The organism is Sporichthyaceae bacterium, from assembly GCA_036269075.1.
Taxonomy (GTDB): Bacteria; Actinomycetota; Actinomycetes; order Sporichthyales; family Sporichthyaceae; genus DASQPJ01.
Genome location: DATASX010000130.1, coordinates 1 through 46643, shown reverse-complemented (window position 1 = coordinate 46643; position 46643 = coordinate 1). Strand labels below are relative to the sequence as shown.

The window sequence follows — 46643 nt, the reverse complement described above, 5'->3', positions numbered from 1 at the left end:
CCGGAACTGCCGCACGCCGCAAGCACCAGCGCCGCGCTGACGACGAACGGAACGGCAGCCGCCTTTCTGCCGATCAACTTCATAGTTTCTCCTCTAGTTCGGATGACTGAGCCGCCCGCGCGAGGAACGAGCACGAGTGGCCAGGAATCCGGCCAATGCACACCGCGGCTGAACTGCAGCCGTCAGTTCACTGCGCGATCACGGCCACCCCAGTACTGCTTGCGCAGCGTTGGTTTGTCGTGTTTTCCCACAGCGGTAAGGGGGATCGCGTCGACGAAGTCGACGGTCTTCGGACTGTTCACCGAGCCCTTGGCGGCCTTGACCCACTCGATGAGAGTGGCGCCGTCAACTTGCGCGGCCGGGTCCAGGACCACTACGGCCTTGACCGACTCGCCCCACTTCTCGTCCGGCACGCCGATCACACAGGCGTCGCGAACCGCGGGGTGCGTGAACAGGGCGGCTTCGACCTCTTTCGGGTACACGTTGTAGCCGCCGGAGATAATCATGTCCTTCTTGCGGTCGACGATGTAAAGGAAGCCGCGGTCGTCGGCCCGAGCGACGTCGCCGGTGCACAGCCAGCCGTCGCGCAGCGTCGCTGCGGTCTCCTCCGGCCGATTCCAATAGCCGGTCATCACGTGCGGGCCGCGGACGCAGATCTCGCCGTCGGACCCCATCGGGACCTCGTTGAGATCGTCGTCGAGCAGCCGAACGTCCGCGATCGCGACCGGGCGGCCGCAAGAAGCCAGTGGGGTGAGGTCGCCGGTGCGCAACGCCTCGGCGTGGTCGTCCTTGCGGAGCGTCGTGAGCTGGTTCGGCGCCTCGGTCTGTCCGTACAGCTGGGCGAAGACCGGGCCGAACCGCTTGAGCGCGTCCACCAGTCGTTCGGTCCCCATCGGTGCGGCACCGTAGACGACGGTCTGCAGCGACGAGGTGTCGGCGTCGGCCAGGCCCGGGTGGTCCAGCAGGACGTAGATCATCGTCGGGACCAGCAAGGTTGCCGTGACGCGCTCCTGCGCGATCGCGTGCAGCAGGCGGTCCGGGTCGAAGCCGCCGAGCACCAGGTTGGTTCCGCCGCGCATCCAGACCGGGAGCACGAAACCGCCGCTGGCGTGGGTCAGCGGCGCGCAGTGCGCGAACGTGTCGGCCTCACCCAGGCCCAGCTCGAGCAGCTCGCTGAACAGCGCGGCGCTGAACGTGCGGTGGGTGTGCACGACGCCCTTGGGCCGGCCGGTGGTACCGCCGGTGTAGTCGATGCCGAACAGGTCGTCCGAGGCGACGCCCGGCATTCCGGGGGCGGCGGACTCCTTGTCGGTCAGCAGCTCGAGTGGGGTGCCGCCGTCGAGCACGGCGTTCGCGTCGACGGACAGCCGGTGCGCGAGCACCTCGGTGTCCAGGTCACCCATGATCCCGGACAGCCGCGAGGCGTAGGCGGCGTCGTGGACGATGGCCCGGGCGCCGGAGTCGGAGATGATGTACGCCTGGTCCTCGGCACCGAGGCGGGCGTTGATCGGCACGACGCCGAGGCCGGCCCACAGCGCCCCGTAGTACGCGTAGAGCACCTCGGGGCGGTCGGGCATCAGCATTGCCACCCGGTCGCCGCGCTGCAGGCCCGCGGAGAGCAGGGCCCGGCCGGTACGGCGCACCTCGCCGATCATCTCGCCGTAGCTGATCCGGCGGTCGCCGGCGACGATCGCCGTCCGCGGTCCGTACGCCGTTGCCGCGCGCTCGAGCAACCCACCAATGGTGTGGTCGAACATCTGCAGAGCCTCCGTCCAGGCCGCAATATTGTGGAATGTAGAGCGCCGAAGGGGATGAATGAATAGTGAATATCCTGGATTAGCCGGAGTGGGTGTGGTGGAATCCAACAAGTTGACCGGGACGACCAGCCCCGGCGCCTCTTCGCGTCAGGGGCCGAACAGGGGCTGCAGTCGCAGCGCCGCGAGGACCTCGGCCCGACGGTCGACCAGGCTGTCGCCGAGCACCTCCTCGGCGTGTCGGATGCGCTGTCGCACGGTGTTCTCGTGCACTCCCAGGCGGGTTGCGGCCGCCGACTGCGAGCCGGTGCTCAGCCAGGCCAGCACGGTCTCGCGGGTCCGGGCGGCCCGCTCGTCGTCGGCGTTCAGCTCACCGAGTTCGTCGCTGACGAACTGCCGGGCGGTGGACTCGTCGCTGAGCATCAGCAGCTCGAGGCTGACGTCGGCGAACCAGAGCACGTCGCCGAGACCGACGAACCGCCGCCGCAGGCGGGTCGCGTCCAGCGCCTGCCGGTAGGTGCGGCGCAGCCCGGCGACCCCGGAACTCGGCACCCCGATCGCGGTGGGGATCCCGGTGGCGGTCGCCGCCTCGGTCAGCAACGCCCGGGTCGACGAGCCCGGCGGGGCAGCGAACGACAACCACGCCGCCCAGGTCCCCGGGCCGTGCAGGGTCAGCAGCGAACCTCGGGCGCCGCTGCCGGAGACCAGGTCGGCCACTGCGCGTTCGGCCTGCGCCCGGTCCCCGACGTCCAGGACCACGCCCAGGTGGAACCCGCGCAACCGATACCCGAGGAGGTTCTCCAGATCCTGGGTGGGCTGGGTCAGCTCCCCGTCGAGGACCTGGTTCAGCGCCGCCCGGCGCCGGTCCTCCTGGTTGCGCAGGATCTCGGCGCGAGTGGCGTCGTAGCGGCCGACGACGGCGGCGAGGATGTGGATGATGTAGTCGAACAGCAGCGAGGTGGGCGGCCCGAGGAGTTCCACCAACGTGGCCGGGCCGGTCTGCGTCCGGACCTGCCGGAACCACAGGTGCCAGAACGACTGGACGCCGACCCAGTAGCCCTTCTCCAACTCGCTGACCGGGATACCCATCTCGGCGGTCAGGTCGGCGAAGCCGAAGGCTGCGTGCGGGTCCGCGTCCGGGAGCGTCAGGGTCCCGGCGAACAACGCGACGATCGCCCGCACGTTGTCGCGAACCGACAGGGCCAATGCCTCGTAGAAGTCCGGATCCTTGGCCTGCTCCGGCCACACCCGCGAGGCGATGTCGACCGTGATGAGCACGGCGAACGCGTCCGGGTCGGTCCGGGCAGCCAGTTGCCGCATGGCGTCGCGACTGATCTCGTCGAGCGCCGGCGCCACCACGCCCCGCATCCTAGAGGCGGCCGGGCGACCTGCGGCAGCGCCGAGTCAGCTGGTCGCGGCCCCGGCGAGGTGCCCGACGAGATAGGTGAACGCCAACCCGACCCCGCCGCCCACCAGCACGCGCAGCACCGCCCGTCCCGTCCGCCCGCCGCCGACGTGCGCGCCGATGGACCCGGCCAGGGCGAGGGCGGCCAGCACCACCGGCACGGCCACCCGGACGCGCAATTGGGTCGGCGGCAGCGTGATCGCGAGCAGTGGGATCGCCGCCCCGAGCGTGAACGACACCGCGGAGGCCACCGCCGCGCGCACCGGGTCGGCCAGGTCGGTGGGGTCCAGGTGGAGCTCCGCCTCGGCATGGGCGGCCAGGGCGTCGCGGTCGGTCAGTTCCTGGGCGACCAACCGGGCGGTGTTCGCGGACAGGCCCTTCGCCCGATAGAGCCCGGCCAGTTCGGCCAGTTCGCCCACCGGGTCCTCGGCCAGCTCCCGCTTCTCCTTGGCCAACTGGTCGCGTTCGGCATCGCGCTGACTACTCACCGAGACGTACTCGCCGAGCGCCATGGACACCGCCCCGGCGGCCAGGCCCGCCAGGCCGGCGGTGAGCAAGGGGTCGCGGGCGGTGGTGGCCCCGGCGACGCCGATCACCAGCCCGGCCTCGGAGACGATTCCGTCGTTGGCGCCGAGTACCGCGGCGCGCAGCTGGTTCAGGCGTCCGGCCAGCTTCGGATCGTGCGCCTCGCCCGGGTGCGTGGTCGACATGGCCATAAGGTGCCGGCTTCGCGGTGGCGCCGGCACACCGGTGGGTACGGGACAATGGGACGTCCACCCGCCAGGCCCCCGCCACAGGAGTTCGCACCGTGTCCGTCCGCTCCGACCTGCGCAACGTCGCAATCGTCGCCCACGTCGACCACGGCAAGACCACGCTGGTCGACGCCATGCTCTGGCAGGCCGGTGCCTTCCGGGAGGGCCAGGACGTCAACAAGCGGGTCATGGACTCGATGGACCTGGAGCGGGAGAAGGGCATCACGATCCTGGCCAAGAACACGGCCGTGCAGTGGATCTCCGATGCGGGTGACCCGCTGACCATCAACATCATCGACACCCCCGGCCACGCCGACTTCGGTGGCGAGGTGGAGCGCGGCCTGGAGATGATCCACGGCGTCGTGTTGTTGGTCGACGCCTCCGAGGGCGCGCTGCCGGGAACGCGCTTCGTGTTGCGCAAGGCGCTGGAGAAGAAGCTGCCGGTGGTGCTCTGCATCAACAAGGTGGACCGCTCCGACGCGCGGATCGCCGAGGTCGTCGACGAGGTCTACGAGCTGTTCCTGGACCTCGACGCCGACGAGCACCAGATCGAGTTCCCGATCGTCTACGCCTGCGCCAAGGCCGGCCTGGCCTCGCTGACCCGTCCGGCCGACGGGACCATGCCCGACGGCACCGACCTGCGCCCGCTGATGACCACAATCATGAACACCATCCCGGCGCCGGAGTACACCGAGGGCGCGGGGCTGCAGGCGCACGTGACCAACCTGGACTCCTCGCCCTACCTGGGCCGCCTGGCGCTGTGCCGGGTGTATGAGGGTGAGATCCGCAAGGGCCAGCAAGTGGCGTGGTGTCGCACCGACGGAACCGTCGAGCGGGTCAAGATCACCGAGCTGTTTCTCACCGAGGCGCTGGAGCGGGTGCCGGCCGAACGCGCCTGGGCCGGGGACATCATCGCCATCGCCGGCATTCCGGAGATCACGATCGGCGAGACCCTGGCGGACCTGGAGAACCCGATCCCGCTGCCGCTGATCACCGTGGACGAACCGTCGATCTCGATGACCATCGGCATCAACACCTCGCCGCTGGCCGGCCAGTCGGGCACGAAACTGACGGCCCGGCTGGTGAAGAACCGGCTCGAGGCCGAGCTGGTCGGCAACGTGTCGATCCGGATGCTGACGACGGAGCGGCCGGACACCTGGGAGGTCCAGGGCCGTGGTGAGCTGCAGCTGGCGGTCCTCGTCGAGCTGATGCGCCGCGAGGGATTCGAGATGACCGTCGGCAAGCCGCAGGTCGTCACCAGGGAGATCGACGGCAAGCTCTGCGAGCCGATGGAGCACATGACCATCGACGTCCCCGAGGACTACGTCGGAGTGGTGACCCAGTTGCTCGGCCTGCGTAAGGGCCGCATGGAGCAGATGGTCAACCACGGCACCGGCTGGGTCCGGATGGAGTACCGCGTCCCGGCCCGTGGCCTGATCGGCTTCCGCACCGAGTTCCTCACCGAGACCCGCGGCACCGGCCTGCTGCACCACGTCTTCGACAAGTACGAGCCGTGGCACGGCGAGCTGCGCACCCGCCCCTCGGGCTCCCTGGTCGCCGACCGCAAGGGTCCGGCCACCGGGTTCGCGTTGGCCAACCTGCAGGAGCGCGGCGCGATGTTCGTGGGCCCGGGCACCGAGGTCTACGAGGGCATGATCGTCGGGGAGAACGCGCGCTCGGACGACATGGACGTCAACATCTGCAAGGAGAAGAAGCTCACCAACATGCGCCAGTCCACCAGCGACGAACTCGAGCGCCTGGTCCCGGCCCGGAACCTCAGCCTGGAGCAGGCGCTGGAGTTCTGTCGTGAGGACGAGTGCATCGAAGTGACCCCGGGCTTCGTCCGGCTCCGCAAGGTCGAACTCGACGCCAAGCAGCGCGAGCGCATCCGCGGCCGGGCCGCCAAGGGTGGCTGACCCCGGTTCACCGCGGGCAACGTCGGCGCAAGTGGGGGCTGTACCGCTCAGCTTTCGCTGAGGTCAGGGGAGGTTTCGGCGCGCCGGCAATAGGGTGCGCGCCATGACCCGTTTTCTGATGGTCACGGTCGACGGGGCGGGCAACCTGGTCCCGACCCTCGGCCTGGCCGCCCGACTCAGCGCGCTCGGGCACGACGTACGGCTGCTCGGGCACCCCTCGATCCATGAGCGCTGCGGGGTCCACGGGTGGCGGCCGGTGTCCTTCACCAAGGCCGCGCCGTTCGACAGCACCTGGCCGGTCGATCCGGCCGAGGAGATCCCCAATTTCTGTCGGGCCATCTTCTTCGACGCGGGCATCGGCCACGACACCCTCGCCGAACTCGAGCGCGAACCGGCCGACGTGCTCATCGTCGACTGCCTGGCCTGGGGCGCGGGCGCGGCGGGTGAGGTGGCCGGGATCCCGACGGTCGCGCTGTTCCACCTGGCGCCGTCGCTGTTCCGCGCGGGCCCGCTGGTCGAGCTCCTGGAACCGGCGCTGCCCATGCTGCACGCCATGCGCGCGGAGCTCGGGGCGCGGCCCGTGGCGAGCTTGGCCGAGGCGCACGACACCTGCGCGCTTGCGTTGGCGACGCTGCCCGAAGAGTTCGACGTGCCGGCCTCGCTGCCCGCGCAGTACCGCTACATCGGCCCGATCCTGGACGGCCCGGCCCTGGGCGGGTTCGAGCCCACCCCGCCGGCGACGGTGGACCCGCTGGTGCTGGTCAGCTTCAGCACCAGCTTCCAGGATCAGCAGGGCGCGCTGCAGTGGGCGATCGACGAACTTTCCGGCCTACCCGTGCAGGTAGTGGTGACCACCGGGCACTCCGTCGCCCCGGCCGACCTCGACGCCGCCGAGAACACCGTGGTGGCTCGTTTCCTCGACCACAGTGAGTTGTTGTCGCGGGCGACCGCGGTGGTGACGCACTGTGGGCTGGGCACGACGCTGAACAGCCTGGCCCACGCGGTGCCCATGGTGTGCGTGCCGATGGGTCGGGACCAGCAGTTCAACGCGGCCATGGTCGCCCGACTCGGCGCCGGCATGACGGTCGAACTCGGGAAGCGCGGCGGGATATCCCGGGCAGTGGAGCACGCGATCTTCGATATCCGAATGCAGTCCGCCGCGGACTATTTCGCCCGGGTGATGGGCGGCTACCGCGGTGCGGACGCGGCGGTCGAGGCGCTGGCGGAGCTGGCGGCTAAATAGTCCGCCGCATGGCCACGCCCGGCATCATCACGCCGTCCGGCATCACCAGGTCCTGCGGTTGCTCGTCGGTGAACCCCCACGACCGGTACAGCGCCACGCCGGGCATGGTTGCCATCAGCGCCAGGTCGGTGAACCCCTCGGCGCGGGCGGCCGCCGCGCACGCGTCCAGGATGCGGGTGCCCAGCCCGCGCCGGGTCCAGTCGCCGTGCACGAACATTGCCCGCACCCTGGCCGGTTCCCGCGTCGGGTCGAGCAGACGGGCCTCGTCGCCGGTGGGGACCGCGCCGTTGAACAACTTGTCCCGGCGGCTCCAGCCACCGCACGCGAAAAGGCCGGCGTCCGGCGCGGTGACCACGAAGTACGTCCCGTCCTCGATCAGCGTCGGGTCCAGCACGCCGATGTGGCGCATTCCGCTCGCCGTCTGCACCGGGTCGTAGTGCGCCGGGAACAGTGCCAGCACCGAGGCCGTCATCAGGGCCTGGATCTGCTCGGCGTCGGCCAGGGTGGCGCGGCGCAGGTCCAGCGCGGTCAGGACCGCACCAACTCCAGCCGCGGCGAGTTGGCCAGGGTCTGCAGCACGACGCAGTAGCGCTCGGTCAGTCGCAGCAGGGTGTCGACCTGCTCCTTCGGGGCGTCGGTGTCCAGGGCGACGTGCAGCCGGATGGCGGTGAAGCCGACCGGGGCGTCCTTGGCCACCCCGAGGGTGCCCCGGAAGTCCAGGTCGCCCTCGGCGCGCAGCGTGCCGGTGCGCACCTCGAGCTCCAGGGCGGTCGCAACGGCCCGCAGGGTCACTCCGGCGCACGCCACCAACGCCTGCAGCAGCATGTCGCCGGAGCACGCCAGGCTGCCGGTGCCCCCGGTCGCCGGGTGCAGCCCGGCCTCGACCAGGGCCCGCCCGGTGGCCACGGTGCAGCTCACCCCCTCGGGGTCGAGCGTGCCCTCGGCGGACAGGGTGATCAGTGCCGCGTCGGGCGCGGCGCGGTACTGGTCCTTCAGCGGCGCCTGCAGCGCCTGCAACTCGGCCTTGTCCATGACCGCACGCTAGGCCAGGCTGACCGGGTGCGAGCGGTGTGGGTGGAGGCCGCGGTCAACGGGCCGTGGACGCGGGCCCGGCAGCCGAAGATCCCGATCACCGTCGAGGAGATCGTCGCGGACGGCATCGCCTGTGTCCGGGCGGGTGCGGCGATCGTGCACGTGCACCCCTACGACCCGGCGACCGGACTGCAGCGCGAGGACCCGGACGTCTACCAGGCGATCATCTCCGGCATCCGCGCCGAGGTCGACGCCATCGTCTACCCGACGCTGGCGCTGCTCGGCGACCCGAACGCCGAGCGCCCGATGTCGGCCGCCGAGCGGTTCTGCGCCGTCGCGGAACTGGCCCGCCGCGGCGTACTCGAGTGGACGGTCGTCGACCCCGGCTCGGCCCACATGACGCATGTCGCAACGCCCGCGGAGGGATTCCTCTACCTCAACCCGGACGACCACATCCGCTACGGGCTCGACCTGGCCGCCGAACACGGGATCCGCCCGGCCTACGCCTGCTACGAACCTGGGATCACCCGGCTCGGCGCGCTGCTGGCCCGGGTCCGCCCCGGCCTGCCGGAGCCGGTCTACCGGTTCATGTTCTCCGACGACCTCAGCTTCGGCTTCCCGCCGCGGGACTGGGCGCTGGAGGCGCACATCCGCCTGCTCGACGAGGTTGCGCCCGGCAGCCAGTGGATGGTCGCCGGCTTGTGCGTGGACGTGCTGCCGCTGATCCCGGAGGCGGTGGCCCGGGGCGGTCACGTACGGGTCGGGCTGGAGGACCAGCCGTTCGGGTCCGCACGGACCAACGTCGAGCTGGTCACCGACGCGGTGAACCGCATCGGGGCAGCCGGCGCTCGGCCGGCCACCACCGCCGAGGTCCGCGCCACATTGGCCGGACGCTAGGCCCCGAGCGATCGCCGCAGGAAGTCCAACTGCAGGAGCAGCAGGTTCTCCGCGACGGTCTCCTGCGGCGTCATGTGGGTGACGCCGGACAACGGCAGCACCTGGTGCGGCCGCCCGGCGGCCAGCAGCGCCGCGGACAGTTGCAGGGTGTGCGCGGCCACGACGTTGTCGTCGGCCAGGCCGTGCACCAGCAGCAACGGGCGGATCGGATCGCCGGGGCGGGGCACGAGGTCGGGGGACAGCACGCCGTCGGTGCACAGCGAGCTTCGGGCGTAGTTGTCCGGGTCGTCGGTCGGGGTGCCCAGGTAACGCTCGGTGTAGTGGGTGTCGTAGAGCGCCCAGTCGGTGACCGGGGCGCCGGCGATCGCCGCGTGGAACACGTCCGGGCGCCGCAGCACGGCCAGCGCCGCGAGGTACCCGCCGAACGACCAGCCGCGGATCGCCACCCGGTCGGTGTCCAGGTCGCTGAACTGCTCGGCGGCCGCGTGCAGGGCCGCGATCTGGTCGGCCAGGACCGGCCCGGCGAGGTCGCCCGCGACGGCCCGTTCCCAAGCCGCGTCGCGCCCCGGTGTCCCGCGCCCGTCGGCGATCACCACCGCGAACCCGGCATCCGCCCACCACTGCGACTCGAGGAACGAGTTGGCCGAGGACAGCACCCGCTGGGCGTGCGGGCCCCCGTACGGGTCGAGCAGCACCGGCAACGGCGTGCCGGGCCGGTGCCCGGTCGGCAGCAGCACGACGGTGCGCACCTCACGCGGCCCGGCCGACAACGTGCGCGCCACCGGCGTGATCCCGGGGTCGGCGGACAGCGTGGCGATCTCGCCGACGACCGCGTCGTCCCGACGCACCGTGACCGTGCGGCCCACGCGCGCCAGGGCTGAGGAGACCAGGACCACCGTGCCGCCGCCGGCCGCGGCCGCGTGGACGCCGGGGGCAGCGGACACCGCGACCGGCCCGTCCGGCCCGGTGCGGTGCACGTGCACCTGGGTCGGGTCCTCGGCCGAGGCGGTGAACAACAGTTCGCCGGCGCCGCCCGCCCGGGTCGACCCGAGGACCGCGCGCACCTGCAGGTCCGCCGAGACCATCCGGTCGCCGAGGAACAGTCGCCGCCGGCCGGTGGAGTCACCGACCCGGACCAGCTCGCCGCCCGGACCCCAGTGCGGCACGCCGTCGACCAACTCGACCCAGTCCGGGTCGCTGTCGGTGTGCAGCAGCTGGGTCGCGCCGGTCGTGACGTCCACCGAGAGCACCTGCGTCGAGCGCTGCACCCGGTTCTGGACGTGCAGCAGCGGGGCGCCCCGACCCGACCAGTGCACGGCGGCGAGGTACTCGTAGGCCTCGGTGTCCCAGCTGACCTGCACCCGCGCGCCGTCCAGGGCGATCAGGTGCAGTTCGACGGTCGCGTTGCGGGTGCCGGCCGCCGGGTAGGCGATCTGCTGTGGGTCGCGACCGGGGTGCGCCGGATCGGCGATGTGCCAGCGGTTCACCGCAGTGGTGTCCACCCGGCTGACCAGCAGGGCGCTGCCGTCCGGTGCCCACCAGAAGCCGCGGGAGCGCCCCATCTCCTCGGCGGCGATGAACTCGGCCAGCCCCCAGGTCACCGACTCGGCCGTGTCCTGGCCGCCGAGTTCGGCATCCTGACCAGTCGTCACATCGACGATCCGGACGCGATCCTGCGCCACGTAGGCGATCTGACGACCCGTCGGATCCAGTCTGGGGTCGAACAGCGGACTGGTCGCGGGCACCGGGCGGATGTCGGGGGAGCCGTCCAGTTCGGCCACGTACATTGCACCGGACAGCGTGAACACCGCGCGCCGCAGGTCGCGGTCGGTGGCGTAGGTGACGATTCCCGCCGCGCCCTCCCGGGCCCGCTCCCGCCGGGCGCGTTCGGCCGCCGAGAGGGTCTCGTCGTCGCCGGTGAGCCCGCGCGGGTCGGCGACCACACGCTCGACCACCCCGTCGCCGATGTCGGCCGCCCACAGCATCGTGCGCCGGTCCGTCCCGGACGGGGCCCGCAGGAACGCCACCCGGGCGCCGTCGGGCGAGACCGCGAAGTTGCGCGGCACGCCGAGGGTGAACCGCAAGGTTCGCGCGCTGTGCCGGGGGAAGCTCGGCCGGTCGGCGTTCATGGCCGAAATCCTGTCAGCCGGGTCGACTAGATTCTTGGCATGCCTGCTGCAACGCCCGCCGAGCGCCGGATGGTAGTGGTCCACGCCCACCCGGACGACGAGGTGATCAACACCGGCGCCACGATGGCGATGTACGCCGATCAGGGCGCGGCTGTCACGTTGGTGACCTGCACGCTCGGCGAGGAGGGCGAGATTCTCGTCCCCGAGCTCGCCCACCTGGCCGCCGACCGCGACGACGCTCTCGGCGAATACCGAATTGGCGAACTTGCCGAGGCCATGAAGGCGCTCGGGATCGATGACCATCGGTTTCTCGGCGGCCCGGGCAAGTACCGCGACTCCGGGATGATGGGCACCCCGGCGAACGACCGCCCCGAGTCGTTCTGGCAGGCCGATCTCGACACCGCCGCGACCGACCTGGTCGGGGTCCTGCGGGAGACCCGGCCGCAGGTGCTGATCAGCTACGACGAGAACGGCGGCTACGGCCACCCCGACCACATCCAGGCGCACCGGGTCATGAACCGTGGCGCGGAGCTCGCCCGCGACGCCGCGTTCCGGCCCGACCTCGGCCCGGCGTGGGACGTCGCGAAGATCTACCAGTGCGTCATTCCGCACTCGTTCCTGCAGGCCGGCATCGATGCCATGCGGGCGGCCGGCGACACCGAGTTCTTCTTCGGCGCCGAGCGCGCCGAGGACCTGCCCTTCGGCATCGCGGACGAGCTGGTGACCACGATCATCAACGCCGACGACTACATCGAGGCCAAGATGGGCTCGATGCGGGCGCACGCCACCCAGATCGCCATGGACGGGCCGTTCTTCGCGTTGTCCAATCACCTCGGTCAGAAGATCTGGGGCACCGAGTGCTTCCGTCTCGTCCACGGTGAGCAGGGTGCTGTGCCGATCGAGGCCGACCTGTTCGCGGGACTGTGAGTCGCGCGCAGGCGCGCACGGGGCGGCTCAGCCTGTCGTCGGCCGGGCGATCGGGCAGGCCGGCGAGCCCGGGCGCGCGGCCGCTGGTCACGCTGCCGGAGTGGCTCACTGAGCGCCCGATCCCGCAGGCCATCGGGTTGGCGATCGGCCTGTTCGGTGCCGGCTTCCTGGCGGGTCTTCTCGGAGCGTTCGGATACGCGGTCCGGGTGCACGGCATCCCGGTCGGGGTGGCGATCGCGCTGGCCACGCAGTGCTCGGTCGCATTCGCGGCCGGGGTGTGGAACGCGGCCCGGTCGGCGGCGGGTGTGCCTGTGCTGGGCTGGGTCGTCACGGTCCTGCTCTTCTCCACCGAGCGACCTGCGGGCAGCGTGGTCATCGCCGCCACCAAGGTGGGCTACGTCTACCTGATCGGTGGGCTGGTCCTGCTCGGTCTGCTCATGCTGCTGCCGTACGACCGCATCGCGGGCCGAGGCGACGCGAAGTGACGCTGGATCAGTTGGACGCCGCGATCGTCGCCGCGCTGCGCCGCGACGCGCGCAGCAGCTACGCCGAGATCGGCGACGAGGTCGGTCTGTCGGCGCCCGCGGTCAAGCGCCGCGTCGACCGACTGCTGGCCACCGGCGCCATCCGCGGTTTCACCACCCTGATCGACCCCGCCGCCCTGGGTTGGACCACCGAGGCCTTCGTCGAGTTGTACTGCGTCGACCGCACCACTCCGGCCATGATCCGCGCCGCGGTCAGCCGATTTCCGGAGGTCGTCTCGGCCTCGACGGTCACCGGCGAGGCCGACGCGATCCTGCACGTGCTGGCCTCCGACGTCGCTCACCTGGAGAAGGTCGTCGAACAGATCGGCGCCGAACGCTTCGTGGCGCGGACCCGCTCGTTCGTGGTGATGTCGGCACTGCTGCGGCGGGCCGAGACCGGCGGGCAACCCTGAGTCAGCGCTCGGCGCAGAACGCCTGCACCCGCTGCCAGAACAGCTCTGTGGCGGCCTCGTCGTACTCCTCGGTCAGCGACGCGTCGGTGAACAGGTGCCCGTCCCCCTCATAATCAAATAGTTCAAGCCTCGCCCCGGCCTCACTCACCGAGGCGGAGAACTCCTCGAGTTCGTCCGGCTCCCGCCACGGATCGTCCAGCATGCAGTGAAGCTGAACCGGGGTTTTCCCCGGCCAAGCCGGAACGTGCAGCGCAATCAGCGGCAGCGCCCCACCGAGCAGTACCGCCCCACCCGCAGGCCGTGCGCAAGCCACGTACTCCGCCGGCGCGGCGCCCATCGAGAACCCGACGACGAAGAGCCCATCGGCCAGGTCCCGCGTCGCTCGTTGCGCCCGCGCCAACAGTTCGGGGAACCCGACGACCTCTTGCGCGAAGTGCATCGCCGGCTCGTAGCCGTCGAACACCTCGCCCTCGTAGAGGTCGGCGACCAAGACCTCGTGCCCGGCCTCGGTGAGCCGCCGGGCGGCGTCGAGGACGCCGGGCCGGACGCCCAGCACGGAGTGAAAAAGGGCGATCTCAGCCATGCGTCCATCATCCTCACAACATCACGACGGAAATCGCCGGGCACACGCAACGAAGCGCGGGCGACACGCAACGTTTTCGCCTGACGGCGGGCCCGCGGGTTCCTACCGTGGAGTCATGACGATGCCTCAGTTCGCGTCCCCGTCGGCGGTCCCGAGCACCGACGCGACCGTGACTGCACTGCCGACCGTGCGTTCGGCCCGCACCCGCCACTACCTGATGTGCCGGCCGTCCCACTTCGCAGTCAGCTACACGATCAACCCGTGGATGGACCCGAGCATCCCCGTCGACCGTGAGTTGGCGATCCGCCAGTGGGAGAGCCTGCACGACCTGTACGTGGCCCTGGGCCACACAGTGAGCCTGATCGAGCCGATCCCCGGCCTGCCGGACATGGTGTTCGCGGCGAACGGGGCGTTGGTCGTCGACGGCAAGGTCCTCGGCGCCAAGTTCGCCAAGGAGCAGCGGAGGCCCGAGGGGCCCGCCTACCTCGACCGGTTGATGGCCCTGGACAGTTTCGGCTCGTTCGCGGTGACCCTCGCGGACAACGAGGGTGAGGGCGACTTCCTGGACGTCGGCGACGTGATCCTGGCCGGCACCGGATTCCGCACCGCGCCCGCCGCGCACCGTGAGGCTCAGGAGTTCCTCGGCAAGCCGGTGATCTCGCTGACCCTGGTCGACCCGAACTTCTACCACCTGGACACTGCGCTGACCGTGCTCGGCGACCGCGACATCGCCTACTACCCGGCGGCGTTCTCGCCGGGCAGCCGGGCGGTGCTGCGCCGCATGTTCCCGGACGCGCTGATCGCCACCCCGAACGACGCGATGGTGTTCGGCCTGAACTCCGTCAGCGACGGCCGGCACGTCGCGGTGGCCGTCGAGGCGGTCGACCTGCACGCGGCGCTGCGCGCCCGCGGTTACGAGCCGATCCCGGTCGCGATGTCGGAGTTCCGCAAGTCCGGTGGCGGGCCGAAGTGCTGCACGTTGGAGCTGCGGTCATGACGAGCACCGTTCCGGCGGCCCGGATGCCCGCCGCCGACCTGCGCGACCGCTGCGCGCACAACTACCACCCGCTGCCGGTGGTCGTCGCCTCGGCGAGCGGGTGCTGGGTCACCGACGTCAACGGCCGCCGCTACCTGGACTGCCTGGCCGCGTACTCGGCGCTGAACTTCGGCCACGGCCACCCGGAGCTGCTGGCTGCCGCGCACCACCAGCTCGACCGGCTGACGTTGACCTCGCGGGCCTTCGACCACGACGCCCTCTACGAGTTCTGCGCCGAGCTCGGCGACCTGTGCGGCAAGCAGATGGTGCTGCCGATGAACACCGGCGCGGAGGCCGTGGAGACCGCGATCAAGGTGGCCCGCAAGTGGGGCTACCGGGTCAAGGGCGTCCCGTCCGGCCGAGCCACGATCGTCGTGGCCGACGGCAACTTCCACGGCCGCACGACCACGATCGTCTCGTTCTCCACCGACTCGGTCGCGCGCGACGACTTCGGTCCGTTCACCCCCGGGTTCCGGATCGTGCCCTACGGCGATGCCGCCGCGCTGGAGGCCGCGATCGACGACGACACCGTCGCGGTGCTCATCGAGCCGATCCAGGGCGAGGCGGGCGTGCTCGTGCCGCCGGCCGGCTACCTGCGCTCGGTGCGCGAGATCTGCACCCGCCACAACGTGCTGTTCCTGGCCGACGAGATCCAGTCCGGCCTCGGCCGCACCGGCGACACGTTCGCCTGCGACCACGAGGGCGTCGTCCCGGACATGTACGTGCTGGGCAAGGCGCTCGGCGGCGGCATCGTGCCGGTGTCGGCCGTCGCGGCCGACGCGGACGTGCTCGGCGTGCTGTCGCCGGGGGAGCATGGCTCGACCTTCGGCGGTAACCCGATGGCCTGCGCGGTCGGCCGGGTGGTCGTCCGGATGCTGGCCGGCGGCGAGTACCAGAGGCGGGCCCGCGACCTCGGCGAGCAGTTGCACTCCCGGCTGATGGGGCTCGCCCCGCTCGGCGTCACCGCGGTGCGTGGCCGTGGCCTGTGGGCCGGGGTCGACATCGACCCCGAGTTGGCGACGGGGCGTCAGATCTGCGAACGGCTCATGTCGCTCGGCGTGCTGGCCAAGGACACCCACGGGTCGACGATCCGCCTCGCGCCGCCGCTGGTGATCAGCGAGGCCGAGATCGACTGGGCCCTCGACGCCCTGACCGAGGCCTTGCGCGTCCGCTGACCCACCGGGCCCCGCAGGCCGCGCCTGCGAACACCACTTCTGCTGCCTGCCGCACCTAATGAGGCCGACCAATAGGTGCGACAGGCAGCAGAAGTCGGGGCTTCAGTTGAGGCGGGCCCGCGCGGTGCGGGCGTCCTGGCGGGCCGACTTGGCCACCAGCGGCTGCTCGGCCTCGACCAGCTCGGCGAAGGCCTCCAGCTGCGTGGCCGCGGCCCCGTAGTCGCCGGTCCGGGCCAGGGCCTCGCCGTGCTCGCGGCGCAGCACCTCCGGGCAACCGGGGATCAACAACGACAGCTCCAGGGCCCACAGCCGGGTGCGGACGCGGTCGGACCGGCCCGCCCAGTTGCGGATGTTGGCCAGGATGCGCAGCATCGTCCGCCTGGTGTCCCAGGGACGCAGATCGCGCGCGGTCGGCTCGTGCCCGATCGCGCCGTAGACGGTCGACGGCGGTACCGGCACCCCGCCCGCGAACGGGTCGACCAGGACCAGCCCGTCGCCGCGGACGTCCTCCGGGTCGCCGATGCCGACGACGAAGTGGCCGGGCAGCCCGACCCCGTGAGCCGGTACCTCGATGCGCCGGGCGACCTCCAACCACACCACCGACAGCAGGATCGGCAGGCCCCTGCGGCGGCCCAGCACCTCGTGCAGCAGGGACGAGCGCACGTCGTCGTAGTCCGCGGCCGAGCCCGCGAAGCCCACGTCGCCGCCGAGGGTCGAGCGCAGGTGGCGCCCGATCGCGGCCGGCCCGGCCGCCCCGGGCAGCCCGGCGGCCACCACGTCGGCCAGCGCGTCAAGGCGCTCGGTGAACCCGCGCACGTCGAGCCCCGGGGTGACCTCGTTGCCCATCAGCAGGCAGGGCAGGTCCAGCGGGGTCGCGGGATCGGCCATCGCCGCCGCGAACAGTTCACGGTGCTCGGTCACGACGCCTCCGTCCCGACCGAGGGCTTTGCCTCCGGGGCGGTGCGGTACTGGTAGGCGTGGTGCTGGGCGAAGCCCAGGCCGCGGTAGAGCTCGATCGCCGCGGTGTTGTCCGCGGCGACCTGCAGGTACACCTGCTCGGCACCGGCGGTTCGGCCGTGCGCCACCAGATGCCGCACCACGTGCCCCGCCAGCCCCCGCCGGCGGGCCGTGGGCCCGGTCTCGACCGCGCTGATGCCCAGTCGGCCGGAGTCCAACGTCGAACGGGCGATCGCCGTCGCTGCGCCGCCGTGGCGCACGGACGCGAAGACCGCCGACTGAGGACCCGTCAGAACCGTTCTGCCCACCTCCGAGATACCTCCCCGGGAACCGTAGCCCGCGAGCCAGGCCTCGTCCGGGGCGGTGTCCAGCCGGACCGGCTCCCCGCCCGGGTCCGGCGGCAGGACCGTGTTGGCCGCGGCGGTCAGCACCAGGATCCGCCGGCCGGTCGTGGGCCAACCGAGGTCGGTCAGCGCGGCGCCGAGGCCGTCGTCGAGCGGTTCGGGGATCGAGAACGCCGGCGCCAGGTCGCGCTCGCGGTACCAGCGGTCGACGACCGCCAGCGCCTCGGGCACCGGCAGGCCGGGGGCGTCCAGCACCAGCACCGAGTTGGCCCGCAGCGTCCACCCGCCGGTGGCGCGCAGCAGCCAGCCGCCCAACTCCGTCGTGTCCTGCGCGGGCCAGCCCAGGGCAGCGATCCGCTGCAGCTCGCGCACCTGCGCCAGGCCGCCGGACATCCGGGTCGGCGGCGGCGGGACCACCTTGCCGGCCACCACCGAGTCCTCGGCGATCTCGGTGAGGGTCCCGTCGCGGCGTGCGACGACCAGCGTTCCGTCCGACCACCGGAGCAACTGTCCGACCGCATCGGTCATCCCCCCGTCGGGCAGTCGACGCCTGACCGAAACCCGGGAACCGACGTCGTCCGGCGAGATCGTCAACGCGAGGACGAAGCGTTGCTGCAAGCGGTGCCCCCGTTGTCGTCTTGGCCTGCCCTGACCGTGATACTAAGTCGGCAGTCAGATCGCGAGGAGGACCTTCCGTGACGTACGTGATCGCTCAGCCCTGCGTCGACCTCAAGGACAAAGCCTGTATCGAGGAGTGTCCGGTCGATTGCATCTACGAGGGCGAGCGGATGCTCTACATCCACCCCGACGAGTGCGTGGATTGCGGGGCCTGTGAACCGGTGTGCCCGGTCGAGGCAATTTTCTACGAGGACGACGTGCCGGACCAGTGGAAGAGCTTCTACAAGGCCAACGTCGAGTTCTTCGACGACCTCGGGTCGCCCGGCGGCGCGGCGAAGCTCGGCCTGATCGAGCGCGACCACCCGCACGTCGCGGCGCTGCCGCCGCAAGAACACGAAGAGTGAGGTCGTCGAACCTCCCGGACTTCCCCTGGGACCGGCTCAACCCGGCCAAGGAACGTGCTATCACGGCGGCTGGGCCGGCGGGGTTGGTCGACCTGTCCGTCGGCACCCCGGTCGACCCGGCGCCGAAGGTCGTGCAGGAAGCGCTGGCCGGGGCGGCCGACGCGCCCGGCTACCCGCTGACCTCCGGCACGCCGGCAGTTCGCGCGGCGATCGCGGAGTTCCTGGCCCGGCGCTTCGGCGTCGCGGGCCTGGCCCCGACCGCGGTGCTGCCGGCCATCGGGTCGAAGGAACTCGTGGCCTGGTTGCCGAGGTTGCTCGGGCTGGGGTCCGGCGACGTGGTGGCGCATCCGCATCTGGCCTACCCGACCTACGAGGTCGGTGCGCGGCTGGCCGGGGCCACCCCGGTGCGGGCTGAGGAACCGTCAGAACTCGACTCGGCGGGCAGATCGGGCCCGGTGGGGATGGTCTGGGTGAACTCCCCGGCCAACCCGTCAGGTCGTGTCCTGCCGCCGGACCGGCTGCGCGAACTGGTGGCGTGGGCCCGGGCGGCGGGCGCGGTGCTGGTCTCCGACGAGTGCTACGCGGAGTTCGGCTGGGACACCGAGCCGGTCTCGGTGCTGCACCCGGACATCTGCGGGGGCTCGCATGCAGGCCTGCTGGCGGTGCACTCGGCCTCGAAACGCTCCAACCTGGCCGGTTATCGGGCGGCGTTCCTGGCCGGCGACCCGGGACTGGTGGCGCACCTGCTCGAGGTCCGTAAGCACGCCGGGATGATGCTGCCGACGCCGGTCCAGGCCGCGTTGGTGGCCGCCCTGACCGACACCGAGCACGTCGCGGAGCAGCGGGAGCGGTACGCGGCCCGACGCGCCACGCTGCGGGCGGCCGTGCTCGAGGCCGGCTTCCGGATCGATGAGTCGGCGGCTGGTCTGTACCTGTGGACAACTCGCGACGAGGACTGCTGGGCCACCGTCGGACACTTCGCCGACCGGGGCATCCTGGTCGCTCCGGGGGAGTTCTACGGCCCTGGGGGACGGCGCCATGTGCGCATCGCACTCACCGCGACGGATGAGCGGATCGCGGCAGCGGCCCAGCGACTGACGAGCTGAGCGCGGGCCGGCTTCAGCCGTGCGCGACGATCACCACGAACATCAGCAGGGCGACGGCCAAGGCGGCGACCATGACCAGCACCGGGCCGCGGCCGGACGTCCGCTCCTGGTAGTGCTCCGCGCCGGTCACGAACGCGCGGAACATCTCGGTGTTGCCACCGGGGTCGATCTCGTCGTCCGCCATCTGCCGACCATAGACCTGTAACGACCTGGCGTCAGGGAGATCACGGAACAACATCACCGGCGGGTCCGCCGGTCCGAGATCACTGCGGAATCGACTGCGGGGGGACGTACGGGGCCGGTTCCCGGTGCGCGGGCCGGTGGTACACCGGCCGCGACTCACGCTCGTGGCTGTCCGAGTCCTCGCTGCTGCGGGTGTGGGACGAACCGGACGAGGTGGGCCGACTCGTCGAGGACCGGAGGCTCGAGCTCCCGCTCGACCGGGCGGTGGAGGACTCGGTCGACGACGGGTGGGTCAGCCTCGACTCGCCGGACGGGGAGTGGGACGGCGAACTCTCCGGCGCCGGCGAATTCGTCGGTGTCGGTTCGGCCCCGGAGGATGACTCGTCGGAGGAGGCACTGTCCGACGCGGGTTCCCGCGTCCGGGTCGGCGGGTGGGTGGGCGACGGGGCGGCGGTGGCCGCCGGGGTGGGCGTGCTCGACGGCCTGGCCGGGATGACGGGTGCGACGTCCGGGTCCATGTCGGCGAAGACGACCACGTTGCCCTCGTAGCCATCGCCCTTGTGGTACTGCCCGCCGCAGGTGATCAGCCGCAGGACCGGCGTGGTGCTGGGCCCGTACACGGCTTCGCTGGGGAACTGGTCGCGGGGGTAACTGCCGACCTCGGTGACCGTGAAGTGCGCGGTCGACCCGTCGGCCCGCAGAACCGACAGGTGGTCGCCGGGCCGCATCGCGCCGAGGTTGAAGAACACCGCTGGGGCTTGCGGTGAGTCGAGGTGGCCGACGATCACCGACGTGCCGGCCTCACCGGGGGTGGCCAGGTTGCGGTACCACCCGGCCGGTGCGGTGGAGTCGTCCGGTGGGACCTCGATCTCGCCGTCCGACTGCAGCCCGAGCTGCATCAGCGCCGTGTTGATGCCGACCCGCGGCACGGTCAACCGGATCGGCGTGGAGCGGGTCAGCGGGGTGACCGGGCCGAGCGGGTTCTGCTCGGGCCCGGACTGGGCCAGCAGGGTAGGCCCGGTGCTGGAGAAGCCAATCGCCGCCGCTTGCCCCGCACGAGGCGGGGCAGGCGGCGGCATCTTGCCGAAACTGAGACCGACGATCAGGAGGGTCATGCCCACCTGGCTGAGCACACCGGCGCCAGTCAGCGCCAGCACCCGCGCCTTGCCGTCGGTCATCCTCGAATTACAGGCTGGAGCGGCGACGCAGCGCAAGGACGCCGATCAGGGCGGCCATCGCGATGGCAACCGCACCGGCTGCTGCCAGCGCGTTGCTGTCCGAGACGGAGGAGCCACCGCCACCGGTCTTGGGCGCCCCGGCAGGAACCGCGCCACCGGACTTCGCCGACGAACCGCCGGCCTTGGTGTCGCTCGAGCTGCTCGACTTTGTGGTGCTCGAGGAGCCACCGGCCGTGCTGGGCGGCACGGCGACCGTCGAACCGCCGCTGCTGACCTTGCTTGCGGGGGTCGCGGTAGCGGACGGCAGCGCCGCCGTGGAACCGGTGCCGCTCGACTTGGCGGACGACGAGTCGCTGCTCGACTTGCTGGAACCGCTGCTCGACCCGCCGGTGGACGTGTCCATGTTCATGCCGGGCGGCATGGCGGTCATGTCCGTCCCGGACCCGGAGTGGGACGCGCTCGAGGTCGACTTCGCGGTCGGCGCCGTGACCGCCACAGTGCTGCCGCCCGAGGAGGACGACGAGCCCGTGGAGGAGGAGGCGGATGTCGACTTCGCTGTGGGCAGGGTCACCACCGTGGTGCTGCCGCCCGAGGAGGATGACGAGCCCGTGGAGGAGGCGGATGTCGACTTCGCGGTCGGCAGGCTGGTCGCGACGGTGCTGCTCGCGCTGGTCGAGGCGGCTGTTGGGACGTCTGTCGGGGCGCTGGTGGCGGTGGCCGCGGGCGCGCCGGCGTTGGACGTGGTGTCCTTCTGCGACCACAGGCCGATCAGCGAGAGCACGCCTGCGAGGACGGCGATCGCAATGATCGCGCCCACCACCCAGGACGTGTTGTTCGGCTGATCGTCCCCGCTGTCCGCGTGGTCGTCAGACTCGTTGTTCGGCTTCGCCATCTTCGCTCCCGTTGCGATGGTTTATGCCTGAAAGCGTAGGGCCAAAAAGGTGAATACTTCCCCAAACAGTGCCTTCGACCTGTGCAAATGGGATACCCCGCAAACCGCTTCCGGTCATCCCCGGTCGAAACGAAGATCATCTTCGGGCAATGCCACCCCGCCGATTCACCCGTTGTTCGCACGGTAGGTTGACCGGTACTGACGGCGCGTGACAAAGGAGGTCCTCCGATGGCCAGCAGGAACTCGGAGGTGGCCCGCGGCGGCGTCGTCGGGGTCAGCTACGAGGGCCGCTCGGTCGTGGAATTCGTGACCGGCCTGCGCCTGGACGGAGTGCAGATCGTCGTTGACGCGCGCCTGGTGCCGCGGTGCAACCGGCGCGGGTTCTCCCGGCACGTGCTCGCCGAGGCGCTGCGGGCGAACGGCATCCAGTACGTGCACTACGAGGAGCTCGGCAGTCCGGACGTCGGGCAGGTGGCGTTCCGCAGCGCCGCCGATGCAGCCGCGGCTGCCGACCGCTACCGCGTCCACCTGGCATCACCGCGGGCCCGCGCCGTGATCCGCGACCTGATCACCGTCTCCGGCTCGCGGTGCGTCGGTGTGATGACCGCGGAGCTCGAGTTGGGCCAGGCCCAGCAGGAGGTGCTGCTCGGCGAGATCGAGCGATACCGCCCGGGCGCTGAGGACATCGACTCGGTGCTGAAGGAGTTCGGCGCCGAGCCCACCACGCCGGCCCACGACCACGACGACCGCGACCGACTCGAGCGCGAGATCGACGCGCTGCTCGCCGAGTTCGGCTGAACTGAGCCGTGCGCGCGACGAAGGAGCACGCACGGCCAGGAGGCCGAAAACAAGCGCCGCGGCTGACCCCAAGGGCTCAGTTGGCGTGCAGGGCGGCGTTCAGGCCGCCCCAGTTCTGCCCGGCCCGCGGCAGCGCCTCGACCGCGCCGGTCTGGCTGTTGCGCCGGAACAGGACCCCGTCGCGTCCGGACAACTCTCGGGCCTTGATCACCGAGCCGTCCGGCAGGGCCACCTTCGTCCCGGCCGTGACGTAGCAGCCGGCCTCGATGACACAGTTGTCGCCCAGCGAGATCCCGAGCCCGGCGTTGGCCCCGATCAGGCAGCCGGTGCCCACCCGGATGACCTCCTTGCCGCCGCCGGACAGCGTCCCCATGATCGACGCGCCCCCGCCGACGTCCGAACCGTCGGCCACCACGACCCCGGCCGAGATGCGGCCCTCGACCATCGAGGCACCCAGCGTCCCGGCGTTGAAGTTCACGAACCCCTCGTGCATGACTGTCGTCCCGGAGGCCAGGTGCGCGCCCAGCCGGACCCGGTCCGCGTCGGCGATCCGCACCCCGGCAGGCACGACGTAGTCGGTCATCCGGGGGAACTTGTCGACCCCGAACACCTGCACCGGCCCGGTCGCGCGCAGCCGTAGGCGGGTGCTCTCGAAGTCCTCCACCGGGCACGGGCCGCGATCGGTCCAGACCACGTTGGACAGCAGCCCGAAGATGCCGTCCAGGTTCGCCCCGTGCGGTGCGATCAGGCGGTGGGAGAGCAGGTGCAGCCGCAGGTAGGCGTCGGCGGCGTCGGCCGGCGGCTCGTCCAAGGAGGCGATCCGGGTACGTACCAGCTCGACGCGGACCCCGCGCCGGTCGTCCTTGCCCTCCAGCGCGAGCAACTCCGCCGGCGCCGGGGCGCTCGGCGCGACGCCCAGCTCCGGGGTCGGGTACCAGGTGTCGAGGATCCGTCCGTCGGCAGCGACGGTGGCCAAGCCGTCGCCCCAAGCGTTGCGTTCTGTCACCCGGTAACCGTATCCACGCCCGGATAACGTTGCCGCGTGACCCGTGACCCAGGCGCTGACCTCGACCTCACCCTCGACGGCGCCGCGCTGACCGCCGATCTGGTGGACCGGCCGTCCGTGAGCGGCGCCGAAGGCCCGTTGGCCGACGCGGTGGAGCGCGCGCTGAGCAAGTTCGGGCATCTGACCGTCACGCGCAACGGCGACGCGGTGGTCGCGCGCACCGAGCTCGGTCACGGCGAGCGAGTGGTGATCGCCGGCCACCTGGACACCGTCCCGGCCGCGGACAACCTCACGGCCCGGTTCGTCGACGGACGGTTGTACGGGCTGGGCGCCTGCGACATGAAGGGCGGGGTCGCGGTCGCGTTACGACTGGCCGCGGCGCTGACCGAGCCGGTGCGGGACATCACCTACGTCTTCTACGACAACGAGGAGGTCGCTGCCGAGCGCAACGGCCTGCGTCGGCTGGTGGCCGCGCACCCGGACTGGTTGGCGGGCGACTTCGCGGTGCTGATGGAGCCGTCCAACGCCGGGGTCGAGGCCGGCTGCCAGGGCACGCTGCGGGTCGAGGTCACCACCCGCGGGGTGCGGGCGCACAGCGCGCGGTCGTGGCGCGGCGAGAACGCGATCCACGCCGCCGGCGACGTGCTCGACCGGTTGCGGAACTACCAGCCGCGGCGTCCGACCGTCGACGGCCTGGAGTACCGCGAAGGGCTCTCGGCGGTGTTCGTCCGCGGCGGGGTGGCCGGCAATGTGATTCCGGACGAGTGCGTGGTCACCGTCAACCACCGCTTCGCCCCGGACCGCTCGATGGACGAGGCGCTGGCGCACGTCCACGAGGTCTTCGAGGGCTACGAGGTCGTTTGCGTCGACGCCGCGCCCGGCGCGTTGCCCGGCCTCGACCGGCCCGCCGCGGCCGCATTCCTCGCGGCGACCGGGCGACCGGCCGCCCCCAAGTACGGCTGGACCGACGTCGCCCGGTTCTCCGAGCTCGGCGTGCCCGCGGTCAACTACGGCCCCGGCGACCCGGGCCTGGCGCACACCCGGGACGAGTACGTCGAGCTGTCCGAGATCGCCCAGTGCGAGGCCACGCTGCGCGCCTGGCTGACCGGCGCGGCTCAGGTCAGCGCCTGCGCCACCAACTCGTAGGACCGCAGCCGGGCCTCGTGGCTCCAGACGTTGGTGACGATCATCAGCTCGTCGGCCCCGGACTCGGCCATCCGCTTGGTCAACTGCTCGCGGACCTCCTCCGGGTCGCCGATCACGACCAGGTTCCGGCGTCGCTTGATCGAGGCCCGCTCCGACTCGTTGAACGGGTGGGCCGCGACCTCCTCGGGGCTCTCCAGCGCGGAGAACTCGCCTCGCTCGATCCGCAGCCAACCCAGGTCCATGGTCGTCGCCAGGCGTTCGGCCTCCGCGGTGGTGTCCGCGCAGACCACGGCGACGGCGAGGATCGCGCTCGGCTGCGCGAACTCCGCGTTGGGCGTGAAGGCCGCGCGGTACATGCTGATCGCCGGTCCCGGCGACTCCGCGGTGAAGTGGGTCGCGAACGCGTATCCCAACCCGGCGCGGCCGGCCGACTCCGCGCTGGCACCGGTCGAGCCGAGGATCCAGATCGGCGGCGGGACGGCGTCCTCCGGCATCGCCTGCAGCGACGCGAACGGGTGCCCGTTCGGGAACAGCTTTCGGGTGAACGAGAGCAGCTCGGAGACCAGCGAGGAGAACGCCGAGGCGTCGAAGGCCCGCAACGCCTTGGACGCGAATGCCTCCGAGCCCGGTGCCCGACCGATTCCCAGGTCAATACGGTCCGGGTAGAGCGCCGCGAGGGTCTTGAACGCCTCGGCCACCCGTATCGGGGTGTGATTCGGCAGCATGATCCCACCGGACCCGACCCGGATCCGCTCGGTGCGCGCCGCGACGTGCGCGATCAGCACCTCGGGTGAGCTGCTGGCCACCGCGGGGAGGCTGTGGTGCTCGGCGAACCAGTAGCGCCGGAACCCCAGCTGTTCGGCCAACCGGGCCAGGTCGACGGTTCGTCGGACGCACTCGGCCGCCGACGTCCCGCTCGACACCGGCGCAAGATCGAGCACTGACAGGGGAATCTCCATCGCAGATCGCATGCTGCCACGGGATGCCGGCGAGCCGGACAGCACCCTCGGACGCCCGCAAGCTTGCGACCGTGGCTCGTCGGGGAGCGGCGTCCGATCTCTCGGCTCAATCGCCTGTAGCGTCGCGGCCATGTCGGAGCAGCCCAGTCACACCCCGGAACGCCACCGCGGCCCGGTGATCCTGCGTCGCCGTCAGGTGCAGAACTCCACGACCGACCAGCGGTTGCTCGACGGCCTGGGCCCGAGCGACTGGGTGCACACCGACCCGTGGCGCGTGCTGCGCATCCAGGCGGAGTTCGTCGAGGGATTCGGGCTGCTGGCCGAGACCGGCAAGGCGATCACCATCTTCGGCTCCGCGCGCACCCCGCGCGATCACCCCGAGTACGAGTTGACCCGGCGGCTCGGCCACAGCCTGGCCAAGGCCGGGTGGGCGGTGATCACCGGTGGCGGACCGGGTGTGATGGAGGCCGCGAACCGGGGCGCGGTGGAGGCCGAGGGCACCTCGATCGGCCTGGGCATCGAGCTGCCGTTCGAGCAGGGCCTGAACGAGTACGTCGACGTCGGCATCGACTTCCGCTACTTCTTCGTCCGCAAGACGATGTTCGTCAAGTACGCCCAGGGCTTCGTGTTCATGCCCGGCGGATTCGGGACTCTCGACGAGCTGTTCGAGGCGCTGGTCCTGGTCCAGACCCAGAAAGTGACCCGCTTCCCGGTCGTGCTGATGGGCAAGGACTACTGGACCGGCCTGATCGAGTGGATCAGCACCCGCGTCGTGGAGTCGGGGAAGATCTCGCCCAGTGACATCGAGCTGATCCAGATCACCGACGACGTGGACGAGGTCGTGCAGATCATGCGCGACGCCGACGAGCGGCGCCGTCGCCAGGAGCTCGCCGCAGGCGACGCGCTGGCCATCGACATCGCCGCCCAGACCAGCGAGCTGCGGATGCTGCGGTTGCCGGCCGACGGCTGAGCCGATGGCGGCGATCTGCGTCTTCTGCGCGTCGAGTGAGTTGATCGACCCGAGGTGGGTCGAGCTGGCCGGGCAGGTCGGGACCGAACTGGCCGCCCGCGGGCACACGCTGGTCTCGGGCGGTGGCGCGATCTCGGCGATGGGCGCGTTGGCCCGGGCCGCGCGGGCCGGTGGGGCGCACACGATCGGGGTGATCCCGCAGGCACTGGTCAGCCGGGAGGTCGCCGACCACGACGCCGACGAGCTGCTGGTCACCCCCGACATGCGGACCCGCAAGGCCGCCATGGACGCCCGCGCGGACGCGTTCCTGGTGCTGCCCGGCGGCCTGGGCACGCTGGAGGAGCTGCTGGAGATCTGGGTCGCCCGGGCGCTGGGCATGCACGACCGGCCGGTCGTGCTGCTGGATCCGGGTGGCTTGTTCGCCCCGCTGCGGGAGCAGGTGCAGGTGCTGGTCGCACAGCGGTTCATGTCCGCGGCGACCGCGGAGCTGCTGAGCTGGACGACCTCGGTGGCCGAGGCCTTCGACCGGCTCGCCGAGCGCGCCGCCTAAGCCGCGAGCGGCTCGGCGATCTCGGAGCGGGACGGCTCGGCGAGCTCGGTGAACACGAACTTGCGGTAGGTCCAGAACCGGAAGACCGTGCCCAGCATCATGCCGATCACGTTCGCCGAGATGTTGTCGTCCAACGACGAGGTCAGGCCCAGCACGTAGTGCGACAACCCGAGGCAGCCCAACGCGATCGCCAGCCCGACGGCGTTGAACGCGAAGAACAGCGCGTACTCCCGGCGCAGGCCGGTGCGCTCGCGGTGCCGGAACGTCCAGTGCCGGTTGCCGAAGTACGCGGCGGTGGTGGCCAGGATCGTCGAGATGAACTTGGCGCTCAGCGGGCGGTCGGTGAGGACCCCGGCTCGCAGCGCGTTGAACGTGCCGACGTCGACCACGTAGGCGACCGCACCGACGACCCCGAACTTCGCGAGTTCGTGGACGAGGTGGCCGAAGCGCTCACGGATGGCTGCGCTGAGGTTGGCGATGCGGGTGCCGTCCGTACTGCGGGCGAAACTCACCGATCCCGGCCCTCTCGTTCAGCCGGGGGGTCCCCGGACTCTGTTCATCGCAGCCGGGGTGTTCCCGGACTCTGCTCGTCGCGACCGGGGTGGGTACCCGGACTGCCGCTAATGCGTTGTCGGCAGTCATTCTTCCCCACCTGATGGCCTGTCAGGCGCTACTGAGGGTGAAGCTGATCGCATTTCGTGACCTGCATTCGGTCACGGAACCGTTGCATCGTGTGTGTAATGCCTGGTCAGCGCCTTGATCCGGGCCGTTGCGCTGCTGCACTGAGGAGTCTCGATAGCGTGTCGCGCGTGGCGCAACCGGTGGTCGGAATGGTCGGCGGCGGGCAACTGGCCCGGATGACGGCGGCTGCGGCCGTCGCTCTCGACGTACGGCTGCGGGTGCTGGCCGAGGCGGCGGACTCCTCAGCCGCCCAGATCAGCGCCGATGTGGTGGTCGGCGACCACGACGACCTGGACATGTTGCGGGCCTTTGCGGCCGGTTGCGACGTGCTGACGTTCGATCACGAGCACGTGCCACCGGCGCACCTGGAGGTGCTCGAGGCCGAGGGAGTCGCGGTGCGGCCCGGCTCGGCGGCGCTGCGGCACGCCCAGGACAAGCGCGTGATGCGCGAGCGGTTGACCCGGCTCGGGACGCCGGTGCCCGAGTGGGCGCTGGTGTACGACGTCGCTGGGCTGGACGCATTCGGTGCCCGGGTGGGCTGGCCGGTGGTGATCAAGACCCCGCAGGGCGGCTATGACGGCCGCGGCGTCCGGGTCGTCGCCGCCGCCGCTGACGCCGTCGACTGGCTGGCGCGCGGCCCGGTGCTGGCCGAGGCCCGGGTCGACTTCGACCGGGAACTGGCGGTACTGCTGGCCCGTAGCCCGCACGGACAGGCCGCGGTGTGGCCGGTCGTGCAGACCGTGCAGCGGGCCGGGATCTGCCGCGAGGTGCTGGCCCCGGCGCCGATCAGCGAGGAGCACGCGCTGGCGGCACAGCAGATCGCGCTGCGGATCGCCGGGGACCTCGAGGTGGTCGGGGTGCTGGCTGTGGAGATGTTCGACACCGCGGCCGGCGTCGTCGTCAACGAACTCGCGATGCGCCCGCACAACAGCGGCCACTGGACCATCGACGGCTCGGTGACCAGCCAGTTCGAGCAGCACCTGCGGGCGGTGCTGGACTGGCCGCTGGGCGACGTGTCGATGCGCGACCGCCACGTGGTGATGGCCAACGTTCTCGGCGGCGACCACCCCGACCTGTTCGGGGGTTACCTGCACTGCATGGCCCACGACCCGGGGCTGAAGATCCACAACTACGGCAAGAAGGCGCTGCCCGGCCGCAAGGTCGGGCACGTGACCGTCGGCGGCCGCGACCCGGCGGACCTGCTCGCCCGCGCCCGGCACGCCGCGGCGTTCCTGGGCGGCCATCCCGAGTTGGAACAGGCTGACCCGGACTCACCGGTTGGAGACGACCTTGGCTGAACCCGACGCCCCGCCGGCGGGCCTGCGCGCCGCCGCCCCGCTGGTCGGGGTGGTGATGGGGTCGGACTCGGACTGGTCGGTGATGGAGGCCGCCGCCGAGTTGCTGGAGGAGTTCGACGTCCCGTTCGAGGCCGACGTGGTCTCCGCGCACCGGATGCCGCGCGCGATGCTCGACTACGGGGCAAGTGCGGCCGACCGCGGGTTGAAGGTGATCATCGCCGGCGCCGGGGGAGCGGCGCACCTGCCCGGGATGCTCGCCTCGGTCACGCCGTTGCCGGTCATCGGCGTACCGGTGCCGCTGCGAAACCTCGACGGGCTGGACTCGTTGCTCTCGATCGTGCAGATGCCTGCCGGGGTGCCGGTCGCCACGGTGGCGGTGGGCGGCGCGCGCAACGCGGGCCTGCTCGCCGTGCGCATCCTGGCGGTGAGCGACAAGGACCTGCGGAACCGAATGCTCGACTTCCAGACCGACCTGGCGGCCACCGCCCGGGCGAAGGGCGCCGCGCTGCGCTCCCGGCGCCTCGGCTCCCCCTGACCCTCCGCCCGCTGCACTAATTCGTCGTGCTCCGCCCGCTGCACTAATTCGTCGTGCTCCGCCCGAACCCTCGGTAGATCCACCCGGCGGCGCGCCAGGCGACCTGGTCGAGCGCGTTGCGGGCGTCCAGGACGACCGGGCGCGCGACAACCTCGGCCAGCTTCGCCGGGTCCAGGTCGCGGAAGGCCTGCCACTCGGTCAGGTGCAGCACCAGATCGGCGTCGGCGCAGGCGTCCTCGGCCGATTCCGCGTAGGACAACGTCGGGAAGCGGGCCGCGGCATTCGCCATGGCCTTCGGGTCGAAGACGCTGACCCGGGCGCCGGAAAGTTGCAGTTGGCCGGCCACGTCGAGGGCGGGGGAGTCGCGGACGTCGTCGGACTCCGGCTTGAACGCCGCGCCGAGTACCGCGATCCGGCGCCCGACCAGCACCCCGTCGCACAGCTCCCGGGAGATCTCCACGGCGCGCGCGCGTTGCCGCAGGTTGATCGCGTCGACCTCGCGCAGGAACGTCAGCGCCTCCGAGACACCCAGCTCACCGGCTCGGGCCATGAACGCCCGGATGTCCTTGGGCAGGCAGCCGCCGCCGAAGCCCAGCCCGGCGTTGAGGAAGCGCCGGCCGATCCGCGGGTCGTGGCCGAGCGCGTCGGCCAACGCGGTCACGTCTCCGCCGGCCGCCTGGCACACCTCCGCCATGGCGTTGATGAACGAGATCTTGGTGGCCAGGAACGCGTTGGCCGCGACCTTGACCAGTTCGGCCGTGGCGAAGTCGGTCACCAGGAACGGCACCCCGGCCGCCAGCAGGTCGGCGTAGACCTCGCGCAGCACTTCCTCGGCCCGCGTGCCGCGGACCCCGACCACCAGGCGGTCCGGCCGCAGCGTGTCGGCCACCGCGTGGCCCTCGCGCAGGAACTCCGGGTTCCAGGCCAGCTCGGCCGCGGCACCGGCCGGAGCGGTCGTGGCCACCAGATCCGCCAGGCGCGCCGCGGTGCCCACGGGCACCGTGGACTTGCCCACCAGCAGGCACGGCCGGTCCAGGTGCCGGGCCAGTCCGCCGAAGGCGCCGTCGACCTGGCTGAGGTCGGCGGCGAGCTCACCGATGCGCTGCGGGGTGCCCGCGCAGAGGAAGTGCAGGTCGGCGAACGCGGCCACCTCGGCGTAGGACGTGGTGAACCGCAGCTTGCCGCTCGCGACGTGCTTGGCGACCAGCTCGGCCAGGGCGGGCTCGTAGAACGGGACGCGGCCCGCGCTCAACGCGGCGATCTTCACCTCGTCGACATCCATGCCCAGCACGTCGAAGCCGAGCTCGGCCAGGCAGGCCGCGTGGGTCGCGCCCAGATAGCCGGTACCGACAACCGTGACCGAACGCACCGAACCTCCCCCGAGATCTGACGTCGCCTGGAGGGTAGCGACCACCCGGTAAGATTCGGTGTATCCGCGCGACCACGATGAGCGACTCACCGGTGAAATGAGTCTCGTGGTGCGCAGGTCCGGTGATACTTTTCCGGCTCGCCCACGCCAGGGCGGCTCCGGCGTGTCGCCGGGCCGCCGGTCGCGGCCGAACCCGGGCAGGAATACGAAGAACCACGGCTCGCCGGTGCGGGCCGCGTGTTGCGGAGGCTGGAGTTGCTGTCGATTCCCGAGGGTGATGTCACTCGGAGGTCGGAGTCGGTCCGGTTCCGACGGTCGCTGACCCTGTTGGCGATGACCCTGGTACTGCCGGGTATGGCGCAGATCACCTGCGGCAGCAAGGCCGTCGGGCGTGCCGCGCTGCGAGTGGTCGGGCTGGTCCTGGGCACGGTGGGGATCGGCGGCGTCCTCCTCGGCCGTAAGGGCATCATCAAGCTCGGGCTGAACACCGCGGCGCTGACCTTCTTCGAGGTCGCCGTGGTCGTGCTCGGCCTCTGCTGGCTCGCCCTGTTCGTCGACGCCTGGCGACTGGGCCGTCCGCCGTCGTTGCGGGTGCCGCACCGATTCATGTCGGCCGGGCTCTCGCTGACGCTGATGGCCGGCGTCACCACGCCGTTGGCCTACAGCGCCTACCTGATCGACGTCCAGCGGAATCTGGTCAAGTCCCTGATCGCCCCCGGCGGGCTGGGCAAGCTCTACAACGGCCGGTTGAACATCGCCCTGCTGGGCGGCGACGGCGGTCTGGACCGCACCGGCGTGCGGACCGACTCGATCTCGATGGTCAGCATCGACATGGCAACCGGCAAGTCCGTGCTGTTCTCGCTGCCCCGGAACCTGCGCTACGTCCAGTTCCCGCCCGGCACGCCGATGGCCAGGCAGTTCCCCAGCGGCTTCCCGGACTTCGCCTACGGCATCTACACCTGGGCGCTGGCCAACAAGAACCTGTTCCCGGGGGTCTCGAACCCCGGTGCCCTGGCCGTCGAGCAGGCGTTGGCCCAGACCCTCGGCGTGCCCATCCACTACTACGCGCTGGTCAACCTGCAGGGCTTCCAGGACATCGTCGACGCGATCGGCGGCGTCACGATCCGCGTCGACGAGCGGCTGCCGATCGGCGGCGGGCACGCCACCGGCGTCTGCGACCTGCCCGGCGGCGGCTGCCGGGAAGGCGCTCCGAACCCGATACTCGGCTGGATCGAGCCTGGCCTGCAGCACCTCGACGGCTATCACGCGCTCTGGTACGCGCGGTCGCGAGCCACCACAACGGACTACGACCGCATGCGGCGGCAGAAGTGCCTGATCGGGGCGATCCTGAAGCAGGCCAACCCGCTGACCGTCCTGGAGAACTACTCCAGGCTCGCCAACGCGGCGCACAAGGTGTTGCTCACCGACCTGACCACCGGAGCCGTCAGCGCGCTGCTCGACGTTGCGCCCAGGGCCAAGAAGCAGAGCTTCACCAGCGTCCAGTTCACCAATCAGGTCATCAACCCGGACGCCCCGGACCTCTCCGTGATCCGAACGATGGTCCAGCAGGCCATCGCCGCCTCGAACGCCGCGCCGGTGGTCGCCGCCACCCCGACGCCGACCCCGACCACCAAGGCGACGACCAAGAAGGGCAAGACGGCCACGCCCAAGCCGACCCCGAAGAAGGCACCGGTGGCGACAACCCCCGGCGTGGCCCAGTCGGTCGACGCGACCTGCTTGTACTCGTGAGCGGCGACGCGACGGCCGACGGCAGCGCCGCCGGCCGGAGGCCCCCGGGCGTCGCGGTCGTCATGCCGGTGCTCAACGAGTCCCGGCACCTGCGGGCCGCCGTCAGGGCGATCCTGGCCCAGGACTACGCCGGTCCGATGGAGGTCGTGCTCGCCCTCGGGCCGTCCAGCGACGACACCGACAAGATCGCCGCCGAACTGGCCGGGTCCGACCCGCGGATCCGATTGGTCGAGAACCCGGCCGGGGCCACCCCGTGCGGGCTCAACGCGGCCATCGAGGCGAGCACCCACGAGGTCGTCGTCCGGGTCGACGGTCACTCGATGTTGCCGCCGGACTACGTCCGCACCGCGGTCGAGGTGCTCGTCGAGAGCGGGGCCGACAACGTCGGCGGGATCATGGCCGCGGAGGGCGTCACGCCGTTCGAGCAGGCCGTGGCGCGGGCGATGTGCAGTCGGCTGGGTATCGGCGGTTCGCGGTTCCACCTGGGCGGCCAGGCCGGCCCGGTCGAGACGGTGTACCTCGGGGTGTTCCGTCGGGAGATCCTGCAGCGCGTCGGGGGGTTCGACCCCACCCTGCGCCGCGCCCAGGACTGGGAGCTCAACCACCGCATCCGCAAGGCGGGCGGAGTCGTGTGGTTCACCCCGCGGCTGCAGGTGACCTACCGGCCCCGGGCCGACCTGCGGGCCTTGGCCCGGCAGTTCTACCGGACGGGCCAATGGCGCCGCGGCGTCGTCCGCCGGATGCCGGAGACCGCCAATGCCCGCTACCTGGCCCCGCCGGCAGTGGTGCTCGCCTTGGTCGGCGGCGCCGCCCTGGCCGTCGCCGGGAAGCGCATCGGCTGGGCCGCCCCGGCGGGCTACGCCGCCGCTGTGATCTCCGGGTCCGCGGTGACCGGCCGCGACCTGCCGCGGGGCGCGGCGGCCCGGCTCCCGATCGTGTTCGCCACCATGCACCTGGCCTGGGGCGCCGGGTTCCTGCTCAGCCCCAAGGACCTGATCCCCGCACCCTCGCCCCGCGTATGAGAGAGCCTCGCCCGATCATCGATGATCGGGCTGCAGGGTCCTCACGAGCCGCCGGCCACCTCGTTGGGGCGGTCCAGGTCCGCGACGAAGTCGACCTCGACCCCTGACCGCGCCCACATGCCCACGGCAGTTCCTCTCAGCTCTGCCCCGCGCAGGCGACGACGCGTTCCGCGTATGAGAGAACCCATTCCACGTATGAGGGAGCCTCGCCCGATCATCGATGATCGGGATGCACCTCAGGAGCCGCCGGCCACCTCGTTGGCGCGGTCCAGGTCCGCGGCGAAGTCGACCTCGACCGCCGCCCACGCCGAGATGTCCACCGGGAGCATGCGCAACCCGGCCGCGACGGCGGTCTCGATCCCGCGCTCGAAGTAGTCCTCGTCGGCACAGGACTCGAGTTGCTTGCAGAGCAGTTCCTTGTCCCCGGCCGACACGTGGTTGATCCCGATCGCCTCGCCGAGCCCGCCCTGCACCGTTTTGGACAGCTCGCGGATCATGCCCGCCGCGTCGACGGTGTACTTGATCTCCTCGTCGCCGACCGCGGCCGTGTTCACGCACACGAACGACTGGCCCGCGGCCAGGTGCGGGCGTACCGCGGAGAGGATCGCCGGGTCGAAGACGACGTCGCCGTTCAGCCACAGCACGCCGCCGGGGCCGGTCAGCCGCAGCGCCCGGAGCAGGCTCTTGCACGTGTTGGTCTGGTCGTAGCGCTCGTTGTAGGCGAACAGCACCTCGGGCGCGGCCTCCATGATCAGCTCGAGCTTGAAGCCGACCACGACGATCACCGAGGTGCCCTCGCCGAGCGCCGAGCGCACGCAGTCGAGCTGGCGGCCCAGGATCGTGCGGCCGCTGACCAGCGGCGTCAACGGCTTCGGGAACGGCTTGCCGAGGCGGGAGCCGAAACCCGCCGCCAGGATCACGACCTGCAGCGGGGCTTGATCAACTGCGGGAGGCATCCGCCGATCGTATTTGGCCGCGCTGCCCGGGGAGCGCGGATTGGGATCCTTGGAAGGACGCCGCGTCGAACAGGCGCTCGGCTCGGCGCAGGTCGCCGTCGGTGTCGACGTCGACCAGCAGCGATCCGTCGACCTCGACCGGGTGCACCCACATGCCGCCGGCGATTGCCAGGGCCAGCGCGTACTCGGCCCGGTCGCTGTGTGCGCACGACTCGAGCGCCGCAATGAAGCGTGCCCGGTCGGCTGGGGCGACGTAGTTGATCCCGGCCAGCTCGCCCAGGCCCTCGCGCAGGCCGGGGGCCAACTGCCGCAGCCGCCCCTCCGGGTCGAGGGTGAACCGGACCGCGTTGGCGCGGTTGCTCATGCCGGTGACCACGGCGCACGACTCGCCGGCGGCCATCGGGCCGCCCAGCGCCTCGAGGACCGCCGCGTCGCAGACCACGTCGCCGGGCAGCCAGAGCACGCCGGTGGTCGGGCGGCCGCGCAGGGCGCAGCCCAGCCCGTAGGCGGTGTCGGTGTGCTCCCACCGGTCGTTGCGGACGTAGGTGAACGTGGGACAGGCGGCGATCAAGGCGTCGGCACCGAAACCGACGACGACGCTGATCGGTACGGCCGGCCCGAAGGTCGAGCGCAACGCCGCGAGCTGGGTGTCCAGGATCGTCCCGAGGCCCACCAACGGGGTGACGACCTTCGGGAACGGGCGCCCCAGCCGGCGCCCGGCGCCTGCTGCGAGGATCACGACTGACAACGCACTGCCATCAACCGGTGACATGACGTGATGGTAGGCCCGACGTGGCCGCGCTGGAGGGAGTTCGCGGTCCTGCCTTGATATACACGGCGGGGAAGTTGCCGAGGGGCGGCGCGGGAAGTCCGAGGAGTGGCGATGAGTCCGGCGGCGCGGCCCTCGTTGGCCGAGCTCCGAGCGGTGGCGCAGCCACCTGCTGTGCTGTCCCGGGCCAACGCCGAACACTGGGCCGGCCTTGCCTACGGCCGCAAGATCTCGATCCACGTCACCCGGGCGCTGGTGAACACGCGGATCACGCCCGACGGCATCACCTGGGGGATGATCCTCGCGGGCGGCCTGTCCGCGGTCAGCCTGTCGTTCCCCGGAGTCTGGACTGCGGTGCTCGCGGCGCTGCTGATCCAGGTCCAGCTGATCCTCGACTGCTCCGACGGCGAACTGGCCCGCTGGCGGCAGAAGACCGGGGCCAGTGGGGTCTACCTGGACCGCATCGGGCACTACGTCACCGAGGCCGGGCTGACCGCCGCGCTGGGCATCCGGGCCGGCGGCGGCTGGGGCTCGCTGAACGGCTGGGCCACGGTGGGCTTCGCGACCGCCACCGTCACCCTCCTCGTGAAGGCCGAGACCGACCTGGTGCATACAGCGCGCGCGTTGGCCAAGCTGCCGCCGACCGCCGACGGTGAGCAGACCATCCGGGCCGCCGGGTTGCGTGGCGCCCGGGCGGTGTTCGGCTGGGTGCCGATCCACCGGGCGCTGCTCGCCCTGGAGTTCTCGTTCGTTGCCATGCTGGCCGCGGTCGGTGACTCGATCTTCGGCACCCACAACTGCACCAAGGGGCTGTGCGCGGCGATGCTGCCGATTGCGATCTTCGTGGCGGGCGGACACCTGCTGGCGATCCTGCTGTCCAACCGACTGCGCCCGCCGGCGCCGGAACCGATGGTGCGCCCGTGAAGCGGGGCGACCGGGACGAGCGCTCCGAACGCCGGATGCGCATCGCGCTGCTGGCCCCGGCGAACAACGTCCACACGCACAAGTGGCTGGACTACTACGACAGGCGCGGCATCGACGTCTATGTGATCAGCCTCGAGCCGCACCGTGACACCGAGGAACGGAACTGGCCCCGGGTGCGCATCCGGTACCTGCCGCTGGTGCACTCGAACAAGGCCGCCTACCTGCTCACCGTCCCGAGGTTGCGGACGCTGCTGGCGCAGGCCGACCCCGACCTGGTGCACGCCCACTACGTCTCCAGCTACGGCTTCCTCGGCGCGATGGCCAACCGGCACCCGTACGTGGTCTCGGTCTGGGGATCGGACATCTACGACTTCCCGGACGCCGGTCCGGTCCAGCGGCGCATGGTCGAGTTCGCGCTGTCCCGCGCCGATGCGATCTGCTCGACCAGCGAGGTCATGCGGGCCCGGACCGCGCGCTACACCGACAAGCCGATCGCGGTGACGCCGTTCGGCGTCGACACCGTGGCCTTCGCTCCGGCTCCGCGACCGCCGGACGACCGGGTCGTCTTCGGCATCGTGAAGACGATGGACTCCAAGTACGGCATCGACGTGCTGCTGCGCGCCTTCGCCGAACTGGTCGGCACCTCCGGCCCGGTCACCGACAAGTGCGACCTGGTGGTCGTCGGCGGGGGCCCGAAGCTGGCCGAGTACACCGAACTGGCCGCCGCCTTGGGCCTCGGCGACCGGGTCCGCTTCCTCGGCAAGGTCCCGCACGCGGATGTGCCGGCGCTGATCCAGGGCTTCGACGTGTTCGTGGTCCCCTCTGTGCTGGACAGCGAGAGCTTCGGGGTGGCGGCGGTCGAGGCGCAGGCCTGCGGTCTGCCGGTGATCGTCTCGGCGGTCGGCGGGCTGACCGAGGTGGTCCGCGACGGCGTGACCGGCTACGTCGTGCCGCCCCGCGACCCGTCCGCACTGGCCGCCGCCATGGCGCAGTTGGCGCAGCGGCCCGAACTACGCGGGCTGCTCGGGGGCGCGGGTCGGGCTCATGCGGTGGATCACTACACCTGGGAACGCAACGCGGCGCTCATGCTGGATGTTTACGCCCGGCTGGACGTGACGCGGAAGTGACGCGCGTCCAATCCGTTGGATTGCGTGAACGTGCAGCCGTCGCCCTACGCTTGTCCGCGAGATGACGGTGACGGTTGAGCAGCAGGTGACGGTGAGCCCGTCGCGTTGGCGCTCGGTGTATTCGCAACGCCGGATCCTCAGCCTGCTGATCGGGCGCGACCTGCGGATCCGGTACTCCGACTCGACCCTCGGCTACTTCTGGTCGGTCCTCGAGCCGCTGCTGATGGCCGGCGTGTACTGGTTCGTGTTCACCAAGGTCTTCACCCGGGGCAACGGGTCCGAGGATCCCTACATCGTGTTCCTGCTACTTGGGATGCTGCCCTGGAACTGGGCGAACGCGGTGATGACCGGTGCGTCCCGGGCCATCTCCGGTGAGGCGAAACTGGTCCGCTCGGTCGACGTGCCCCGCGAGATCTGGGTGCTGCGGATCATCGGGTCGAAGTTCTTCGAGTTCCTGTTCTCGATCCCGGTTCTCGTGTTCTTCATGATCCTGCTGCACAAGGGCGTCAACGAGAAGATCGTCTGGGTGCCGGTCGCGATGGTCATGGAGTGGGTCGCGTTGACCGGGATCGCGATGATCCTGGCTCCGGTCACGGTGATGATGACCGACGTCGAGCGCCTGGTCCGGATCGTCGTGCGGATGCTCTTCTACTTGAGCCCGGTGGTCTACAGCCAGGACCAGATCTTCGGCACCCACGCCAAGCCGAAGCACCTCCCGGAGATCGTCAAGCAGATCTACACCCTCAACCCGTTCAACGCGATCCTGGGCCTCTACCGGGCCGGGGTCTACCGGGCCGACATGCCCTCGCTCGACCTGGCGCTGCGCGGCTCATTCGTTTCCCTGGTGCTGTTCGTGGTCGGGATCTGGGTGTTCCGGCGGATGGAACCCGCTGTGCTGAAGGAGATCTGAGGAATGTCGCGGCCGGTGATCGTCGCGGACGGCCTCGGCATCCGGTTCCACGCCAACCGCCGGCGCAAGCTGCGGGCCCGGGAGTTCCTGACCCGTGGTAAATCCGGTGTCGGTCAGGACGACCAGTTCTGGGCGCTGCGTGATGTCTCGTTCACGATCTACGCGGGCGAGTCGATCGGGGTCGTCGGCGGCAACGGCCACGGCAAATCCACGTTGCTGCGCCTGATCGCGGGCGTGATGATCCCGGACGAAGGTCGGGTCGACGTGTACGGCTCGGTGGCGCCGATGATCGAGGTGACCGGCGGGTTCGAGAACGACCTGACCGTGCGCGACAACATCTGGCTGGCCGCCGGGCTCAAAGGCCTGTCGAAGAAGCAGATCGCCGAACGGTTCGACGAAATCGTCGAGTGGGCCGAGATCGGCCACCGGTTGGACACCCCGTTCCGCCACCTGTCCAGCGGCATGAAGGCCAAGGTCGGGTTCTCGGTGATCACCACGGTGGACCGGCCGATCGTGCTGGTCGACGAGGTGCTCGCGGTCGGCGATCGGGCTTTCCAACGCAAGTGCTTCGTCCGGGTCGAGGAACTGCTCGGACAGGGCCGGACGGTCGTGCTGGTCTCGCACAACCCGGAGCACGTCGAGCGGTTCTGCAAGCGCGGGCTCTACCTGCGCGACGGCCGACTGATCGGCGACGGCCCGGTCGCCGAGATCCTCACCCGGTACGCCGACGACGCGGACCGGTTGGCCGAGGACGACAAGTCCGCCCTCTCGGCCCGACGGGTCGCCCAGGCCCGCCGGGCCCGCGAGGCGGCCGCCGAGGCCGGCGACCCCGACGAGGACGTGGCCAGCGGCGCGCCGCGGCGCGGTCCGCGGTAACCCTGCGGGACGACGTCCCGCAGGGTTGGATGATCTTCGTGCGCACTGATAATTCCGCCCCCGGTCGCCCGAATCCCACCGCCCTGGTGGTGGTCGTGGACGCGGCCGCGGCCGACGGCGGCCCTGCGGCGCTCCTGGAGGTGGCCCCGGGGGCGACGGCGCTCGAGCAACTGCTGGCGACCGTCGCCGAGTTCGGCGTCCACCCGACCGTGGTGCTCACCCGCAACGCCTGGCACGACCAGGTGAGCCGGCTGCTGCCCGCCGCGATCCCGGTGGTCGGCTATTCCGACGTCGGCGCCGCCCTCGGGCAGCTCGCCGTTCATCTCGACGGGCTCGACGAGCCGGTCCTGCTGGCCCACGGCGACGTGGTCCTTCACGGCGGTGCGGTCGGCGACCTGGCGGCCGACCCTCGGCTGGGCACCGCGGTGCTGTCCCACCGGCACGGCCCGGCGAACCTGCGGGTGACTGCCGGGGCGGTGCGCGGCGCGGGCTCGGCCGAGCACGCGCTGCCCGACGCCGACCGGGCCCATGCCGGGCTGATGCGAATCGACCCGGCCGACCGCACGGCGCTGGTGCTCGCGGCCCGGGACCTGTCCGGGATCGCCACCGTCTCCGGCTGGGTCGCCGACCCGATCGAGCTGCTCACCCTCGGGGCGCTGCAACGCGGCGTCGAGGTCCGCGAAGTCGTCGTCGGCGAGTACGTGTTCGGGCGCCCCGTCGACCCGGGCGCGGCCTGGGCGCTCGGGCGCGCGCTGACCGAGAACGACGAGCACCGCATCCGGCTGCGGCGGGTGGCCCGGCCCGACGACGGCTTCTACTCCACGTTCGTGGTCCGCAAGCTCTCGCCGAAGGTCACCGATCTGGCGGTGCGACGGGGCTGGACGCCGAATCAGATAACGCTCGGGGCGCTGGGGATCGCGCTGCTCGCGGCGTCTTTCTTCGCGCTCGGCAACCGGGTCGGCCTGGTCGTCGGCGCGCTGCTGCTGCAGGTGTCGTTGGTGGTCGACTGCGTCGACGGCGAGACCGCCCGCTACACCCGGACGTTCAGCGCGCTCGGTGCCTGGCTGGACGCCACGACCGACCGCGTCAAGGAGTTCACGGTCTACGCCGCGCTGGCCTACGGGTCGGCCCGCTGCGGGCGCGAAGTGTGGGGCCTCGCGTGCGCGACGCTGGCCCTGCAGGTGTTCCGCAACTTCGTCGACTTCGGCTTCGTGGCGACCCTGGGACAGCGGGACGGGTCCGGCACCGACTCGGCCGCGGCCGCGTTGGGCCGCGGCGCGGTCTCGCTGTCGGCCCGGACCAGCGCGACCGCGGCGCTGAAGTGGACCAAGCGGATGGTGTTCCTGCCGATCGGGGAGCGCTGGCTGCTGATCTCGGTCTTCGCGGCCTTCTCCGGGGCCCACGCGGTGTTCCTGGTGCTGCTTACCCTCGGGGGCGTCTCGGCCTGCTACGCCACCGCCGGGCGGGTGCTGCGCACCGTGGCGGCCGGTCCGGTGAGCCTGGACCCGGCGGTGTCCGGGCGCGACGGCGAACTGGACCAGATGATCGACGCGAGCCCGCAGGGCCGGGCCCTGGCCGGGCGCCTGCCGCGGCTTCCGGCCGAGGTGGCGCTCGGTGCCGCCCTGGTCGCCGGGCTCGTGACGGCGGCGCTGGCCTCGACCGGGCACGGCTGGCTGGTCGCGCTGGGGCTGTCCGCGGTGGTGCTGCTGGCCGCCCCGGCCTGGCGCGAGCCGCCGACGGGCCGCTTCGGCTGGCTGATGCCCGGGGTCGTCCGGGGGCTGGAGTACGGGCTGGTGGTGCGCGTCGTGGCGGCCCTGGACCACCCGGCGCTGCCGGCGGCGTTCGCGCTGCTGTGCGTGGTGACCTACCACCACTACGACACCGTCTACCGGTGGCGGCACACCCGCCAGGGGCCCCGGGCCTGGGTGTTCCGGGTGGGGCTCGGCTGGGACGGGCGCCTGTTCGTCCTCGGCCTGGTGCTGCTGGGCACCCGTCGGCTGGGGCCGTTGCTGGGGATCGGCGCGGTCGTGCTCGCGGTTGCGTTCCTGGTCGAGAGCGCGGGGGCGTGGACCACCTGGGTCCGGGCGCAAAGGGAGCCCGTCACCCGTTCGGCCTAATTACGCGTGTGTAATTCGGCGCGGACTCTTGCGCACCCGCACCTTTGGGGGATTAGATCCCATCTATCACATCAGTAACAACTGCACCACGGACCACAAGGTTCCCGGCTGTCGGGCCGGAACCGGGATGGTCCTGAGGCCGCGGTCCACACCGGATCGCGCACGTCGGAGCTGGCGGGCTTGCCGACGGCGCGGCACAACTGGCGGCTATCGGGCGGGGAGACGGCGGCGGCCGGCTTCCCGCCCGCCTCTTTGTCCCGCCCCTTTGTTCCGCACTCCTGCTGCCCGTCCCACCTTTCGACCCGCCTTGATACGTGGGACAGGCAGCAGAAGTGGCGAGGTGTGTGGGCTCAGCTCAGCTGATGGGTGACACGTTCGGCCTGCGCCCGGTCGGGCAGGCGCGTGCGGTCGACGTTGCGGCACAGCACCACCGAGGCCCCGGCCGCCAGCGGCCCGAGCAACCCGGCCGCCAGACCTGCCGCGCTGCCGAGGTCGCCGGTGAACAGCACCCGCGACGCCCCGGACAACCCGTGCTCGGTGGCGTCGGCCCGGGCCGCGGCGACCAGGGCCGCCCCGTCGAGGGTCACCCCGGCGCGCTCCAGCGCCGGTGCGGTCGCCAGGACCGGGGGACCGGCGAACCGGTCGCCGTGGGTCGGCACCTCGGCCGCGTAGTCGAGCATGCCGGTCGGCACCGTCGCGGCACGTCCGCCCAGTGGCCGCAGCGGGACCAGCAGTCGCGTCCCCGGACAGTCCACCGTTGCCTCGGCGTGCTCCGGGTCGGCGACCGCATGGGCGCAGTCGGCGGGGTCTGCCCCGAGGGCCGGGACGGTGCCGGTGGCCCAGCAGGCCAGGTACCAGACCACGGTCTGCCAGTGGGTCGGCAGCCACAGCCCGACGCGTTCGCCGGGCTCCGCGCAGAGCTCGTCGACGAGCAGGTTCGCGGTCTTGGCCACCCAGTTGTCCGTGGTGGTGAAGGACAGCTCGACCCGTTCGCCGGTGGCGTCGTCGTAGTGCGTCAGGAACGGCCGGGCCGGGTCGCGAGCTACCGCGGCGCGCCACAGGTCCTGTGGCGCACCTGACACATCACGCAAATCGCTCACGGCTGTGCAGCTTACGAAGCATGCTTGTGTGAGTGTGCGCACACCATCCTGCACGACGACGGTGGGCGCCGGGCGTAGGCTGACGAGCAACGGCGTTACTGCGCCGAATCGAGTGTGATCAGCACGGGACAGGGGTGCGCTGTGGGGCCGCGCGTTCTCATCGACGCCACCTCGGTGCCTGCCGACCGTGGCGGGGTGGGCAGGTACATCGAGGGCCTTGTCCCGGCGCTGGACCGGGCAGGTGCCGACATCGCCGTCGCCTGTCAGCGCGCCGACGCCGATCGGCTCTCGCGGCTGGCGCCGAACACCCGGATCCTGTCCGCGCCGCCGACCGTCGCACACCGGCCGGAACGACTCGCCTGGGAGCAGGAGGGCCTGCCCCGCCTGGCCGAGGAGATCGGCGCCGAGGTCATCCACTGCCCGCAGTACTCGATGCCGAGCGACACGTCGATCCCCGTCGTCGTGACGCTGCACGACGCGACGATGTTCAGCAACCCGGACATGTACGCCGACGAACGTGGCGACTTCTTCCGCTCGGCGACCCGGTTGTCACTGGAGCGGGCGGCCCGTTTCATCGTGCCGTCCCGGGCCACCCGTGACGAACTGGTCCGCATGCTCGGCGCTGATCCGGCCAAGGTGAACGTCGCCTACCACGGCATCGACTCGACGGTGTTCCGGCCGCCGGACGAGGTCGAGCGCGACCGCGTGGCTCGCCGGTTGGGCCTGCACGGCGAGACCTACGTCGGCTCGCTGGGCGAGATGTCGCGGCGCAAGAACATCCCCGAACTGATCCGCGGCTGGATCATGGCGGTCTCCGACTTCGAGCGTCCGCCCGCGCTGGTGCTGGCCGGTCCGGCGACCGGCGACCCGGCGATCGCCGAGGCGGTTTCCCACGTCCCGGAGCACCTGAAGCTGGTCCGACCCGGATTCCTGCGCCCCGCCGACCTGCCCGGCTTCATGGGCGGGGCGACGGTCATGGCGTTCCCGAGCCGGTCGGAGGGCTTCGGGTTCCCGACCCTGGAGGCCATGGCCTGCGGCGCGGCCGTGCTGATCGCCCGGCGTCTGTCGTTGCCCGAGGTCGGCGGTGAGGCCGCGGCCTACACCGAGCCGGAGTCGGAGTCGATCGCCCGGAACCTGGCCAAGCTGTTGCAGGACGGCGACCGGCGGCGCGCGCTGTCCGAGGCCGCGCACGCGCGGTCGCAGTTGTTCACCTGGACCGCCTCCGCGCAGATCCATCTGGACACGTACGCGCAGGCCGCGGCGGCGACCGAACAGAACTGACGGTGGGTCAGGTCACTGCCGCCGAGGCGATCCTGCTCGTCGGTGGTCAGGGAAGCAGGCTGCGGCCGCTGACCGTCAACATCCCCAAGCCGATGCTGCCGTGCGCCGGCGTCCCGTTGCTCGCGCACCAGATCGTCCGGCTGCGCGAGGTCGGGGTCCGCCACGTGATCCTGGCGACCTCCTACCGCCCCGAGGTGTTCACCGAGTACTTCGGCGACGGGACAGCGCTGGGCCTGGCGCTGGAGTACATGACCGAGACCGAACCGCTGGGCACCGGTGGTGGGATCCGCAATGCGGGTGCGTTGCTGGGTCCGGACCCCGAGGCGCCGGTCCTGGTGCTCAACGGCGATGTGCTGTCCGGGCACGACATCGGCGCCCAGTTGGCCGTCCACGCCGCGGCGTGCGCCGAGGTGACCCTGCACCTGGTGCGGGTGCCGGACCCCCGGGCGTTCGGCTGCGTACCGACCAACGCCGAGGGCCGGGTCACCGCGTTCCTGGAGAAGAGCCCGGAGCCGGTCAGCGACCAGATCAACGCCGGTTGCTACGTGTTCCGCCGCGGCACGATCGACACGATCCCGGACGGGGACGTGGTCTCGGTGGAGCGCGACACGTTCCCCGGCCTGCTGTCCGGCGGCTCGGTGGTGGCCGGTTACGTCGAGTGCTCGTACTGGCTCGACCTGGGGACCCCGGCGGCGTTCGTGCAGGGTTCCGCGGACCTGGTGCGCGGCGTGCTGCGCTCGGTTGCGGTCGAGCGGCCCGGGGCGGCGCTCGTGGCACCGGACGCGACCGTCGCGGTCGACGCGGTGATCGACGGCGGCAGCGCCATCGGACCCGGCGCTGTGGTCGGGGCCGGCGCGCAGGTGTCCGGCAGCGTCCTGCTGGCCGGGGCGCAGGTCGCGGCAGGGGCGGTCGTGCGCGACAGCGTTGTGGGCCTGGGGGCCTACGTCGGGGAGCGGACCGCGCTGTCCGGCGCCGTGGTCGGCGACGCGGCGCGGATCGGAGCGGACAACGAGCTGATCGCCGGCGCCCGGGTGTGGACCGACGCGGTCATCGGCGACCACGCTGTGCGGTTCTCCGCGCCGTCCTGACGTCCCGTCAGAACGGCGGTGTCAGTCGTTCGACTCGCCCGCCGCGATCGGGGCCCCGAAGTAGATCATGTACTGCAGGATCGCCTCGCCCGAGATCTCGTGGCAGAACGCCCGATGGCCGCCGGGGTTCGTGCCGTTGATCGGCTGCTGGGTCCAGCGGACCAGTGCGATCGGGGTACCGGCGGGCATCGTGCCGTACGCGGCGTCCCACTCCGAGGCGACGAACTCGCTGTAACGCGTGTCCTTGTGCAGAATTCCGGCGGCCTTCTGGATCTTGCCGACCTGGTCCGGGCCCAGCGCCCCGGCGTCGTACCAGAGCACGGTCCAGCCCGCGTTCAGGTTCGCGACCAGACCTTCCATCGGCGGGCGGTCCTGGGCGGTGTAGAAGCCGCCGCCGTTGACCGCGACCGGGTTGGCCAGGTGCGGGCCCAAGCTGGGCGGGACCATCGGGTAGTGGACCCGCTGCCCGGGCGTCACGATGGTCTGGGGACCCGGAGCGGACGAGGCCGAGGGTGAGGGGGCGGCCGACGGCGCCGCCGAGGACTTGGCAGCGACCCCGGTCCCGTCGTCGCTCGGGGGGCCGCAGCCGGCGACGACCGGGCTCGTCCCGACAGCCTGCAGCGCCTTGACTGTCGCGTCGCCGCTGCCGCCGTGGTGCTTGGACTTCCAGATCACCCCCGCGGCGATCACACACACGACCACGAAGCCGATGACCAACCGGTTCTGGAGCTTCTCGCGCCGGGCCTGCTTGGCCTTATCGGCATTGAACGTCGCGGCCTTGTCCGCCCGACTCGGCTCGTTCGGGTCCTTCGGTCGCTTCGCCACGATGCCGGCCGTTTCTTCTCGCTGAGGTTGCCCAAAGGGCGAATTCTATTCGCGCGGCAGGTGCGGCCGGAGCCCCGCGAGACGGTGCTCCGCGTCACCCGTCCGGTGTGCGGCAGACTCGGCAGGTGTCCGGGACCGCCACCGCAGCCCTCGAGCGCCGGTGGCGACCCGGCCATGAGGTCGACCTGCGCCGCACTCTGCGGGTGCTGCGGCGGGGCACCGGCGACCCGGCGTTCCGCGCGGACGAGAGCGGCGCGGTGTGGCGCGGCGTGCAGACCCCGCTCGGCCCCGGGACGCTGCGGCTGTCCGCGGACGCCGCGCTCGGCGAGGTGGTCGCACAGGCCTGGGGCATCGGCGCGGACTGGCTGTTGGAGCGGGCCCCGGCGATGTGCGGGGTGCTGGACGACCGCAGCGGCTTCGTGGCCCACCACCCGGTCGTCGCCGACGCCGCGGCCCGCCACCCGGGGTTCCGGATCGCCCGCGCCGGACAGGTGCTGTCAGTCCTGGTGCCGACCGTGCTGGAGCAGAAGACCACCGGCAAGCAGGCGCGGGCCTCGTGGCGGGAACTGGTGCTCCAGTTCGGCGAACCGGCGCCCGGCCCGACCCCGGTCGGCCTGCGGGTGCCGCCGCCGGCGCCGGTGTGGGCACAGATCCCGTCCTGGACCTGGCACCGGGCCGGGGTGGAGCCGGCCCGCTCACGGACGATCGTCAACGCGGCTCGGTACGCCGGGCGCCTGGAGGAGATGTTGGAGCTGGACTCGGCGGCCGCCGACATCCGATTGCGGTCCCTGCCCGGCATCGGGCCGTGGACGTCTGCCGAGGTCCGGCAGCGCACCCATGGCGACCCGGACGCGGTCACTGTCGGCGACTACCACCTGCCGCACACGGTGGGGGTGGCCCTCACCGGCCGTCGCGTCGACGACGCCGGGATGCTGGAGCTGCTGGCCCCCTACGCCGGCCACCGCTACCGGGCGTGCGTGCTGATCGAGATGTCCGCCAAGGCGCCCCGCTACGGCCCCCGCCTGACCATCCAGGACCACCGCGGCCACTGACGCCGTGTCCGAACATCGCATCTTCTGTCGTGTCGCGCGCCCTTCAACTCGTCGGTAGGGCGCGCGA

General features: G+C 71.5%; 46 protein-coding genes. 27 read left to right on the top strand and 19 right to left on the bottom strand.

Annotated elements, in window-relative coordinates:
• Positions 1-182: 182 nt before the first annotated feature.
• The 3 genes from VHU88_24420 to VHU88_24410 form a co-directional block, all read right to left on the bottom strand.
• Positions 183-1757, bottom strand: a complete 1575-nt coding sequence (locus VHU88_24420) for an AMP-binding protein (protein ID HEX3614857.1) — start codon at positions 1755-1757, stop codon at positions 183-185.
• A gap of 147 nt (positions 1758-1904) precedes the next feature.
• Complete coding sequence (locus VHU88_24415) at positions 1905-3113, bottom strand: helix-turn-helix domain-containing protein (GenBank protein HEX3614856.1); 1209 nt, start codon at positions 3111-3113, stop codon at positions 1905-1907.
• A gap of 45 nt (positions 3114-3158) precedes the next feature.
• Entirely contained in the window at positions 3159-3869 is a 711-nt protein-coding gene (locus tag VHU88_24410; GenBank protein ID HEX3614855.1) for a VIT family protein, read from the bottom strand.
• Between the two features lie 98 nt (positions 3870-3967).
• Between VHU88_24410 and typA the strand changes: the two genes are divergently transcribed.
• Together typA and VHU88_24400 are read left to right on the top strand one after the other, a co-directional pair.
• Positions 3968-5827, top strand: a complete 1860-nt coding sequence (gene typA, locus VHU88_24405; GenBank protein ID HEX3614854.1) for a translational GTPase TypA — start codon at positions 3968-3970, stop codon at positions 5825-5827.
• A 103-nt stretch (positions 5828-5930) separates the two neighbouring features.
• A complete protein-coding gene (locus VHU88_24400; GenBank protein ID HEX3614853.1) occupies positions 5931-7070 on the top strand; it encodes a glycosyltransferase in 1140 nt (379 codons plus the stop codon).
• Here VHU88_24400 and VHU88_24395 read toward each other — a convergent pair.
• Positions 7063-7542: a GNAT family N-acetyltransferase gene (locus tag VHU88_24395; protein ID HEX3614852.1), complete on the bottom strand. Its 480-nt coding sequence runs from the start codon at positions 7540-7542 to the stop codon at positions 7063-7065. The genes VHU88_24400 and VHU88_24395 overlap by 8 nt on opposite strands.
• Before the next feature lie 56 nt (positions 7543-7598).
• The gene (locus VHU88_24390) at positions 7599-8102 is read right to left on the bottom strand and encodes an OsmC family protein (GenBank protein ID HEX3614851.1); all 504 of its coding nucleotides are present in this window, start codon (positions 8100-8102) and stop codon (positions 7599-7601) included.
• 27 nt (positions 8103-8129) lie between these two features.
• Here VHU88_24390 and VHU88_24385 point away from each other — a divergent pair, with 27 nt between their 5' ends.
• Positions 8130-8999 carry a 3-keto-5-aminohexanoate cleavage protein gene (locus VHU88_24385; GenBank protein ID HEX3614850.1) on the top strand — a complete coding sequence of 290 codons (870 nt, stop codon included), beginning with the start codon at positions 8130-8132 and terminating at the stop codon, positions 8997-8999.
• On the opposite strand, the gene VHU88_24380 is transcribed toward VHU88_24385, so the two are convergent.
• Complete coding sequence (locus tag VHU88_24380) at positions 8996-11128, bottom strand: prolyl oligopeptidase family serine peptidase (protein ID HEX3614849.1); 2133 nt, start codon at positions 11126-11128, stop codon at positions 8996-8998. The genes VHU88_24385 and VHU88_24380 overlap by 4 nt on opposite strands.
• Positions 11129-11167: 39 nt before the next feature.
• Here VHU88_24380 and mshB point away from each other — a divergent pair, with 39 nt between their 5' ends.
• The 3 genes from mshB to VHU88_24365 are packed head-to-tail and all read left to right on the top strand — an operon-like array spanning position 11168 to position 12992.
• Entirely contained in the window at positions 11168-12055 is an 888-nt protein-coding gene (mshB, locus tag VHU88_24375; GenBank protein ID HEX3614848.1) for an N-acetyl-1-D-myo-inositol-2-amino-2-deoxy-alpha-D-glucopyranoside deacetylase, read from the top strand.
• The gene (locus VHU88_24370) at positions 12052-12540 is read left to right on the top strand and encodes a DUF6113 family protein (GenBank protein ID HEX3614847.1); all 489 of its coding nucleotides are present in this window, start codon (positions 12052-12054) and stop codon (positions 12538-12540) included. Before mshB ends, VHU88_24370 begins: the two co-directional genes overlap by 4 nt.
• Positions 12537-12992 (top strand): Lrp/AsnC family transcriptional regulator, encoded by a 456-nt coding sequence (locus VHU88_24365; protein ID HEX3614846.1) that lies wholly within the window; start codon positions 12537-12539, stop codon positions 12990-12992. The genes VHU88_24370 and VHU88_24365 overlap by 4 nt, the downstream gene beginning before the upstream one ends.
• Before the next feature lies 1 nt (position 12993).
• Here VHU88_24365 and VHU88_24360 read toward each other — a convergent pair whose 3' ends face one another.
• Positions 12994-13575 (bottom strand): dienelactone hydrolase family protein, encoded by a 582-nt coding sequence (locus VHU88_24360; GenBank protein HEX3614845.1) that lies wholly within the window; start codon positions 13573-13575, stop codon positions 12994-12996.
• Between the two features lie 115 nt (positions 13576-13690).
• Between VHU88_24360 and VHU88_24355 the strand changes: the two genes are divergently transcribed.
• Together VHU88_24355 and rocD are read left to right on the top strand one after the other, a co-directional pair.
• Complete coding sequence (locus VHU88_24355) at positions 13691-14572, top strand: amidinotransferase (protein HEX3614844.1); 882 nt, start codon at positions 13691-13693, stop codon at positions 14570-14572.
• Positions 14569-15786: an ornithine--oxo-acid transaminase gene (gene rocD, locus VHU88_24350; GenBank protein ID HEX3614843.1), complete on the top strand. Its 1218-nt coding sequence runs from the start codon at positions 14569-14571 to the stop codon at positions 15784-15786. Before VHU88_24355 ends, rocD begins: the two co-directional genes overlap by 4 nt.
• A gap of 102 nt (positions 15787-15888) precedes the next feature.
• Here rocD and VHU88_24345 read toward each other — a convergent pair whose 3' ends face one another.
• Together VHU88_24345 and VHU88_24340 are read right to left on the bottom strand one after the other, a co-directional pair.
• Positions 15889-16707: a transglutaminase-like domain-containing protein gene (locus tag VHU88_24345; GenBank protein ID HEX3614842.1), complete on the bottom strand. Its 819-nt coding sequence runs from the start codon at positions 16705-16707 to the stop codon at positions 15889-15891.
• The gene (locus VHU88_24340; GenBank protein HEX3614841.1) at positions 16704-17705 is read right to left on the bottom strand and encodes a GNAT family N-acetyltransferase; all 1002 of its coding nucleotides are present in this window, start codon (positions 17703-17705) and stop codon (positions 16704-16706) included. Before VHU88_24340 ends, VHU88_24345 begins: the two co-directional genes overlap by 4 nt.
• A gap of 77 nt (positions 17706-17782) precedes the next feature.
• On the opposite strand from VHU88_24340, the gene fdxA reads away from it, so the two are divergent.
• Together fdxA and dapC are read left to right on the top strand one after the other, a co-directional pair.
• Positions 17783-18109, top strand: coding sequence for a ferredoxin (gene fdxA / locus VHU88_24335; GenBank protein HEX3614840.1), 327 nt, complete (start codon positions 17783-17785; stop codon positions 18107-18109).
• The gene (dapC, locus tag VHU88_24330; GenBank protein HEX3614839.1) at positions 18106-19215 is read left to right on the top strand and encodes a succinyldiaminopimelate transaminase; all 1110 of its coding nucleotides are present in this window, start codon (positions 18106-18108) and stop codon (positions 19213-19215) included. The genes fdxA and dapC overlap by 4 nt, the downstream gene beginning before the upstream one ends.
• Positions 19216-19228: 13 nt before the next feature.
• Here dapC and VHU88_24325 read toward each other — a convergent pair whose 3' ends face one another.
• Both VHU88_24325 and VHU88_24320 read right to left on the bottom strand, forming a co-directional pair.
• Positions 19229-19399: a hypothetical protein gene (locus tag VHU88_24325; GenBank protein ID HEX3614838.1), complete on the bottom strand. Its 171-nt coding sequence runs from the start codon at positions 19397-19399 to the stop codon at positions 19229-19231.
• 79 nt (positions 19400-19478) lie between these two features.
• Positions 19479-20576, bottom strand: a complete 1098-nt coding sequence (locus VHU88_24320) for a class F sortase (protein ID HEX3614837.1) — start codon at positions 20574-20576, stop codon at positions 19479-19481.
• A 62-nt stretch (positions 20577-20638) separates the two neighbouring features.
• On the opposite strand from VHU88_24320, the gene VHU88_24315 reads away from it, so the two are divergent.
• On the top strand, positions 20639-21418 hold the full coding sequence (locus tag VHU88_24315) for a hypothetical protein (protein HEX3614836.1): 780 nt from the start codon (positions 20639-20641) through the stop codon (positions 21416-21418).
• A gap of 278 nt (positions 21419-21696) precedes the next feature.
• Positions 21697-22266: a DUF488 domain-containing protein gene (locus tag VHU88_24310; GenBank protein HEX3614835.1), complete on the top strand. Its 570-nt coding sequence runs from the start codon at positions 21697-21699 to the stop codon at positions 22264-22266.
• 76 nt (positions 22267-22342) lie between these two features.
• On the opposite strand, the gene dapD is transcribed toward VHU88_24310, so the two are convergent.
• Positions 22343-23272: a 2,3,4,5-tetrahydropyridine-2,6-dicarboxylate N-succinyltransferase gene (dapD, locus tag VHU88_24305; protein HEX3614834.1), complete on the bottom strand. Its 930-nt coding sequence runs from the start codon at positions 23270-23272 to the stop codon at positions 22343-22345.
• Between the two features lie 36 nt (positions 23273-23308).
• Between dapD and dapE the strand changes: the two genes are divergently transcribed.
• Positions 23309-24418 (top strand): succinyl-diaminopimelate desuccinylase, encoded by a 1110-nt coding sequence (gene dapE / locus VHU88_24300; GenBank protein ID HEX3614833.1) that lies wholly within the window; start codon positions 23309-23311, stop codon positions 24416-24418.
• Here the strand turns inward: dapE and VHU88_24295 are convergent.
• The gene (locus VHU88_24295) at positions 24388-25377 is read right to left on the bottom strand and encodes an LLM class flavin-dependent oxidoreductase (GenBank protein HEX3614832.1); all 990 of its coding nucleotides are present in this window, start codon (positions 25375-25377) and stop codon (positions 24388-24390) included. The genes dapE and VHU88_24295 overlap by 31 nt on opposite strands.
• A 130-nt stretch (positions 25378-25507) precedes the next feature.
• On the opposite strand from VHU88_24295, the gene VHU88_24290 reads away from it, so the two are divergent.
• Together VHU88_24290 and VHU88_24285 are read left to right on the top strand one after the other, a co-directional pair.
• Positions 25508-26347, top strand: a complete 840-nt coding sequence (locus VHU88_24290) for a TIGR00730 family Rossman fold protein (protein HEX3614831.1) — start codon at positions 25508-25510, stop codon at positions 26345-26347.
• Between the two features lie 4 nt (positions 26348-26351).
• Complete coding sequence (locus VHU88_24285) at positions 26352-26897, top strand: TIGR00730 family Rossman fold protein (protein ID HEX3614830.1); 546 nt, start codon at positions 26352-26354, stop codon at positions 26895-26897.
• On the opposite strand, the gene VHU88_24280 is transcribed toward VHU88_24285, so the two are convergent.
• Positions 26894-27409 (bottom strand): GtrA family protein, encoded by a 516-nt coding sequence (locus tag VHU88_24280; GenBank protein ID HEX3614829.1) that lies wholly within the window; start codon positions 27407-27409, stop codon positions 26894-26896. The genes VHU88_24285 and VHU88_24280 overlap by 4 nt on opposite strands.
• A gap of 297 nt (positions 27410-27706) precedes the next feature.
• Here VHU88_24280 and VHU88_24275 point away from each other — a divergent pair, with 297 nt between their 5' ends.
• Both VHU88_24275 and purE read left to right on the top strand, forming a co-directional pair.
• The gene (locus VHU88_24275; protein HEX3614828.1) at positions 27707-28876 is read left to right on the top strand and encodes a 5-(carboxyamino)imidazole ribonucleotide synthase; all 1170 of its coding nucleotides are present in this window, start codon (positions 27707-27709) and stop codon (positions 28874-28876) included.
• Positions 28869-29411, top strand: coding sequence for a 5-(carboxyamino)imidazole ribonucleotide mutase (gene purE / locus VHU88_24270; GenBank protein ID HEX3614827.1), 543 nt, complete (start codon positions 28869-28871; stop codon positions 29409-29411). The genes VHU88_24275 and purE overlap by 8 nt, the downstream gene beginning before the upstream one ends.
• Before the next feature lie 43 nt (positions 29412-29454).
• Here the strand turns inward: purE and VHU88_24265 are convergent, their stop codons facing one another.
• The gene (locus VHU88_24265; GenBank protein ID HEX3614826.1) at positions 29455-30780 is read right to left on the bottom strand and encodes a UDP-glucose/GDP-mannose dehydrogenase family protein; all 1326 of its coding nucleotides are present in this window, start codon (positions 30778-30780) and stop codon (positions 29455-29457) included.
• Between the two features lie 333 nt (positions 30781-31113).
• Here VHU88_24265 and VHU88_24260 point away from each other — a divergent pair, with 333 nt between their 5' ends.
• Entirely contained in the window at positions 31114-32529 is a 1416-nt protein-coding gene (locus tag VHU88_24260; protein HEX3614825.1) for an LCP family protein, read from the top strand.
• Entirely contained in the window at positions 32526-33551 is a 1026-nt protein-coding gene (locus VHU88_24255) for a glycosyltransferase family 2 protein (protein ID HEX3614824.1), read from the top strand. The genes VHU88_24260 and VHU88_24255 overlap by 4 nt, the downstream gene beginning before the upstream one ends.
• Before the next feature lie 236 nt (positions 33552-33787).
• Here the strand turns inward: VHU88_24255 and VHU88_24250 are convergent, their stop codons facing one another.
• Both VHU88_24250 and VHU88_24245 read right to left on the bottom strand, forming a co-directional pair.
• Positions 33788-34507 carry an NTP transferase domain-containing protein gene (locus VHU88_24250; GenBank protein HEX3614823.1) on the bottom strand — a complete coding sequence of 240 codons (720 nt, stop codon included), beginning with the start codon at positions 34505-34507 and terminating at the stop codon, positions 33788-33790.
• Positions 34491-35279, bottom strand: a complete 789-nt coding sequence (locus tag VHU88_24245) for an NTP transferase domain-containing protein (GenBank protein ID HEX3614822.1) — start codon at positions 35277-35279, stop codon at positions 34491-34493. Before VHU88_24245 ends, VHU88_24250 begins: the two co-directional genes overlap by 17 nt.
• Positions 35280-35390: 111 nt before the next feature.
• On the opposite strand from VHU88_24245, the gene VHU88_24240 reads away from it, so the two are divergent.
• The 5 genes from VHU88_24240 (at position 35391) to VHU88_24220 (ending at position 41230) form a co-directional block, all read left to right on the top strand.
• Positions 35391-36200 (top strand): CDP-alcohol phosphatidyltransferase family protein, encoded by an 810-nt coding sequence (locus VHU88_24240; GenBank protein HEX3614821.1) that lies wholly within the window; start codon positions 35391-35393, stop codon positions 36198-36200.
• Positions 36197-37327: a glycosyltransferase gene (locus VHU88_24235; protein ID HEX3614820.1), complete on the top strand. Its 1131-nt coding sequence runs from the start codon at positions 36197-36199 to the stop codon at positions 37325-37327. The genes VHU88_24240 and VHU88_24235 overlap by 4 nt, the downstream gene beginning before the upstream one ends.
• Before the next feature lie 61 nt (positions 37328-37388).
• Positions 37389-38237 carry an ABC transporter permease gene (locus VHU88_24230; protein HEX3614819.1) on the top strand — a complete coding sequence of 283 codons (849 nt, stop codon included), beginning with the start codon at positions 37389-37391 and terminating at the stop codon, positions 38235-38237.
• 3 nt (positions 38238-38240) lie between these two features.
• A complete protein-coding gene (locus VHU88_24225) occupies positions 38241-39113 on the top strand; it encodes an ABC transporter ATP-binding protein (protein HEX3614818.1) in 873 nt (290 codons plus the stop codon).
• A 38-nt stretch (positions 39114-39151) separates the two neighbouring features.
• Positions 39152-41230, top strand: coding sequence for a DUF5941 domain-containing protein (locus VHU88_24220; GenBank protein ID HEX3614817.1), 2079 nt, complete (start codon positions 39152-39154; stop codon positions 41228-41230).
• Positions 41231-41580: 350 nt separating this feature from the next.
• Here VHU88_24220 and VHU88_24215 read toward each other — a convergent pair whose 3' ends face one another.
• Positions 41581-42330 carry a TIGR03089 family protein gene (locus VHU88_24215; GenBank protein ID HEX3614816.1) on the bottom strand — a complete coding sequence of 250 codons (750 nt, stop codon included), beginning with the start codon at positions 42328-42330 and terminating at the stop codon, positions 41581-41583.
• A 195-nt stretch (positions 42331-42525) separates the two neighbouring features.
• Here VHU88_24215 and VHU88_24210 point away from each other — a divergent pair, with 195 nt between their 5' ends.
• Together VHU88_24210 and VHU88_24205 are read left to right on the top strand one after the other, a co-directional pair.
• Complete coding sequence (locus tag VHU88_24210; protein ID HEX3614815.1) at positions 42526-43611, top strand: glycosyltransferase family 1 protein; 1086 nt, start codon at positions 42526-42528, stop codon at positions 43609-43611.
• Between the two features lie 2 nt (positions 43612-43613).
• The gene (locus tag VHU88_24205) at positions 43614-44699 is read left to right on the top strand and encodes an NDP-sugar synthase (protein HEX3614814.1); all 1086 of its coding nucleotides are present in this window, start codon (positions 43614-43616) and stop codon (positions 44697-44699) included.
• 21 nt (positions 44700-44720) lie between these two features.
• On the opposite strand, the gene VHU88_24200 is transcribed toward VHU88_24205, so the two are convergent.
• Positions 44721-45524: a DUF3105 domain-containing protein gene (locus VHU88_24200; GenBank protein ID HEX3614813.1), complete on the bottom strand. Its 804-nt coding sequence runs from the start codon at positions 45522-45524 to the stop codon at positions 44721-44723.
• A 125-nt stretch (positions 45525-45649) separates the two neighbouring features.
• On the opposite strand from VHU88_24200, the gene VHU88_24195 reads away from it, so the two are divergent.
• On the top strand, positions 45650-46576 hold the full coding sequence (locus VHU88_24195) for a hypothetical protein (protein ID HEX3614812.1): 927 nt from the start codon (positions 45650-45652) through the stop codon (positions 46574-46576).
• The last annotated feature ends 67 nt before the right edge of the window (positions 46577-46643 follow it).

Excerpts from the sequence above, each read along its gene's own strand:
- VHU88_24420 (HEX3614857.1), bottom strand. The coding sequence starts at position 1,757 with ATGTTCGACCACACCATTGGTGGGTTGCTCGAGCGCGCGGCAACGGCG.
- VHU88_24410 (HEX3614855.1), bottom strand. The coding sequence starts at position 3,869 with ATGTCGACCACGCACCCGGGCGAGGCGCACGATCCGAAGCTGGCCGGA.
- VHU88_24400 (HEX3614853.1), top strand. The coding sequence starts at position 5,931 with ATGACCCGTTTTCTGATGGTCACGGTCGACGGGGCGGGCAACCTGGTC.
- VHU88_24395 (HEX3614852.1), bottom strand. The coding sequence starts at position 7,542 with ATGACGGCCTCGGTGCTGGCACTGTTCCCGGCGCACTACGACCCGGTG.
- VHU88_24390 (HEX3614851.1), bottom strand. The coding sequence starts at position 8,102 with ATGGACAAGGCCGAGTTGCAGGCGCTGCAGGCGCCGCTGAAGGACCAG.
- VHU88_24380 (HEX3614849.1), bottom strand. The coding sequence starts at position 11,128 with ATGAACGCCGACCGGCCGAGCTTCCCCCGGCACAGCGCGCGAACCTTG.
- mshB (HEX3614848.1), top strand. The coding sequence starts at position 11,168 with ATGCCTGCTGCAACGCCCGCCGAGCGCCGGATGGTAGTGGTCCACGCC.
- VHU88_24360 (HEX3614845.1), bottom strand. The coding sequence starts at position 13,575 with ATGGCTGAGATCGCCCTTTTTCACTCCGTGCTGGGCGTCCGGCCCGGC.
- VHU88_24355 (HEX3614844.1), top strand. The coding sequence starts at position 13,691 with ATGACGATGCCTCAGTTCGCGTCCCCGTCGGCGGTCCCGAGCACCGAC.
- rocD (HEX3614843.1), top strand. The coding sequence starts at position 14,569 with ATGACGAGCACCGTTCCGGCGGCCCGGATGCCCGCCGCCGACCTGCGC.
- VHU88_24325 (HEX3614838.1), bottom strand. The coding sequence starts at position 19,399 with ATGGCGGACGACGAGATCGACCCCGGTGGCAACACCGAGATGTTCCGC.
- VHU88_24320 (HEX3614837.1), bottom strand. The coding sequence starts at position 20,576 with ATGACCGACGGCAAGGCGCGGGTGCTGGCGCTGACTGGCGCCGGTGTG.
- VHU88_24315 (HEX3614836.1), top strand. The coding sequence starts at position 20,639 with ATGGCAACCGCACCGGCTGCTGCCAGCGCGTTGCTGTCCGAGACGGAG.
- VHU88_24310 (HEX3614835.1), top strand. The coding sequence starts at position 21,697 with ATGGCCAGCAGGAACTCGGAGGTGGCCCGCGGCGGCGTCGTCGGGGTC.
- VHU88_24295 (HEX3614832.1), bottom strand. The coding sequence starts at position 25,377 with ATGGAGATTCCCCTGTCAGTGCTCGATCTTGCGCCGGTGTCGAGCGGG.
- VHU88_24290 (HEX3614831.1), top strand. The coding sequence starts at position 25,508 with ATGTCGGAGCAGCCCAGTCACACCCCGGAACGCCACCGCGGCCCGGTG.
- VHU88_24285 (HEX3614830.1), top strand. The coding sequence starts at position 26,352 with ATGGCGGCGATCTGCGTCTTCTGCGCGTCGAGTGAGTTGATCGACCCG.
- VHU88_24260 (HEX3614825.1), top strand. The coding sequence starts at position 31,114 with ATGACCCTGGTACTGCCGGGTATGGCGCAGATCACCTGCGGCAGCAAG.
- VHU88_24250 (HEX3614823.1), bottom strand. The coding sequence starts at position 34,507 with ATGCCTCCCGCAGTTGATCAAGCCCCGCTGCAGGTCGTGATCCTGGCG.
- VHU88_24245 (HEX3614822.1), bottom strand. The coding sequence starts at position 35,279 with ATGTCACCGGTTGATGGCAGTGCGTTGTCAGTCGTGATCCTCGCAGCA.
- VHU88_24240 (HEX3614821.1), top strand. The coding sequence starts at position 35,391 with ATGAGTCCGGCGGCGCGGCCCTCGTTGGCCGAGCTCCGAGCGGTGGCG.
- VHU88_24230 (HEX3614819.1), top strand. The coding sequence starts at position 37,389 with ATGACGGTGACGGTTGAGCAGCAGGTGACGGTGAGCCCGTCGCGTTGG.
- VHU88_24225 (HEX3614818.1), top strand. The coding sequence starts at position 38,241 with ATGTCGCGGCCGGTGATCGTCGCGGACGGCCTCGGCATCCGGTTCCAC.